This window comes from Cellulosimicrobium sp. 22598 (assembly GCF_052044445.1).
GTDB lineage: Bacteria > Actinomycetota > Actinomycetes > Actinomycetales > Cellulomonadaceae > Cellulosimicrobium > Cellulosimicrobium cellulans_G.
In genome coordinates, this window is record NZ_JBQEMZ010000027.1 from 1 (window position 1) to 43,882 (window position 43,882).

The following is a 43,882-nucleotide window of genomic DNA, read 5'->3' on the forward strand; positions in this document are numbered from 1 at the left end:
GGTAGAACACGTCGCCCTGGCGCCCGCCGGTCAGGAACACCTGCCGCAGGTCGTCGGACACCTGCCCGCGCCGCAGGCGGCTGCCCAGGCGCAGCAGGGCGGCGGCCGGGTCACGGGGGGTGCGCTCGTCGAGTGGGGGCACGACAGCTCCTCGAGTTCTCTGGGGCGGGGACGGCGGACGCGTCGCCGGCGTTCCCGGTCGTGGTCAGGAGGGGTTCGGGGCGCCCGGCCGGGCGTAGTAGTGCCACGTGAGCCACGTGCACAGGGCGAAGAACACGGCGCACCCGACGAAGAACGACCGCGCGGGGACGAGCGAGAGCCCGATGCCGACGAGGAACGGGCCGAACGCGGCGATCGAGGCGGTCCAGCCGATCACCCCGCCCGCCTGGCGGCGCGGGAAGATCATCGGCATCTGCTTGAACGTCCCTGCGTTGCCGATCCCGGCGAAGGTGAACACCGCGAGCATCCCCGCGAGGAACCAGCCGAACTGCCCGACGTCGTGCGGGTCGAGGAAGAACAGCGAGAACACCGTCGAGACCGTCATGCCGATCCCGGCGACGAGGGTCCAGACCGCACCGCCGAACCGGTCGCACAGCGGCCCGAACCCGGCGCGCGCGGCCGAGCCGAGCAGCGGGCCGAGGAACGCGTAGCGCAGCGGGTCGGGCGCGTTCTCGAACCCGCCGTACTCCGCGACGATGAGCAGCCCGAGCTGGGCCGCGAACCCGCTGAACGCGCCGAAGGTCATGAGGTAGATCGCCGTCATGATCCACGTGTGCTTGTTGCCGAAGATGTCGAGCTGCTCGCGGAAGTTCGCGCTCACCGGGACCCGGCGCAGGTACAGGGCGGCGAGCACCGCGCCGAGCACGGTCCACGGCACGAGGACGAGGCCTGCGTTGTGCAGCCAGAGATGGCTGCCCGTCGCCGTCTGCTGCGGCGTGAGGGCCGCCGTGCCGAGGAGGCCGAAGCCGACGACCCACGGCGTGAGGAACTGGATGAGGCTCACGCCGAAGTTGCCGATCCCGGCCTGCAGCCCCAGCGCCGTCCCCGCCATGCGCCGGGGGAAGAAGTAGCTCGTCGAGGGCATGAACCCGGAGAACGCGCCGCCGCCGATCCCCGCCGCGACCGCGAGCAGCATGAGCACCGCGTACGGCGTGCTCGCGTCGCGCACGGCGAAGGTCCAGCCGAGCATCGGCAGGAGGACGAGCGTCGCCGTGCCGCCCACGAGCGTGCGCGTGCCGACGACGGGCGGGAGGAACATGTAGACCATGCGGAACAGCCCGCCGGCGAGGCCGGGGACGGCCGTGAGCCAGTAGAGCTGTGCCGTCGTGAGGTCGAAGCCGACGTCGTTGAGCCGGGGCGCGACCGCGCTCACGAGGTACCACGCGCAGAACGCGAGCGTGAGGTTGTACGTCGTGATCCACAGCGTGCGCCACGCGAACCGGCGGTCCCAGCGGGACTCGTCCTCGGGGTCCCACGTCGACAGGTCCACGCTCGACGGCGTGCGCACCGCCCGCAGCAGCGAGGGCGGCCTGGTGGTGGCAGGGGCGGTCATGTCGTCCTCCCGTCGTCGCAGGTCACGACCACACCGACGTCGTGACGCCGGGTCCGTACCCGGTGTGCCGTCAGCATGACCCGGCGGACGGGAGCCGCGGCGGGCCGCGGACCGTGAATAATCAGCTCGCGCGCGAGAGCTGCAGCACGCAGTGGTGGGGCTCGACGAAGGGCAGCAGCGCCTCCGCGCGGACGGGCCCGCCGACGCCCGCGAGCACGCCCTGGACGAGGCCGAGGTGGACGGCGCAGACCACGTCCTCGCGGTCCGCCGCGAGCGCGAGGAACGGGCACCGGTAGAGATGGAACCGCAGCCGCTCCTCTTCGAGCTCGGGGTCGAGCCCGAGCTGGTGCAGGTGGTCGTCGAGGGCGGCGAGCTGGTTCTCCGGCGTGGGCTCGGGCGCGTCGCGGCCCGAGGAACGGAGCACGTCGACGAGCCGCCGGCCCGCCACGCGCGCGGTCCCGGCGAGGTCGTCGCGCGTGCCGTGCGCGGCGTCGTCGTGCGCGGCGCCCTGGGCGGCGTCGCCGTGACCGAGCACCGTGCGGGTCAGCGCGGCCCGGACGAGCGACTCGCCGAGGCGCCGCGCCGCGCCGTCGTCCCGCGGCGGGTCCTCGCCCGCGATCGCCTCGTAGAGGATGCGCGGGCGTCCACGCGTCGTGCGCACCTCGGGGGCGCTGCGCACGAACCCCGCGTCCGCGAGCCGCTGGAGGTGCTCACGCGTCGCGCTCGGGCAGAGCGACGCCTCGCGCGACAGGTCCGCGACCGTCATCGGGCCGCGTTCCTGGAGCGCGTGCAGCAGCGTCAGCCGGCTCGACGACGCGAGCGCGCGGTACGTGGTCGACGTGTCCTCGGGCACGACGCCATCGTGCCCCGGACCGACGCCGGCGGACCGGCCGCGAGGCGGGTCCACCACCGATCGGTGACGAAGGTCCCGCGCGGGCAGGCCGTCAGGCCTCGGGAGCCCCCTGGTCGAGCGCCGCGCGCAGGCTCGGCCACGCGTCCGCGAACGCGGGCAGCAGGTCGAGGGTCGCGACGTCGTCGACCGGGACCCAGCGGACCTCGACGCTCTCCGCGTCCGTCGCGCGCGGGTCGACCTCCGCGCCGTCCGCGATCTCCCCGAGGACCGTCGTGTAGCGCCACGGACCGTGGTCGAGCACACGCTCGCCCACGACGTCCACGTGCGCGGGGTCGATGCCCGCCTCCTCCTCGGCCTCGCGCAGGGCTCCCTGGGCCGGGGTCTCGTCCGGCCCGACGGCGCCGCCCGGCACTCCCCACGTCCCGCCCTGGTCGGACCAGGGCGCGCGGTGCTGCAGGACGACGTCGGTCAGGCGGCCCGCGCGGTCGCGCCGCCCGAGCAGGAGCCCGGCGGCGCCGAAGAGACCCCAGTGCCGACGGCCGCACTCGCACTCCACCCAGCCGTCGCCCGGCTGCAGGTGGCGAGGGAGCCGCGGGGGCGGGTCGCCGGGATCGCGGGGCGCGGTCGGGATGGTCACGGGGCCCATGCTGCCAGGCCGGCGCTCCGCGCGGCGCCGGATCCCACCGCGGACGCCCCGGAAAAAGGTTGCCCGGGTGGACCACCGCGCGGCGTACGCTGGTCCGCTTGTGAGCAGGATCGGAGAGGTCGTCGCACCGCGACGCATGGGCACCGGCTTCCGCTGGTTGCTGTCGTCGTCGTGGACGAGCAACGTCGGCGACGGCATCGCCCTGGCGGCGGGGCCGCTGCTCGTCGCGTCCCAGACCGACTCAGCGTTCCTCGTCGCGCTCGCCGCCCTGCTGCAGCGGCTGCCCTGGCTCCTGTTCGGCCTCTGGGCCGGGGCGCTGGCCGACCGCCTCGACCGGCGCGTCGTCGTCATGGTGGCCAACGCGCTGCGCGCGGTCGTCGTCGTGGCGCTGTGCGTCCTCATCGCGACCGGGCACGTGAGCATCGGCGTCGTCCTCGCCGTGATGTTCCTGTACGGCGTCGCCGAGGTGTTCGCGGACTCGGCGTCCCAGACCCTGCTCCCGATGCTCGTCGAGCCGCGCGACCTCGGCACGGGCAACGCCCGGCTCCAGGCCGGGTTCCTCACCGCCAACCAGCTGCTGGGACCGCCGGTCGGCGCGTTCCTCTTCGCGCTCGGGATGGTCTGGCCGTTCGTCGTCCAGGTCGTGTGCGTCGCGCTCGCCGTCGTGCTCGTGGGACGGATCGCGACCACACCGGGCGGTGTGCGCGAGACGCAGACCCACCTCCGCCAGGACATCGCCGAGGGCGTGCGGTGGATCCTCGGGAACGCCCCGGTGCGGACGCTCGCGCTCGTCATCCTCGCCTTCAACGTGACCTGGGCCGCGCCGTGGGGCGTCCTCGTCAAGTACGCGCTCGACCACCTCGACATGGGTGAGGTCGGGTTCGGGCTCCTCACGACGGCGTCGGCCGTCGGCGGCGTCGTGGGCATCGCGTCGTTCGGGTGGCTCGAGCGGCACGTGCGCCTGTCGACCCTCATGCGCGTGTGCCTCTCGCTCGAGGTCCTCATGCACCTCGCGCTCGCCCTCACCACGACCGGCTGGGTCGCGCTCGCGATCATGGTCGTCTTCGGTGCGTACGCGTTCGTGTGGGGCACGGTGTCCAACACGATCCGGCAGCGTGCCGTCCCCACGGAGTTCCAGGGACGCGTCGGCTCGGTCTACATGGTCTGCGTGTTCGGCGGCAGCGTCGTCGGGCAGGCGCTGGGCGGCGTCCTCGCCCAGGCGTGGGGGATCACCGCGCCGTTCTGGTTCGCGTTCGTCGGCGCGGGCGTCACGCTCGCGCTCGTGTGGCGCCAGCTCGGGCACATCGCGCACGTGGGCGAGGTCCCCGCGGCCGACTGACCGTCCGCCGACGGCGAATTCCGTGGACCGTGTGGGTGGCGGCCGTCAGGATGTGCGGGTGAGCCATACGCCGTACGAGAACACCGACGCCCCCACCGCCGACGACCTCTCCGACGGTGTGGAGAACGACGCCCCGGTCGACGACACGCTCGCGAAGCCCCGGTGGCGACGGGACACCGCGATCTTCCTCTCCGGGCAGACCGTCTCCCTGTTCGGCTCGATGCTCGTCCAGTACGCCGTGATGTGGCACCTGACGATCGAGACCAAGTCCGGGGCCGTGCTCGCGCTGAGCACCCTCTTCGGGTTCCTGCCGCAGGCGGTCGTCTCGATCTTCGGCGGCGTGTGGGCGGACCGGGTGAACCGCAAGGCGCTCGTCATCGCCGCCGACGGCACGATCGCCGTGACGACCCTCGCGCTCGCGCTCCTCATGCTCGGCGGCGCGGACGACCTCTGGCTCATCTACGCCGCGCTCGCGATCCGCTCCACGGGCGCCGGGATCCAGACCCCCGCGGTCGCGGCCCTGCTCCCGCAGATCGTCCCGACCAGCAAGCTGCTGCGCGTCAACGGGATCAACCAGTCGATCCAGTCCGCGATGATGCTCCTCGCCCCCGCGGTCGCCGCGGCCGTCTACGCCAGCACGTCCATCGTCTCCGTGTTCTTCGTCGACGTCGTCACCGCCGTGATCGGGATCGGCCTCCTCCTGCTCGTGCCCGTCCCGACGCTCGCGCACGCCGCCGCCGGCGAGCGAGCAGGGTACTTCGACGACCTCGTCGAGGGCTTCCGCTACCTCGGCTCGCACCCGTTCGTCCGGTGGGTGCTCGGCCTCTACGCCGTCGTGTTCCTGCTCATCGTCGCGCCGTCGTACCTCACCCCGCTCATGGTCGCGCGGACCTTCGGCGAGGAGGTCTGGAAGCTCACCGTCAACGAGGTCGCGTTCTCCGTCGGCATGCTGCTCGGCGGCGTGCTCCTCGCCACCTGGGGCGGGCTCAAGAACCGCATCGCCATGATCGTCGGGTCGACGTTCGTGTTCGGCGTCCTGTCCGTCGCCATGGGTCTCTCGACGAACATGTGGGTGTTCTTCGTCTTCATGTTCCTGCTCGGCCTCTCCGTGCCGCCGTTCTCGACGACGTCCATGACCGTCCTGCAGGAGACCGTCGAGCCCGAGCGCCAGGGCCGCGTCTTCGGCTTCGTCGGCATCGTCATGGCCGTCTCGATGCCGCTCGGCATGGTCGTGTTCGGCCCGCTCGCCGACCGCTTCACCGTGGAGTCGCTCCTCGTCGTCTCCGGGATCCTCATGTTCCTCGTCATCACCGTCGCCGTCGCCCTGCCCTCCGGTCGCCGTGCGATCCGTGCCGCGGCCCAGCACGACTAGCACCCGCCTCGTCGCGGTCGGGGTCGGGTCTACGGCCCGCAGGGTCGGGTCCGCGGTGGGGTCGGACCGTGTGCTCGGACTGGCGCACCGTCACCCTGGTCTGTCTGGCGGGAGTTCTGGGAGTGCGCCTCTGACGTCCTTCGCACACGGTCCGACCCCACCGCTCGTCCTGGCCGTCACCGCACGAACCTCGGCCCGGTCCGGCGGTCCCGTTCGGTCCGGGCGGAGGCCGGCGCGTACCAGTGCTGGACGCCTCGCCGTCATGCGCCGGGCGGCCGGAAGGCCAACGGCCAGGGCTAGCGCGGGCTCGTCGCATGACCCACGAGCGTGGTGCGCCGACAGCGCGGCGGGCGCGACGGTCGTCGGGCAAGGGGCTGCACGACGTGGGCCGAAGCCGGGCCGGGGTGGGTGGGGTGTGAAGGGCGTCAGAGCCGCGCTCCGAGAAGTGCCACCCGACAGACCCAGGCGACGGCGCGGCAGCCCGAACGCGCCATCCACCCCGGCCACCCAACCCGACCACGCGGGTCGTGAAGCCGGCGCAGCCCGGCGCCCCGAGCACGCGGGTCGTGCACCGAGCCCGACGGTGGCCCGGAGGGTCAGTCGACGATCTCGCAGATGGCGGTGCCGGAGCTCACGCTCGCGCCGGCGGTGGCGGAGAGCGAGCGGACCGTGCCGGCGCGGTGGGCGAGGAGCGGCTGCTCCATCTTCATCGCCTCGAGCACGACGACGAGGTCGCCCTCGGCGACCTGGGTGCCGTCGGCGACGGCGACCTTGACGATCGTGCCCTGCATGGGGGAGGCGAGCGTCGTGCCGGAGGCGCCGCCGTTGGCCTTGCCGGTGCTCCGCCGCGCGGGCCGACGCGCGGCGTTCGCCGTGCGGGCACGGCCCGCGGCCATGCCGAGGCCGGCGGGGAGGACGACCTCCAGGCGCTTGCCGCCGACCTCGACGACGACGCGCTCGGTCGCGAGGGGCTCGTCGTCCTCGTCGGTGGAGGCGGCCGGGGCGGGCGCGAGCGCGGCGAGCTGGTCCGCGAACTCGGTCTCGATCCAGCGGGTGTGCACACGGAACGGCGCGTCGTCCGTGGGGACGAACGCCTCGGCGTCGAGCACGGCGCGGTGGAACGGCACGACCGTGGGGATGCCCTCGACCTCGAGCTCGCGCAGCGCGCGGCGGGCCCGCTGGACGGCCTGCTCGCGCGTGGCGCCGGTGACGATGACCTTGGCGATCATGGAGTCGAACGCGCCGGAGATCGTGTCGCCCTCGACGACGCCGGAGTCGACGCGCACGCCGGGCCCGGACGGGAAGCGCAGGCGCGAGATGCGGCCGGGGGCGGGGAGGAAGTTCGCGGCGGGGTCCTCGCCGTTGATGCGGAACTCGATCGAGTGGCCGCGCACCTGCGTCGACGTGTAGCCGAGGGGCTCGCCCGCGGCGATGCGCAGCTGCTCGCGGACGAGGTCGATGCCGGTGACCTCCTCGGACACCGGGTGCTCGACCTGGAGGCGCGTGTTGACCTCGAGGAAGGAGATGGTGCCGTCGGCCCCGACGAGGAACTCGCACGTGCCCGCGCCGACGTAGCCGGCCTCGCGCAGGATCGCCTCGGACGCCTTGTAGAGCTCGGCCTCCTGGGCGGCGCTGAGGTAGGGCGCGGGGGCCTCCTCGACGAGCTTCTGGTGGCGGCGCTGGAGGGAGCAGTCGCGCGTGGAAACGACGACGACGGTGCCGTGCTCGTCCGCGAGGCACTGGGTCTCGACGTGGCGGGGCGTGTCGAGGTAGCGCTCGACGAAGCACTCGCCGCGCCCGAACGCGGCCGTGGCCTCGCGGACCGCGGACTCGTAGAGCTCGTCGATCTCGTCCGCGGTGCGGGCGACCTTGAGGCCGCGCCCGCCGCCGCCGAACGCCGCCTTGATCGCGATGGGCAGCCCGTGCTCGGCGGCGAAGGCGTGCACCTCGCTCGCGTCGGCGACGGGGTCGGGCGTGCCGGGGACCAGCGGGGCACCGGCGCGCTGCGCGATGTGGCGTGCGCTCACCTTGTCACCGAGAGCGTCGATCGCGGCCGGCGGCGGCCCGATCCAGACGAGGCCGGCGTCCAGCACGGCCTGGGCGAACTCGGCGTTCTCGGCGAGGAAGCCGTACCCGGGGTGCACCGCGTCGGCGCCGGAGCGGCGTGCGACGTCGAGCAGCTTCGCGATGTCGAGGTAGGTCTCGGCCGCCCGGGCGCCGCCGAGCGCGAACGCCTCGTCGGCGAGGTGCACGTGCAGGGCCTGCCGGTCCGGGTCGGCGTAGACCGCGACGGACGCGATGCCGGCGTCGGCGCAGGCACGGACGATCCGGACGGCGATCTCGCCACGGTTGGCGACGAGGACCTTGCTCAGGGGGCGGGTGGGGTTCGCGGGCACGGCTCACGGTAACGCGTGCGCGGGGCGCCGTTCACGCTCCCGGGCCGGGTACCGGACAAGATTGGAGAAGAAGCCAAGGCGCGCGGAGGGTGGTTGGAGGAAACCTCCATAGCGGCGCGTCCCTGGGCCTCGCCCGGCGCCTGGGGTTGTCCGGCACCCACAACGGCACCACGGCGAGCGCCGACGACGGACGGCGGCCCCGTCGGGTCAGGACCGCAGCTCGTGCCAGGCGACCCCGGCCTCGCCGAGCAGCGTCCGCAGCAGCGGGAGGCTGATCCCGACGACGCCGTGGTGGTCGCCCTCGATGCGCTCGACGTAGGGCCCGCCGAGGCCGTCGACCGTGAACGCGCCCGCGACGTGCAGGGGCTCGCCCGTCGCGACGTACGCGTCGATCTCGTCGTCCGTGAGGTCGGCGAAGTGCACCGTCGTGGAGCTGGTGGCCCCGGTCGCGGTGCCCGTCCCGCCGTCGGGCAGCGGACGCAGGTCGACGAGCCAGTGGCCGGTGTGCAGGACGCCGGCCCGGCCGCGCATCGCGCGCCAGCGCGCACGGGCGTCGTCGGCGTCGACGGGCTTGCCGAGCACCTCGCCGTCGAGCTCGAGCATCGAGTCGCACCCGACGAGGAGCGCGGGGTCGTCGACCGGCGCGCCGGTCCCGTCGTCGGCGAGCGTGCGCACGATCTCCTCCGCCTTGGCGCGGGCGAGGACGAGCACCGCGTCCACGGGGTCGAGCCCGCCGCGCTCCGCGGCGGCGGCCTGCAGGACCGCGTCCTCGTCGACCCCCGAGACGCGCACGAGGGGTTCGACGCCGGCCGCGCGCAGCGTCGCGAGGCGGGCGGGGGAGCGGGAGGCGAGGACGAGTCGGAGCACCCGCGCAGACTACCCGTCGAGCACCGGCGCGACCGGCGAGCCGGACGGCGCGCGCCGAGCGGTCCTACGCGACCAGCAGCGCCGCGACGAGCAGCACGACGGGCGAGCCGAGGGTCGTGACGAGGATCGTGTCGCGCGCGAGGATCTCGCCCCGCCCGAACCGTGCCGCGTAGTTGTAGACGTTCTGGGCGGTGGGCAGCGCGGCGAGCGTGACGGCCGAGGCGACCGCGGCGTCGTCGAGCCCGAGGACGTGCCGGGAGACGACGAACGCGACGACGGGCATGACGAGCAGCTTCGCGACGCTCGCCACCCCGACGGCCGCGCGGGGCTCGCCGCGCCGCAGCGGCCTGGTGCCGTGCAACGACATGCCGAACGCGAGCAGGATCATGGGGATGGCGGCACCGCCGAGGATCTCGAGCGGAGCCATGACCGCGACGGGCGGGGTCCAGCCGGTCACCGAGACGACGGCGCCCGCGAACGACCCGAGGATGATCGGGTTGCGCACGGGCTGGGCGAGGACGAAGCGCCAGGACAGGCGCCCGCTCGTCGTCGCGTCGAGGACGAGCAGCGCGACGGGTGCGAGCACGAGGAGCTGGAGCAGGATCACCGGCACGACGGCGGTCGCGTCGCCCAGCACGTACACCGCGACGGGCAGGCCGATGTTGTTCGCGTTCACGTAGCCGGAGCCCACGGCCCCGATGGTCGCCTCGGGGGCGGGGAGCCGCAGCCACAGCCGGTCGACGAGCACGAACACGCCCGCGGTCACGACGGCGGAGACCGCCGCGACCGCGAGCGGCGCCTGGAAGAGCGCGCCGACGTCCGCCCGCGCGAGCACGGTGAACAGCAGCGCGGGGCTCGCGACGAAGAACCCGATGCGGTTGAGCGCGGTCCTCGCGTCGGGGCCCCCGATGCCGAGCCGCGCGGTGACGTACCCGGCCGCCACGACCACGGCGATGATGGCGAAGCCGGTGAGGACGGCGCCCACGCGTCAGCTCCCCAGGGCGGGCCCGCCCCGCCCGGGCCGGCGCGAGGCCGACCCGGGCAGGGTGGACGACCGGGTCACGAGGAGAGCGCGTCGCGCAGCACGTCCAGACCGACCGAGCCGAGGTTCAGCGCGCGCGCGTGGAACGCCTTGGCGTCGAACGCCTCGCCGCGGGCCGCGGCCGCCGCGCGCGCGTCGTCGCGCGTGGCCTCCCACAGGCGCTGGCCGACCTTGTACGACGGCGCCTGACCCGGCCAGCCGAGGTAGCGGTCGAGCTCGAACCGGACGAACGAGTCGGGCATGTTGACGTTCGCGCGCAGGAACGTGAGCGCCTTGTCGGCGTCCCAGGTCCCGCCGCCCCACTGCTCGGGCGCGGGCAGGCCGAGGTGCACGCCGATGTCGAGCACGACGCGCGCCGCACGCATGCGCTGCGCGTCGAGCATGCCGAGTCGGTCGCCGTCGTCGTCGAGGAACCCGAGGTCCGCCATGAGGCGCTCGGCGTACAGGGCCCAGCCCTCGCCGTGGCCCGAGACCCAGCACGCGAGCCGGCGCCACGTGTTGAGCGTCGCTCGCGCGTACACGGCCTGGCCGCACTGCAGGTGGTGGCCGGGGACGCCCTCGTGGTAGACCGTCGTCTTCTCGCGCCACGTGTTGAACTCCGTGACGTCCGACGGCACGGACCACCACATGCGGCCCGGGCGGGAGAAGTCGTCGCTCGGCGGCGTGTAGTAGATCCCGCCCGTCTGCGTCGGCGCGATCATGCACTCGAGGTCGAGCACCGGCGTCGGGACGTCGAAGTGGACGCCGTTCAGCGCGCTGATCGCGGCGTCCGACGTCTCCTGCATCCACGACCTCAGCGCGTCCGTGCCGTGCAGCGTGCGCGCCGGGTCGGCGTCGAGCGCGGCGACGGCGTCCTCGACGCTCGCGCCCGGCCCGGCGATGCGGCGCGCGATCTCCTCCTGCTCGGCGACGACGCGCGCGAGCTCCTCGAGCCCCCACGCGTACGTCTCGTCGAGGTCGACCTGCGCGCCGAGGAACGTGCGCGAGAAGAGCCCGTAGCGCTCGCGGCCCACGGCGTCCTGCTCGCGTGCCTGCGGCGCGAGCGTCGTCTCGAGGAAGTCCGCGAGGCGGCCGTAGGCCTCGCGCGCCGCGGCGGCGCCGTGCTCGAGCTCCTTGCGCACGAGCGAGCACGCCGAGGAGTCGTCGAGGACGGCGTTCGCCTCGGGGCCGGCGACGAACGTCGTGAAGAACGAGCCCTTCGCGTCGGCGAGCTCGCGCGACTGCTGCACGCCGATCCGCACCTGGCGGATCGCGGCGACGTTGCCACGCGCCGCCGCCTCGGTGAGGGAGGCCATGTATCCGTCGATCGCCGTGGGCAGGGCGTTGAGGCGGGAGGCGATGTTCTCCCACGCCTCGACCGTCCCGGTCGGCATGATGTCGAAGACGTCGCGCAGCTCCTGCACCGGCGACGCGATGTTGTTGAGGCTCGCGAGCGGCTCGCCCGCCTCGTGCAGCTCGAGCTGCAGGCCGACGCGCTCGCGCATCGCGGCGAGGGTGACGCGGTCGACGTCGTCGACGGGCTCCAGGCCCTCGAGCTCGCGCAGCACCGCGCGGTCGGCGTCGGCCCGCGCGTCGTGCCCGGCGGGCGAGAGGTCGGAGACGAGGTGGTCGTAGCCGGACAGGCCCATCGCGGTCGCGGCGATCGGGTCGAGCTCGGCGATCCGCGTGACGTAGGCCTCGGCGACGGCGTCGATCGGCGTGGGTGTGCGGTCGGGGGTCCCGGCGGATGCGCCGGCGGGTGTGGTGGTGGTGTCGCTCACCCGGACGAGACTACTCGGCGCCCGGACGCGGGTCTGCCGGATTCCCCGGGCTCTCGCCGCGGTCCTCCTCGGTCGGCGCGCCGGGCGTGTCTCCGGGCGGTCCCGCGTCGGGAGCGGCGCCGGCGCGGCCGCGCAGCGCCGCCACGAGGTCGTCCGCCCAGGCGCGGTGGTAGCGCAGCAGGAGCACCCCCGACGCGTCCGCGTCGTCCGCGGCGTGCCAGACGGCGACCGGGTCGCCCGGGCGCGGGCCCGCCGCGCCGTCGGGCACGACGACGCGCGCCGGTCGTGCGGTCCGCGCGCCGGACGCGGTGGTCACGACCAGGGTCGTCGGGACGACCGTGGGCCCGGTCGTCCGCGTGCCCGTGGCGGTGTCCTCCGTGGAGCCCTCCGCCGTGCCCGCCGCGAGGTCCGCGGCACCGACGCCGGGAAGCACGAGCGTCCCGGTCGCCCGGACCGGCGCGGCGAGCAGCGCGTCCCGCCCGCGCGCGAGCCCGGCCACGACGCGGTCGTCGAGGTAGCGCACGAGCGCGAGCAGCGCGGTGACGAGCAGCCCGAGGGTCGCCACGACCACGACGGCGTCCGGCACGGACCACCCGCGCCCCGACGCGAGGCGCTGGTAGACGAGCAGCGCGACGGTCGGCACGAACGCCACGGCCCACGCCCAGCGGCGCCAGCCCGGCACGGGCTCCACGCCCGGCAGGCTCGTCGGGTCGGCCTCGACCTCGTCGGCGGACGCGGGGAGCTCGACGAGCACGCCCCGCTCGGGCAGGCGGCGCGTGCGGGGCGACGCGCTCGGCGTCGTCACGACCGCAGGCTCCAGCGCCACGAGTCGGCGTTGTGCCGGCCCGAGCGCCCGCCGAAGCTCTTCGCGGTCGCGCCGTCCCCGGTCCCGCGCAGCCCGCGCGCCCGGTTGGTCCACTCGTCGACGGGCGCGACGTCGTCGGGCAGCCCGCTCGCGGCGGCCGCCGCGGCGAGGCCGGCGACGAGCGCGGCGACCTCCAGCTCGTCCGGCGCGCCGCGCACGACGCGGACGCTCGGAGCGCCGGACCCCGCCGTGCTCACTCGTCGTCCTCGTCGTGGTCGTGGTCGTCGTCCGCCCCGCGCCCCACGCCCCACTCGGGGACGGCGTAGCCCGCCTCGACGAGCCGCTCGCGCGCCTCGTGGCCCCACCGGTCGAGGAGCCCGACGACGTCGTCGAGGTCCGGGCCGCCGGGGTGCGTCATGACGACGTAGTCGAGCGTGAAGGTGTCGTCCTGCACGTCGGCCGGCGAGGCGTCGTCGTCGACCTCCTCGTCGGCGCCCGGGTCCCACACCGACGTCGTGAGGTCGGCGTGGATGCCGAGCGCGCCGTGCAGCTCGTCGAACAGCCGCGCGTTGAGCGTGCCGATGCGGCCCTCGAGCGCGAGCACGCGCGGGTCCTCGTCCGCCTCGGACGCCCCGAACTCGGCCCGCACCCCGACCGCGGTCTCGACGTACTCGTGCAGCGCCGCCGTGAGCGCGTCGACCGCGGCGTGCAGCGGCGCCGGGTCCACGGACCCGAGCGGCACGGGTCCGTGCGTGGCGTCGTCGTGGCTCATGCGTGGTCCTCCCTCGCGAGGTTCGTCGGGTGCTGGGGCTCGCTCGCGGTCACAGCGGGATGTTGCCGTGCTTCTTGGGCGGCAGGGTCGCGCGCTTGGTGCGCAGCGCCCGCAGCGCCCGCACGACCTGCACGCGCGTCTCGGACGGGCGGATCACCGCGTCCACGTAGCCGCGCTCGGCGGCGTCCCACGGGTTGACGATCGCGTCCTCGTACTCCGCGACGAGCCGGGCGCGCTCCGCCTCGACGTCGTCGCCCGCGTCGGCCGCGCGCTTGAGCGCCGCCCGCTGGAGGATGTTCACCGCGCCGCCCGCGCCCATGACCGCGACCTGCGCCGTCGGCCACGCGAGGTTGACGTCGGCACCGAGCTGCTTGGATCCCATGACGATGTACGCCCCGCCGTACGCCTTGCGCGTGATGACGGTGACGAGCGGGACCGTGGCCTCGGCGTACGCGTAGATGAGCTTGGCCCCGCGCCGGATGATGCCCTGGTGCTCCTGGTCGACGCCCGGCAGGAAGCCGGGGACGTCCACGAGCGTGAGCACCGGGATGTTGAACGCGTCGCACGTGCGCACGAACCGCGCCGCCTTCTCCGCGGCGTCGATGTCGAGCGTGCCCGCCATGGCGAGCGGCTGGTTCGCCACGACGCCCACCGACTGGCCCTCCACGTGCCCGAACCCGACGAGCACGTTCTTCGCGAACAGCGGCTGGACCTCGAGGAACGCGCCCTCGTCGAGCACGTGCTCGATCACGGTGCGCATGTCGTACGGCTGCGAGTCCGAGTCGGGCACGAGCGCGTCCAGCTCGAGGTCCTCCTCCGTGACGTCGAGGTCGACGTCGTCGGGCGGGAAGGACGGCGCGTCCGAGAGGTTGTTCTGCGGCAGGTAGGACACGAGGTGGCGCACGTAGTCGATCGCGTCGTCCTCGTCCGCGCCGAGGTAGTGCGCGACGCCGGACTTCTCGTTGTGCGTCAGGCCTCCGCCGAGCTCCTCGAAGCCCACGTCCTCGCCCGTCACCGCGCGGATCACGTCCGGGCCGGTGATGAACATGTTCGACGTCTTGTCCGCCATGACGATGAAGTCGGTCAGCGCGGGGGAGTACACCGCGCCGCCCGCGCTGGGACCGAGGATGAGCGAGATCTGCGGGATCACGCCCGACGACGCGACGTTGCGGCGGAAGATCTCCGCGAACTGCGTGAGCGCCGCGACACCCTCCTGGATGCGCGCGCCGCCGCCGTCGGAGATGCCGATCAACGGCGCGCCCGTGCGCAGCGCGAGGTCCTGCACCTTGGTGATCTTCTGCCCGTGGACTTCGCCGAGGCTGCCCCCGAACACCGTGAAGTCCTGGGAGTACACGCACACCTGGCGGCCGTCGATCGTGCCGTGCCCGACGACGACGCCGTCGCCCGCCAGGCGCTTCTTCTCGAGCCCGAAGTTGTGCGAGCGGTGCTTCGCGAACGCGTCGAGCTCGACGAAGCTGCCCTCGTCGAGCAGCGCCTCGATGCGCTCGCGCGCCGTCTTCTTGCCGCGCGCGTGCTGCTTGGTCCGCGCCGCCTCCTCGGGCAGCTCGGTCGCCTCGGCGCGGCGACGGTCGAGGTCGGCGAGCTTGGCCGCGGTGCCCACGAGGTGGGGCGCGTCGGGCGATGTCGGGGGTGCCTCGGGCGTCGCGGGCGAGGTGGTCGCAGAGTCCGTCACGGACCCGAGCCTAGTTGGCGGGTGGCGCCAACTCGATGCGGGCGACGCCAGCACGCCCGGGGCGGGTCTTGGTGGGTGTCGACAAACCCGGCGGCGCGCCGGTGATGTCCGTCCGCGGCGTCCGACCGGCCGTGCGTCCCTCGTGCCGGGCCGTCGGCGTGCGGGAGGATGGCGGGCATGGTGAGCGCGCGCGACGACGAGACCAGGCCCGACGGCTACGGGCGGCCCCCGCTGCGGGCGGAGTTCCTGCGCGAGCTGCTCGTGGCGCCCGCAGGGCCCCTCGCCCGGCTCGAGGTCGTCCCCGAGTCGGTGTCGACGAACGCCGAGCTCGCGCGCGCGGTCGCCGCCGACCCGGACGCCTGGCCGGCGCCGGCGCTCCTCGTCGCCGAGCACCAGCCCGGGGGTCGCGGCCGGCTGGGGCGCTCGTGGACGACGCCGCCGCGCGCCGCGCTCCTCGGCTCGCTCCTCCTGCGCCCCGAGGTGCCGCGCGAGGCGCTGAGCTGGCTCCCGCTCCTCGCGGGGCTCGCGCCCGCCCGCGCCCTGCGTGCGACCGCCGGGGTCGACGCCGTCGTCAAGTGGCCGAACGACGTCCTCGTGCCGGACCCGGGCGCCGCGCCCGTTCCGCAGGACGTCGCGACGCCGGCGGTCGGCGGCCACCCGCCCCTGCGCAAGGTCGCCGGCATCCTCGCGGAGGTGCTGCCCGACGGCGGCGTCGTCGTCGGCGTCGGGCTCAACGTCTCCCAGGAGCGCGCGGAGCTGCCCGTCCCCACGGCCACCTCGCTCGCCCTGGCGGGTGCCGCGACGACCGACCGCGAGGTCCTGCTCGTCGCCCTCCACGAGGCGTTCGGCGAGGTCCTCGCGCGCTGGCAGGACGCCGGCGGCGACGCGCACGCCGCCGGGCTCGACGCCGACTGCGCGCAGGTCAGCGCCACGCTCGGCACGCGCGTGCGGGTCGAGCGCGTCGCGGGCGGCGACGTCGTCGGGCTCGCCACCGCGCTCGCGCCCGACGGCGGACTGGTGGTACGCGAGGACGACGGCACGACGAGCGTCCACCACAGCGGCGACGTCCACCACCTGCGCCCGCACGGGTGACGGACTCCGGCCGAGATCGGCAGTCCGGGACGACGTCGGCGGTCACGACCGCCGATCTCGCGCGCCACTGCCGATCTCGGTCACGACCGCCGATCTCACCGGCCCGGGCCGAGGAATAGGATCGCCGGGTGCCCGTGGACCCTGAGCAGAACGTGCCCGTCCCCACCACCCCGTCTCCGGACGGCGGGGAGGGCGGCGAGCCGGCCCCGGACACCGAGGCGACGGAGGCGGTGCTCGACGAGGCGCTCCTCGGCGGGCCCCGCACCCTGACCGTCGAGCGGCTCGCCGAGCGCGCGGGCGTCGGGACGGACCGCGTGCGCGCCTACTGGCAGGCGCTCGGCCTCCCCCTGACCGAGGGCGAGGAGCACGCGTTCACGGAGAAGGACGCGCAGGCGCTCGCGGACGTGTTTGCGTTCGCCGCGACCGAGCGGCTCGACGAGCGCGCGCTGACGACGCTCATCCGGTCCACCGGGCACACCACGGAGCGGCTCGTGCTCTGGCAGGTCGAGGCGCTCGTCGAGCACCTGACGCGCCGGTTCGACCTCGACGACACGAGCGCGCGCCTGCTCGTCCTCGACCGGCTCCCCGAGCTCGCCCCGGTCCTCGAGGAGCAGCTCCTGCACGCGTGGCGCCGCCAGCTCGCCGCGGTCGCGGGGAGGTTCGCGGTCGAGTTCTCCGACGCGCGGGCCACCGCGGTCGACGAGCACGAGCTCCCGCTCCCGCGGGCCGTCGGGTTCGCGGACATCGTCTCGTTCACGCAGCGCACGCGCGGGCTGGGGTCGAGCGAGCTCGCCGAGTTCGTGCAGCTCTTCGAGACCAGCGCGCGCGACGTCATCACCGCCGCGGGCGGGCGCGTCGTCAAGACGATCGGCGACGCGGTGCTCTACGTCGCCGACGACGTCGCGACCGGGGCGCGGGTCGCGCTCGGCCTGGCCGAGGCCGGCGGGCGCGAGGAGGACGTCGACGTCCCGCCGGTCCGGGTCAGCCTCGTGTGGGGCCGGGTCCTCTCGCGGTTCGGCGACGTGTTCGGGCCGAGCGTCAACCTCGCCGCCCGCCTCGTCGACATCGCGGAGCCGACGACGGTCCTCGTCGACCGCGAGACCGCGGGCCTGCTCGCGGGCGACCAGCGCTTCGCGCTCACGGCGCAGCCCGAGACGGAGGTCCAGGGGCTCGGCACGATCGAGCCCGTGCGTCTGCAGTGGGCCTACCGCGGCTGACCGCCGCGCTCGCGTCCCGAGGCCGGGTCGTCAGACGGCCTCGAGCAGTCCGGGCCCGTCGTTCGTCACGGAGTTGACCAGGGTCGAGATCTCGCGCGCGACCAGGGGGACGTCGTCGTGCGGGCCGCCGAGGCCGAGCAGGTCGGCCGCCCCGCGCGCGTCGACCGCCGGGTCGAGCCACGCGTCCCACGCGTCGGCGGGGAGGACCAGCGGCATGCGGTCGTGGATCTCGGCGAGGTACGGCGCGGCGTCGGTCGTGATGATCGTCGTCGAGACGAGCCAGCGGTCGGGGTCGTCGTCGGCCTTGGTCCGGTCGCGCCAGAACTCGTAGAGCCCGGCGAACGCGGCGCTCTCGCCGCCGCTCGGCGCGATCCAGTACGGCTGCTTGGGGACCTTCCCCCGGCGCGGCGACGCGCCCGCGGACCCTGCCGGCGACGCGCCGTCGGGCAGGACGCGCCACTCGTAGTACCCGTCCGCCGGGACCAGGCAGCGCCGCACGCCGAACGGCTTGGCGAACGCCGGCTTGTCGAGGATCGACTCCGCACGCGCGTTGATCATGCGCGCGCCGCCCTTCGGGTCCTTGGACCACGACGGCACGAGGCCCCAGCGCGCCACCCGCAGCGAGCGCCGGACCTCGCCCGTGTCCTTCGCGGCGCGCTCGACGACGATCCGCACCGGGTCCGTGGGCGCGAGGTTCCACGACGGCGGGAGGAGCCGCGCGTCGTCGGCGACGTCCGCGATCGCGAACTCGTCCGCGAGGTCCTGCGTGTCCCGGAAGGAGGCATAGCGTCCGCACATGCCTCCAGCCTGCCGCACGCCACCCACACGCGGGGCGCGGGCGTCATGGGGGTCGGCAGGGCCGTGCGCGGGCCGCAGCCGGGGAGAGGAGGCTCACTCCCGCGCGTCCGGGTCCGGCCCGATCGAATCGATACGATGGACAGATGTCCTCGTCCTCGGTCGACCCCGCCCTGCCCCGACCGAGATCGTCCGCCCGCTGGGTGCTGCTCCTCGGCGCGCTCGCCACGCTCCCCGCGCTCACGGTCGACATGTACCTCCCGCTGCTGCCGGAGGTGGGCGCCGAGCTCGGGGCGCCCGACTCGCTCGCGCAGCTCACGCTGTCCGGGATGCTCCTCGGCGGCGCGGTCGGCCAGCTCGTCATCGGGCCGCTCTCCGACCGCTACGGCCGGCGCCTCCCGGTCCTCGTCGGGCTCTCGCTGCACGTCGTGACCTCGCTCCTGTGCGCGCTCGCGCCCAACATCGGCATCCTCATCGGGCTGCGCGTGCTGCAGGGGTTCTTCAACGCGTCCGCCTCCGTCGTCGCGATCGCCGCGATCCGGGACCGCTTCACCGGCTCGGACGCCGCCCGCATCCTGTCGCGCCTCATGCTCGTCATCGGGCTCGCCCCGCTCCTGGCACCGTCGATCGGCTCGTTCATCGGTGCCCACGCGACGTGGCGCGCGGTGTTCTGGGTGCTGGCGCTGGGTGGCATCGCGCTCGGGGCGATCGTGCTGCTCTGGATGCCCGAGTCCCTGCCCGTCGAGCGGCGGCGGCCCGCCGGTGCGCGCACCGTCCTGCGCGGCTACGCGAGCCTCCTGCGCGACCGCCACTTCGTCGCGCTCGCCGTCCTGCCCGGCCTCGGCCAGGCCGTGCTCATGAGCTACGTCGTGGGGTCGCCGTTCGTGCTCCAGGAGGGGTACGGGCTCAGCCACGGGCAGTTCGCGCTCCTCTTCGCGGTCAACGGCATCGGCCTCGTCCTGTCCGCGCAGGCCAACGCCGCCCTCGTCCGGCGCGTCGCGCCCGTGCGCCTGCTCCGGACCGCGCTCGTCGTGCAGGGGGTGTTCGCCGCCGGGCTGCTCGTGGTGGCCGTGACCGGCGCCGGCGGGATCGTCGGGATCGTCGCCGCCCTGTTCCTCGTCCTGTCGATGCAGGGCATGATCCCCGCGAACGCCTCCGCGCTCGCGCTCACCCGGCACGGCGAGATCGCCGGGACCGCGGCCGCCGTCATCGGGGCGTTCCAGTCCGGGGTCGCCGGGCTCGTGAGCCCGCTCGTCGGCGTCCTCGGGGGCGACGCCGTCGCGATGGCGACCGTGATGCTCGGCGCGGTCGTCGCGTCCCTGCTCGTGCTCGCCCTCGCCACGCCGGCGTTCCGCCGCGGCGGCTGGCACACGCCGGTCTGACGCCACGGCCGGCCTTCGCCGCCCTTTCACACGTCCTCCTGCTGGTTCTGCGCACGCGTCCACGCCGGACCCCTTACCCTCGGACCGTGCCAACGACCGCTCCCGCCTCGTCGTCCCCGCGTTCGCGGCCCCGCGCGACACCGACGACGCCCTCCCGGAAGGGCGGGGAGGACAAGCCCTCCGGCGGCCCGCACCATGCGCGCGCGCTGCGCACGCACCGCGTCGCACGGGCCGTCGGGCTCGTCCTCACCGGGGCCCTCGTGTTCGTCGCCGTCGGCGCGGGAGCCGTCTACCTCGATCTCAAGTCGAAGATCACCGTGAGCGACGTGTCGGGACTCGTCGTCGGCGGCCCGACGGTCGAGCCTCCGAAGGACCCGTCCGACCCGTTCGCCGGCAAGTCGCTCAACATCCTCGTCATGGGCACGGACTACCGCGACGCCGAGAACGCCGCGATCGCCGGCGAGGAGGAGGGCATGCGCTCGGACACGACGTTCATCGTGCACGTGTCCGGTGACCGCACGCGCATGGAGGTCGTGTCCATCCCCCGCGACTCGCTCGTCGACCTGCCGGCGTGCAACCTGCCCGACGGGTCGATGTCGGGCCCGCGGCGCAACACGATGTTCAACGAGGCGTTCCAGATCGGGTCGGGCGGCGTCGACGACATGACCTACGCCGCCGCGTGCACGATCACCGCGGTGCAGGACCTCACGGGCGTCCCGATCACCAACCACGTCGTCGTCAAGATGACCGGGGTCATCGGTGTCGTCGACGCCATCAACGGCGTCACCATGTGCTTCCCGGAGCCCGTCAAGGAGAGCCCGCGGTACGGCACCCTCGACCTGCCGGCCGGGGAGTACACGCTCAACGGCCACGAGGCGATCAGCTTCCTCCGGGCGCGCCACGGGACGGGCATGGGGCTCGAGATGGGGTCCGACCTCACGCGCATCGCGCGCCAGCAGGCGTTCATCGACTCGGCCGTGCGCGAGCTGCTCTCCCAGAACATCATCACCAACTCGCCCCAGCTCTACGGCGTCATCGAGGCGGTGCTCGGCTCGATCAGCGCGGACCCCACGATCGCGGACCCGACGGCGCTCGCGGGACTCGCGTTCAGCCTCCGCGCCATCAAGCCCTCCGAGGTCGTCTTCACGCAGGTCCCCGTCGTGGAGGCGGCGAGCGACCGCAACCGCGTCGAGTGGACGTCGGAGGCGGACGCCATCTGGCAGCGGCTCATCGACGACGCGCCCCCGCCCGGCCACGAGGCCGTCGCCGACCCGCGCGACGACGCGACGGCGCCCGCGGACGGGACGACCGACCCGGGGACCGGGACCGACCCCGGCGCGACCGACCCCGGCGCGACCGACCCGGGGGCGGGCACGACGGACCCCGGCACCACGGACCCCGGCACGACGCCGGAGACCCCGGTCGAGGAGCTGCAGCCCGGCGTCTGCGGCTGAGCCGGTCCGTCAGCCGCCCCGGTGACGGGTCGGGGCGCGGTCAGGAGCGACGCGTGGCGCCGAGGCGGGCGAGCCGGCCCACCGCCTCGCGGAGCACGTCCTCGCGCTTGACGAAGGTGAACCGCACGCGCGAGGCCAGCGCGCGGGCCGTCGTCGACCCCGGCGTGCAGAACGCGCTCACGGGGACGGCGACGACGCCCGCGAGGGCGGGCAGCTCACGGCACAGGGCGACGCCGTCCTCGACGCCGAGCGGGGCGCCGTCGGCGATGACGAAGTACGTGCCCTGGGGGACGACGACGTCGAACCCGGCCCGGACGAGGCCCTCGCACAGCAGGTCCCGACGCGCGGCGAGCGAGTCGGCGAGCGCGCGCGGGGTCTCGTCGTCGGACAGGGCGTCGGCGATGGCGGGCTGGAACGGCGCGCCGGACGTGTAGGTGAGGAACTGCTTGACCGTGCGGACCGCGGTGACGAGCGGCTCCGGCCCGTGCAGCCAGCCGATCTTCCAGCCGGTGAACGAGAACGTCTTGCCCGCCGAGGAGATCGTGACCGTGCGCTGCCGCATCCCGGGGAGGGTGGCGATCGGCACGTGCCGGGCGTCGTCGAACGTCAGGTGCTCGTAGACCTCGTCCGTGACGACGACCGCGTCGTGGCGGCGCGCGACGGAGGCGATCGCGTCGAGCTCGTCGAGGTCGAGCACCGTTCCCGTCGGGTTGTGGGGCGAGTTCACGAGGATGAGCCGCGTGCGGTCGGTGACGGCCGCGCGCAGGGCGTCGAGGTCGAGGCGGAAGCGGTCCGGGCCGGGCACGAGCGGGACGGTGACGTGGTTCGCCCCCGCGAGCGCGATGCACGCGGCGTGGGAGTCGTAGAACGGCTCGAGCGTCACGACGTCGTCCCCCGGGCCGGCGAGCGCGAGGATCGTCGCGGCGAGGGCCTCCGTCGCGCCCGTCGTCACGAGGACCTCGGTCTCCGGGTCGGGGTCGAGCCCGTAGTGCCGGTACTGGTGGCTCGCGACCGCGTTGCGCAGCTCGAGGATCCCCGGGCCGGGCGGGTACTGGTTGTGGCCCTCCTCGATCGCGCGGACCGCGGCGTGCTTGACCGTCGCCGGGCCGTCGACGTCGGGGAAGCCCTGCCCCAGGTTGATCGCCCCGGTGCGGTGCGCGAGGGCCGTCATCTCGGCGAAGACCGTCGCCGCCACCGCGCCGTCCGCGCCGAGGAGGCCGGTGGCACGGGCGGCGGCCTGCCAGCGGCCGGGCGGGAGGTCGGTCATGACCCGACCCTATCGGCGCCCGCGCCCACGATGTGGGACGGCACGGGCGGGTTCACCGAGGGGTACGGCCCAGATCCCGAGGCTCCGGGCACCGGTGTCCACAGGGCACTCCCGCGAGCCGCGCGGATGCCCTACTCTCTCGGTCAGGTCTTTCGGTCCGGCGGGGCAGCCGGCCAGCAGAGCAGGGGGAATGCTCGACATGTCTACGGACACGCACGCCGTCGGCGTGCTCGAGGGCGAGGTGCGGGAGCTCGTCCGACGCCGCGGGGTGGACCCCGTGCGCGACCGCGCGGCGGTCGACGAGCTCGTCCGCGAGGTGGTCGCGGACTACGAGACGCGGAGCGCGCTCGGAGCCGTCGCGCCGCTCGCCGACCCGACGGCCGCCGGTCGCGCGGTGGTCGACTCCGTGGCCGGCCTCGGGCCGCTCCAGCCCTACCTCGACGACCCGGAGATCGAGGAGATCTGGATCAACGCGCCCTCGCAGGTCTTCGTCGCGCGGGGCGGCCGGTCCGAGCTCACGACGACGATCCTCACCGCGGAGCAGGTGCGCGACCTCGTCGAGCAGATGCTGCGCTCGTCCGGCCGCCGGCTGGACCTGTCCAGCCCGTTCGTCGACGCCTCGCTGCCCGGGGGCGAGCGGCTCCACGTCGTCATCCCCGACGTCACGCGCAGCAGCTGGGCGGTCAACATCCGCAAGCACGTCGTCCGTGCGTCGCACCTCGACGACCTCGTCCGGCTCGGGTCGCTCACCCCGCAGGCGGCGACGTTCCTCGACGCCTCCGTCCGCGCGGGGCTGAACATCCTCGTCGCGGGCGCCACCCAGGCGGGCAAGACGACGATGCTCAACGCCCTCGCGGGCTCGGTGCCGCCCACGCAGCGCGTCGTGACGTGCGAGGAGGTGTTCGAGCTCCGGTTCGCCGTGCGGGACGTGGTGTCCATGCAGTGCCGGCAGCCGAGCCTCGAGGGGACGGGCGAGATCCCGCTGCGCCGTCTGGTCAAGGAGGCGCTGCGCATGCGCCCGGACCGGATCGTCATCGGGGAGGTCCGCGAGGCGGAGAGCTTCGACCTCCTCGTCGCGCTCAACGCCGGAGTCCCCGGGATGTGCACCCTGCACGCGAACTCGGCCCGCGAGGCCATCACCAAGATGTGCACGCTGCCGCTGCTCGCGGGCGAGAACGTCTCGGACCGCTTCGTGGTGCCGACCGTCGCGTCCTCGATCGACGTGGTCGTCCACCTCGGCGTCGACGCCGACGGGCGGCGCGTCGTGCGCGAGATCCTGGGGGTCACGGGCCGGGTCGAGCAGGGCGTGGTCGAGGCGGCGGAGATCTTCGTCCGGACGGGTGACCGGCTGGTGCGTGCCGACGGGTTCCCGCCGGGCGCGGACCGGTTCGCGCGCGCGGGGATCGACCTGGCAGCCGTGCTCCACCCGGAGCGCTCGCGCGTCCCCGCCGGCTCGGGGAGCGCCTCGGCGAGCACGGCGTGGTCGGGGGCGAGCTGACGTGGGCGTCGTCGTGGGGTTCCTGCTCGGCGCGGGCCTCTTCTGCGTCTGGTGGTCGTTCTGGACACCGGGCCCGCGCCGCGAGCGCCGGTCGGACGGCTGGACGGCGCGCACGCAGGACCTCCTCGTGCAGGCGGGTGCGCCGTCCGTGACGCCGGGCGCGCTGGTCGCGACGAGCGTGGGCCTGGGGCTCGTGGTCCTCCTCGTCGCGACGGTCCTGGCCGGGTCCGTCACGATCGCCACGTGCTTCGGTGCGATCGCCGCGTCCGTGCCGGCGCTCGTCGTGCGCTCCCGTGCCCGGCGCCGGAGGGCGCGCCTGCGCGACGTCTGGCCCGAGGTGCTGGACCACCTCGCCTCCGGCGTCCGTGCGGGCCTGTCGCTCCCCGAGGCCGTCGGACAGCTGGGCGAGCGCGGCCCGGCGGACCTGCGGGAGCCGTTCGTCCGGTTCGCGGTCGACTACCGGGCGTCGGGGCGCTTCGGGGAGTGCCTGGACCGGCTCAAGGACCGTCTCGCGGACCCGGTGGCCGACCGCATCGTGGAGGCGCTCCGGCTGACGCGCGACGTCGGCGGGACGGACCTGGGGCGGCTCCTGCGCACCCTCTCGACGTTCCTGCGCGAGGACGCGCGGACCCGCGGCGAGCTCGAGGCGCGCCAGTCCTGGACGGTCAACGGTGCGCGGCTCGCCGTCGCGGGCCCGTGGGTGGTGCTCGGCTTCCTCGCGACCCGACCCGAGACGGCGGCGGCGTACAACTCGCTGTCGGGTGCGCTCGTCCTCGGCGTCGGCGCAGCCTGCTCGGCCGCGGCGTACCAGCTCATGCTGCGGATCGGGCGGCTGCCCGAGGAGGAGAGGGTGCTCCGATGAACGCGCTCGACGTGTCGCTGACGGGAGCCGCGATCGGCGCGCTCGGCGCCGTGGGGCTGCTGCTCGTCGTCGCGGGCGTCCGCGGCCGCGCGATCCGGCTCGACGAGCGCCTCGCGCCCTACCTGCGGACGCACGACCGGACGTCGGTGCTGCTCCGCGACCAGCCGACCCGGACGCCGTTCCCGACGGTCGAGCGTCTGGTCGCCCCGGTGCTCGCGGACGCGGGTCGGGCGCTCGAACGGCTCGGCTCGACGTCCTCCGACGTCCGCCGTCGGCTCGAGCGTGCGGGCCGGCGTCAGAGCGTCGAGCAGTTCCGTGCCCGCCAGCTGGTGTGGGGCGTCGTCGGGCTCGCGCTGGGCACGTTCGTCGCGGTGGTCCTCGCCGCGACGCGGGGCTCGTCCGTCGTGCTGCTCGTCCTGCTCGCGCTGCTGTGCGGGGTGGGTGGCGTCCTCGCCTGCGACCACGCCCTGACGCGCGCCGTGCGACGCCGCGAGGAACGCATGCTCGCGGAGTTCCCGACCGTCGCGGAGCTGCTCGCCCTCGCGGTGAACGCCGGCGAGGGCCCGGTGGCGGCGCTCGAACGGGTCGCCACGACGGCCCACGGAGAGCTCTCGGGCGAGCTCCGCGCGATGCTCGCGTCCGTGCGCGCCGGCACGCCGCTCGCGCGGGCGCTCGAGCAGCTCGCCGACCGGACGGGCCTGCCGAGCCTGACCCGCTTCGCGGAGGGGGTCGCCGTCGCCGTCGAGCGCGGGACTCCGCTCGCCGACGTCCTGCGCGCCCAGGCGCAGGACGTGCGCGAGTCCGGGCGTCGCGCACTCATGGAGGCGGGCGGAAAGAAGGAGGTGGCGATGATGATCCCGGTCGTCTTCCTCATCCTCCCGGTGACGGTCGTCTTCGCCGTCTTTCCGTCGCTCGCCACGCTGCGGCTCGGGTTCTGAGCGCGCGGCTCCTAGGGCGCGTCCGGCGCCCCCACAGCTCACGTACGACACGACTCACGACGGACGAACGAGGGGAAACCATGCAGGGGTCGGGACGCAGGACGACGAAGGCACGGCGAGCGGGGCGCGAGGCGCTCGGACGCCTGGTGGGCGGGGACGCGGAACGCGGCGACGTCCCGGGGTGGGTGCTCATCACCTTGATGACCGCGGGCCTCGTCATCGCGTTGTGGGCTGTCGCAGGTCCGGCGCTGACGCAGGCCTTCAGCAACGCGATCTCGAGCGTGGGCGCGCCCTGAGGTGGCGCACGGAGTCGGTCGCGGCACGGTGACGACGGACCCCGAGCGCGGGTCGGCGGTGGTCGACTTCACCCTCGTGTCCGTCCTGGTGCTCGTGCTGTTCCTCGGCGTCGTCCAGGTAGCGCTCGCCGTCCACGTGCGGGCGACGCTCGTGGACTGTGCCGCAGAGGGTGCTCGGGTCGCAGGCCGTGCCGACCGTGGCCCGCAGGACGGAGCGGCCCGAACGCGCGACCTGATCACGGCCGCGCTCTCGTCCCGGTACGCGCAGGACGTCGTGGCGCGTCAGACGGTCGTCGACGGCCTCCCGGTCGTCGAGGTGACGGTCTCCGCGCCGCTCCCGGTGGTGGGTCTCCTCGGTCCGGCGGGCGTGGTGACCGTCGACGGGCACGCGCTCGAGGAAGCGCCGTGAGCCGCTGGCTGCGGGCGGTGCTCGCTCGCCTCACCGGGGGCGAGCGGAGGGGGGAGCGGGGGAGCGCCGTCGTGGAGTTCCTCGGCGTCGCGCTCGTGCTGCTGCTGCCGGTGACGTACCTCGTGCTGACGGTCGGGCGGCTGCAGGCGGCCACGTTCGCGGTCGAGGGCGCCTCGCGGGAGGCGGCGCGCGCGTTCGTGACCGCGCCGTCCGTGGCCGACGGTGCGCGGCTCGCCGAAGCGGCCGTCAGGCTCGCGCTCGACGACCAGGGCTTCGAGCCCGGTGCCGGCGTGCTGACGATCTCGTGCTCGGCCACGCCCTGTCTCGAGCCCGGGGCGGAGGTGGTCGCGCGGGTGAAGTTCGAGGTGCCGTTGCCGCTCGTCCCACCGTTCGTCCGGGCAGCGGTGCCCCTCGCGGTCCCCGTCGAGGCCCAGCACGTCGCGCCGGTCGACGAGTACGCCGCGAGGCGGCCGTGAGGCGCGCGCGCCTCGATCCGTGGCGACGGTGCACGTCCTGCGACGGTCCGGAGGACGGTCGGATCATGCTCCTCATGACGGCCTTCGTCGCGTTCGCGCTGCTGCTGGTCACGGTCGTGGTCAGCGCGACGCAGGTGCACCTCGAGCGCAAGCGGCTGTACGCGCTCGCGGACGCGCTCGCGCTCACGGCAGCAGACTCGATGACGCCCGAGTCGTTCTACACGGGCGCCGCGTCCGCACCCGTCGAGAGCGGCGTCCTGACGCTCACGGATTCGTCGATCCGGTCGGACGTCCAGGACTACCTGGACCGGAATCCCGGTGCGCTCGACGGCCTGCACGACGTCGTGGTGACCGAGGCGTCGACCGCCGACGGCCGCACCGCGACGGTGCGTCTCGCCGCCCGGGCACGACCCGCGATGATCAGCTGGGTGACCCAGGCGTGGAGTGATGGCATCATCGTGCGTGCAGAGTCACGTGCCAGAGCGTGGTGAGCACCTGTTGCTGTTCGACGACGAGCATCCAGGAAGGGACGGTACGCAACGACGCGCGAGCATGCTCCCGCGCCTTTGTTTACTTTCTTAACTTTGGATGGCCACTTCTGGTTCCTCTCTGTCAAAACCCCAGGTTCGCCGCTATGGTGATCCGGTCCGACAACAACTCCAACGATGGAGAGCTACAACATGAACGCACGAGCAACGAAGAAGCTCGTCGCCGGGGGTGCCCTCGGCGCGATGCTCATCGGCACGGTCGCCCTCGCGTCCGCTGCCTCCGCAGACCAGGTGGGCGACGGCCAGGGTGTCGACGTCTCCGTCGAGATCGAGTCGAACGTCGAGCCGGGCAACCTCGCGCTCTCGGTCGCCTCGAACGCGACCACGCTCACCGAGCAGGACTCGACCGTCGACGGCACCCGTGAGTTCACGGGCAACCTCCCGAACGTCACGGTCACCGACACGCGCACCGAGGTCCCCGCCGGGGCGTTCTGGTACGTGGTCGGTGTCGCTGAGGACTTCACGGGCGACGCGGGCACCATCGGGGCGGAGAACCTCGGCTGGGCGCCGTCGCTGGTCAGCGGGAGCGAGAGCGGCCTCGTCGAGGCCGGCGAGGGTGTCGACCCCGAGCTCGAGGGTGGCGTCGGCCTCGTCGAGCAGGACCTCCTCGTCTCGGCCTACGACTCGGCCGAGGTCAACCCGGAGGGCTCGTGGACCGCGTCCGCGGGCCTCACGCTCCGCACCGCCGAGGACGTCGCCGCCGGCGCCTACTCCTCGACGATCACGCTCTCCCTCTTCGAGGACTGAGCACACGGTCCTCGTGACCTGACGGCCGGCCGCGGTCGGCCGTCGACCGAGCAGTCCACGGCGGGCCGCTCCACTCGTCCGGCAGAGGTCGGATCGGGTGGGCGGCCCGCCGTCGTACGGAGAGAGCACCTGCGTGAACCCTGCATCACACCTGAGCCACGGACTGCGCCGCCCGGCCCGCTGGGTCGCCGCGGCCGGAGCGGCGCTCGTCGCAGCGCTCGCGCCGGCGCTGCCGGCGGGCGCGGCGTCCGGCGGCGTCCTGCCGCTCGACACCGAGGACGTCATCACCTGGGGCGTCAAGCCCGCCGACGCGGACGGCCCCGACGGGCGGTCCCGCGTCGAGCTGGTGCTCGACCCCGGGGCATCCGCGTCCGAGCATCTCGCCGTGTCGAACTTCAGCGACGTGCCCGTGACCTTCTCGATCCAGGCCGCGGACGGGTACATCAACCCCAAGGGCCGGTTCAACATGCTGCCGTCGGACCGGGAGTCGACCGGGGCCGGGACCTGGATCGAGGTCCAGGACTCGGTCGAGGTCGCGCCCGACGCGACGGTCGTCGTGCCGTTCACGGTGGCCGTCCCGGACAACGCCACGCCCGGCGACCACGTCGCCGGTATCGCCGCGACGATGACGAGCACCGGTGCGGGGGAGGGCGGGACGAGCGTCGGCGTGGAGAGCCGCGTCGGCTTCCGTGTCTCCACGCGCGTCACGGGAGACGTGGAGCCGGTCCTGACGGTCGAGAACGTCAAGGCGTCCTACACGCCGTCGTGGAACCCGTTCGCCGCGGGTGACATGACTGTCTCCTACGACGTGACGAACGACGGCAACGTCCGTCTCGGTGCCGATGGCGACGTCGCGACGTCGGGGTTCTTCGGGCTGCTGTCCACGGACCGCTCGGCGACGCAGATCCCCGAGGTCCTGCCGGGCGGCTCGCAGCGATCCCGCGTCGAGACGCCGAACGTCTGGCCGCTCGGCCCGGTCCGGTCGACGATCACCGTCACCCCGACGGTGGTGGACGACGACCAGGTCGACGCGCCGCTCGAGCCCGTCACGGTCACCGTGACGACCTGGGCCGTCCCGTGGCCGCAGCTCCTGCTGATCGCGATCGTCGTGGTCCTGATCGTCGGCGTCCGCGACGACCGCCGACGCCGGCGCCAGCGTCTCGAGGCGATGCTCGCGAAGGCGCGCGACGAGGGCCGCCAGCAGGCAGCGGGGAGCGAGCCCGCGCCGTCGGGCACGGGTGCGCCCGCCGCGAAGGGCGAGCCGAAGGCCTGACCTTCCGCGCCGCCGGGCACGGGTCTGCCGGCCCGGCGGCGCGGAGCGCGCGCGGTGTCGCGTAACCTTGAACCTCGTGGCCACCATCGACTTTCCGACCGAGATCAAGGCGCTGCGCAGCACGCTCGAGTCCATCGAGAGCGTGAGCGACCCGGAGGTGCTGCGCGCGAAGATCGCGGACCTCTCGGAGAAGGCGTCGGCCCCCGACCTGTGGGACGACCCGGACGCCGCGCAGAAGGTGACGTCGGCACTCTCCGCGGCGCAGTCCGAGCTGGACCGGGTGAAGAAGCTCGGCCAGCGCATCGACGACGTCGAGACCCTGGTCGAGATGGGCCAGGAGATGGAGGACGAGGACACCCTCGTCGAGGCGGAGGCCGAGGTCGCGGCGATCCGCAAGGACCTCGACCAGCTCGAGGTCCGCACGCTCCTCGCCGGCGAGTACGACGCGCGCGAGGCCGTCGTCACGATCCGCGCGGGCGCGGGTGGCGTGGACGCGGCCGACTTCGCGGAGATGCTCCTGCGCATGTACCTGCGCTGGGCGGAGCGCCACGGCTACCCGACCACCGTGCTCGACACGTCCTACGCCGAGGAGGCGGGCCTCAAGTCCGCCACGTTCGAGGTGAAGGCTCCGTACGCCTTCGGCCACCTGTCCGTCGAGGCGGGCACGCACCGTCTCGTGCGCATCTCGCCCTTCGACAACCAGGGGCGTCGCCAGACGTCGTTCGCGGCCGTCGAGGTCATCCCGCTCATCGAGCAGACCGACTCGATCGAGATCCCGGAGTCGGAGATCAAGGTCGACGTCTTCCGGTCCTCGGGCCCGGGCGGGCAGTCCGTCAACACGACGGACTCCGCGGTGCGCATGACGCACATCCCGACCGGCATCGTCGTGTCGATGCAGAACGAGAAGTCGCAGATCCAGAACCGCGCCGCCGCGCTGCGCGTCCTCCAGTCCCGCCTGCTGCTCGTGCGCCAGGAGGAGGAGAACGCGAAGAAGAAGGAGCTCGCGGGCGACATCAAGGCGAGCTGGGGCGACCAGATGCGCTCCTACGTGCTGCAGCCGTACCAGATGGTCAAGGACCTGCGGACCGAGCACGAGGTCGGCAACCCGTCGGCGGTCTTCGACGGCGACATCGACGACTTCATCGAGGCCGGGATCCGCTGGCGCCGCGGGGTGCAGAAGGAGGCCTGACCCTCGGCGGCCGCCCCGGGGCCGATTGATCCGAGCAACGGATCGATGCGCCCGGGTGCGGCGTGTCCGCCCCGCCGGGCCGGAGGCGCGTGCCTACCCTCGGGATCGTGCGACGAACCTCGTTCGTCCACGGATCGACCCCCGACCCGAGGAACGTGCCGTTGTGATCCGCTTCGAGAACGTCACCAAGGTCTACGCGCGCGGCGCGAGGCCGGCCGTCGACGACGTGTCGATGGAGGTTCGCCGCGGCGAGTTCGTCTTCCTCGTCGGCGCGTCGGGCTCCGGCAAGTCGACGTGCCTGCACCTCGTCCTGCGCGAGGAGCGCCCGACCAAGGGAAAGGTCTTCGTGGCGGGGCGGGACCTCGGGTCGCTGTCGAGCTGGAACGTGCCCAAGCTGCGGCGCCAGATCGGGGTCGTCTTCCAGGACTTCCGCCTCCTGCCGAACAAGACGGTGTTCGAGAACGTCGCGTTCGCGCTCCAGGTCATCGGCAAGCCGCGGCACACGATCGCGATCACGGTCCCCGAGACGCTCGAGATGGTGGGGCTCGCGGGCAAGGAGAAGCGCCGCCCGCACGAGCTCTCCGGCGGCGAGCAGCAGCGCGTCGCCATCGCGCGCGCCATGGTCAACCGCCCGCCGATCCTGCTCGCCGACGAGCCCACCGGGAACCTCGACCCCACGACGTCGCTCGGGATCATGCGCCTGCTCGACCGCATCAACCGCACCGGGACCACCGTCGTCATGGCGACGCACGACGAGGAGATCGTCAACCAGATGCGGCGTCGCGTCATCGAGCTCGACACCGGGACGCTCGTGCGCGACCAGGCGCACGGCGCCTACGGCGCGCGCGGGCAGGTCATCCCGGACCCGGACCGGGACGCCCCGGGCGCGACGTCCGGCACCGCGCCCGGCGCGGCGCCCGAGTCGGCGCCGACGACGGCCGTCCCGCGCGTGCAGCCGGCTGCGGCTCGGCCGGCTGCCGAGGAGGAGCCGGCCGAGCCGCCGTCGCGACGCTCGGTGCGCCGCCACGTCGAGGCGACGGCGGGGGAGTGATCGGCGTGCGACTCCAGTTCATCCTCGCGGAGCTCGGTCAGGGCTTGCGCCGCAACGTCTCGATGACGGTCTCCGTCGTCCTCGTCACCTTCGTCTCGCTGACGTTCGTCGGCGCGTCGATGCTCCTGCAGGCGCAGATCGGGAAGCTCAAGGACGACTGGTACGACAAGGTCGAGGTCTCCGTCTTCCTGTGCCCCACCGGCTCGCCGTCACCGACCTGCGCCGCGGGCGAGGCGACCCCGGACCAGATCGCCGCCCTCGAGGACGTCTTCGAGTCCGAGCTCGCCGACGAGATCCAGACCGTGTACTTCGAGTCCAAGGACGACGCGTTCGCCGCGTTCCAGGAGCGGTACCCGGACGGCTACCTCGGCACGCAGCTCACCGTCGACGACATGCAGGCGTCCTTCCGCCTCAAGCTCACCAACCCGGAGAACTACGAGGTCGTCAACGACGTCGTCACCGGGCGCCCGGGCGTGGAGGTCGTCGAGGACCAGCGCCGCATCTTCGACTCGCTCTTCCTCGCGCTCAACCGCGCGTCGCTCCTCGCCGCCGGCCTCGCCGCGGTCATGCTCCTCGCCGCGGTGCTGCTCATCACGACGACGATCCGGCTGTCGGCACTGAGCCGGCGCCGTGAGACCGGCATCATGCGGCTCGTCGGGGCGTCGAACCTCTTCATCCAGCTCCCGTTCCTGCTGGAAGGGGCGATCGCGGCCGTGCTCGGCGCGCTCCTCGCGGTCGGCGGGCTGTGGGTGGGGGTGAAGTACCTCGTCACCGACTGGTTGTCGCAGTCCGTGACGTGGGTGGCCTACGTCGACGAGTCGGACGTGCTGCGCATCGCGCCCGTCCTCGTCGGTATCGCGTTCCTCCTGGCGGCCGTCTCCTCGGTCGTCACGCTCAACCGCCACACGAGGGTGTGAGATGACCCGGGACCTCCGCCGCGCGACCGCGGCCCTGATCGCCACGACGATGCTCCTCGTGGGGAGTGTCGCGTCGGCCTCCGCCGACGACATCGACGACCGCCGCGCAGCCGCGGAACGCCGCCAGTCCGAGATCCTCGGCAACCGCGAGCAGCTCCAGTCCCAGCTCGAGGACACCGACGCCGAGCTCGCGCAGGCGGTGGTCGACCTCCAGGCGATCGAGGCGCGCCTGCCGGTCGCCCAGGCCGAGCTGGACGCCGCCGAGGCCGAGGTCGAGCGGACCCAGCGCGAGGCGGAGCTGCTCGCGCAGCGGCTCGAGGACGCGCTCGGACAGGAGGCCGCGATCAGCGCCGAGATCGAGCGCGGCGCGACCGAGGTCGCCGACGCGAAGTCCAGCATCGCGGAGATGGCGCGCCAGGCGTACCGCGGTCAGGGCGACGTCTCGAGCCTCGGCATCGTCACGGGTGCGCAGAGCACCGAGGAGTTCATCGAGGAGTACGCGGTCTCGTCGACGGCGGCGCGCAGCCAGTCCCGGTCCCTCCAGGACCTCCTCGAGGCCGAGTCGGTCGCGCGCAACCGCGAGGCGCGCCTGCAGGCGGTGCGGGAGACGGTCGCCGACCTGAAGAAGCAGGCGGACGAGAACGTCGTCGCCGCCGAGGCCGCGCGCAAGGCGGCGGCGGACCGCAAGGCCGAGGTCGAGCAGCTCATCGTCGACCAGCAGGCGAAGAAGGCGACGATCGAGGCGCGCAAGGCCGCGGCCGAGGCGAAGGTCGCCGAGAACGAGGCCGCCCAGCAGTCGCTGCAGCAGGAGATCAAGGGGATCATCGCCGAGCAGGCGGAGCGCGACCGCAAGGCCGCGGAGGAGGAGGCCCGGCGTCAGCAGCAGGGGCAGTCCTCCGGTGGGGGCGGCTCGTCGGGCGGTGGTGGTGGTGGCGGCTCCTCGTCGGGGGGAGACCGCGGCAGCATCTCGAGCTTCCTCTCGTTCCCGACCGCCGTGCCGTACGTGACGTCGAGCTACGGGATGCGGCTGCACCCGATCCTCGGGTACTACCGCCTGCACGCGGGGACGGACCTGCGCGCCTACTGCGGGACCCCGATCATGGCCGCGGGTCCGGGCACGGTGGTGCACGCCCAGTGGCGCAACGGCTTCGGCAACCAGGTCCTGATCAACCACGGGACCGTCGGCGGCTCGAACCTCATGACGAGCTACAACCACCTCACCCGGTTCGCGGTCTCCTCCGGGCAGTCGGTCAACAAGGGCGACGTCATCGGCTACTCGGGCAACACCGGGCTGTCGGGGGCGTGCCATCTCCACTTCGAGGTGTACGTCAACGGGTCCACCATCGACCCGATGTCGGTCCTGGGCTGATCCGGCCCGCCTCGTCGTGCGCTGCGTGCCCGACCCCCGCCGCCCTGCGCGCGGGGGATAATCGGTACCGGGCGTCGTCGGGCACCCGTACGCTGGTGCGCCGGCGACGACACGACAGCGAAGGACGGTAGGACACGGATGGCGAAGGACACCGGCCGCAAGGTCGTCGCCAGCAACCGCAAGGCACGCCACGACTACGTGATCGAGGACGTGTACGAGGCGGGGATCGTCCTGTCGGGCACGGAGGTCAAGGCGCTGCGCATGGGGCGCGCCTCGCTCGTCGACGGCTACGTCGCCGTCGACCGCGGCGAGGCCTGGCTCGAGAACGTCCACATCCCCGAGTACACCGAGGGCACCTGGAACAACCACGCGCCGCGGCGCAAGCGCAAGCTGCTCCTGCACAAGGAGGAGATCCTGCGCCTGGAGTCCAAGACGCGCGAGAAGGGGCACACCATCGTGCCCCTGGCGCTGTACTTCCTCGACGGCCGGGCCAAGGTCGAGATCGCGCTCGCGCGCGGCAAGAAGGAGTACGACAAGCGGCAGGCGCTGCGCGAGAAGCAGGACAACCGCGAGGCGCAGCGCGCGATGCGGCAGCGCGAGCTGCGCTGACCCCGGCGCGTCGGGTCCGACGACGGCCCCACCCGCTGGTGGCGTCGCCGCCCTCGACGTACGGTCGAGGACGAGACGTCGACCACGAACCAGGAGGCCCCATGGTCAAGCTCCGCCAGTACATCCCGCGCCTCGCGGCGGGTGCGTACATCCTCAACTCCGGCCTGAACAAGCGCGGCGCGGACGAGGCGACCGCGCAGGGGATCCACGGCATGGCGGCGGGGACGTACTCGTTCCTGGGGGACGTCGAGCCGAGGCAGTTCACCAAGGCGCTCTCGACCACGGAGATCGCGCTCGGCGCGGCGCTCGTCGCCCCGTTCGTCCCCACCGGGCTCGTGGCCGTGGGCCTGGGCGTGTTCTCGGCCGGGCTCGTGGGCATGTACCTGAAGACCCCGGGCATGACGCGCGAGGACGGCGTGCGCCCGACCGAGCAGGGCACCGGGCTCGCGAAGGACGTGTTCCTCCTCGGGATCGCGGGCGGTCTGCTCGTGGACGCGCTGAGCCGCAAGACGTAGGCGCCGGCGACGCGCACCGAGCCTCGTCCGGGAGGTGCGGAAATATCGGTGCGGCGGCCGGCGTTCATCCCGTAGGCTTGTCCCGCTGAGCGAGGACCGGGGCCGCCCGGGAGCCGCGCAGTGTTTGACAACTCCACAGGGGGTGATCGGTTTCGACGGTGGTCGTGCTTCGAGGAGAAGCGGGCCGAGGATGCAGGCTTATCTCGTTAACGATGTCTGCAAACCACAGGTGCCGATAACAAGCGCACCGACTTCGCCCTCGCCGCCTGAGCGAGCCCCGAAGTCCGTCAGCCCGAGCTAGCTCTCGACTCGGATCCTGGCGTCATCTAGAGAGCCACTGCTCGTAGTCCTCGTCATCGGGGCTGCGGGGACTTTCAGGTGACTGAGCCCGTCCGCACCTTGTCTGCGTGAGTGCGGGGGCCGAGAAAAACGACAGCAGACTGCGCCCGGAGAAGTCCTCGATCGGCGTCACCGGACCGGGGTTCGATTCCCCGCACCTCCACCCCTGCGGCAACGGCCCGCACCCCTCGAGGGTGCGGGCCGTCGTCGTCCAGCGGGTCCTTTCGTGGCCCGGAGCGGGGCGCCCGTCACCACCCGTGCTGCGCCCAGGCGGCGGCCGCCTCCTCGCCGTCGAGCCACTCGAGCCGCAGCCGCCGTCCCCGCACGACGAGGCCGTCGTCGTCCTCGCGGGGGAGCGGCGGCGCCTCGGGGTCGTCGCTGTACAGGTCCTCGGCCAGGGCCGGGTCGGCGTCGTCGAGGTGGGCACGCCACTGGACGCGCGGCTCGGGGTTGACGTGCCGCGGAAAGGCGGACGGGCCGACGGTGTCCCAGTGCGTGCACACGCGCGTCACGAGGTGCCCGACCAGCCGCGGCTCGCCGTCGTCCGTGTCGTGCCAGAGGCGGGCGACGCGCCCGGTCGGCGGGGTCTCGGCGATCGTCGGGTCAGTCATGGGTGGACGCACCGACGAGCGGCCCGCGGCTCGCCGCGGGAGCGTCGGGGCCGTCGTCGGGCCCCGGGCGGTCGGCGTCTTCCGGCGGCGTGCCGCCGTCCTGGGCTCGCCGCCGCGACCGGCGCAGGACCCAGCGCACGACGAGCAGCACCGCTCCGGCGACCACGAGCCACGGGAGCAGGGCACCGAGGACGACGACGAGCCCGTTGAGCGTGGCGAGCAGGGCGTTCCAGCCGTTCTGCAGGCCCCCGAGGAAGCCGCCGGGGGCGAGCTGCTCGGCAGGCGCGACCTGCACGAGCGTGACGTGCAGGGTCGACATCGAGACCTGGTCCGTGAGCGCCGCCCGCTGCGACTGGAGCGACTCCAGCTCGGCCTGGCGCGTCGTGAGCTCCTGCTCCGCGGCGAGCAGGTCCGCGGTCGTGGCGGCGTCGCCCATGAGCGTGCGCAGCCGTTCGACGGACGTCGTCAGGGCGTCGACGCGGGCGTCGAGGTCACGCGCGGTCCCGGTCACGTCGACCGCCTCGATCGACAGGTCGCGCACCTCGCCCACCTGGTCGAGCGCGTCGACGGTGGCGGTCGTCTGCGCCGACGGCACGCGGATCGTGAGCTCGGCCGACGCGCGCGCGTCGCCCTCGGGCTCCGACTGCCGCCTGCCCTCGACCCGGCCGCCCGCGCTCTCCGCGAGGTCGGCGACCGCGTCGGCCGCCGCCGACGGGTCGGCGGCCACGACCGTGACCGACCCCGTGGTGACGATCTCCCGGTCGGCCGCGGCGACGGCGCCCTCGTCCCCGGGAGCGATCCCCGAGGACGCGTCGCCGGGGCCGTCGGCCGCGCCGCTCTCCGCGACCTCCGAGACCGCGCCGCCGTCGTCCACGGAGTACGACGCCATGTCGCCCGAGGAGGCGGAGCAGCCCGCCAGGAGGGCGCCGCCGAGCAGGAGCGCCACGACGACGGCGAAGGGGCGAGTGGTCCGCATGCTGCGAGAGTAGGGGGCCAAGCGCGCGAACCGGACACCGTGCGCGACATCGTGACCGTCTTGTGAACTGGCCGTGATCCAACCGCAGCGCGACGTCCCCGACCGTGGACGGCGGCGCGCTCCGGAGCCCCGGCACGGCAGGATGGTCGCGTGCTCGTGTGCTGCGGTCTCGTGACCCTCGACGTCGTCCAGGTGGTCGACGCGCTGCCGCGTCCCGACGAGAAGGTCGTCGCGCGGTCGCTGTCCGCGACCTTCGGCGGGCCTGCCGCCAACGCCGCCGCGACGGCCGTCGCGCTCGGAGTCCCCACGCGGCTCGTCACCGCGGTCGGGGGCGGGCCGTTCGCCGCGGTCGTGCGGCGCGAGCTCGCGGACTGCGGGGTCGACCTGGTCGACGCCGCGGGGGAGGCGGCCGGCGAGCGCCTCGCCGTCTCGACCGTGCTCGTCACGGAAGGCACGGGCGAGCGCGCCGTCGTGAGCACCAACGCGTCCGGGTTCGACGATCTCGCCGCCCGCGCCACGGTCGACGGCCCGGGGCTCCTCGACGGCGTCGGGCCGGGTGACGTCCTGCTGCTGGACGGGCACCTGCCGGGCCTCGCGCTCGAGATGGCTCGGCAGGCGCGCGAGCGGGGCGCGGCCGTGGTGCTCGACGGCGGGTCGTGGAAGCCGGACGCGGCCCGGATGATCGGACTGTGCGACGCGGTGGTGGTGTCGGCGGACTTCCGGTCTCCGGGGGTCGGGGCGGGGGACGTGCTCGCCGCGGTCGCGGCGCTCGGCCCGCGGTTCGTCGCCCGGACGCGCGGCCCGCGTCCCGTCGAGGTGCTCGACGCGGGGGAGCGCTACGAGCTCGCGGTCCCCGAGCCGGAGCGCGTCGTCGACACCCTCGGCGCGGGTGACGTGGTCCACGGCGCGTTCGCGGCGGCGGTGTCGCGCGGTGCGTCGTGGCGGGCCGCGCTCGAGCAGGCGGTCGTCGTGGCCTCGCGCTCGGTGGAGCACCCGGGCGCGCGGGGCTGGGTCGACGCGGCGACGTCCTGAGGGGACGGGCGGGTCTACGGGCCACCTGGGGCGGGACCCAGGTCCCGCAGCGCGGGCCGATCGGCAACGTTTCGGTCACGAAGCCGCGAGAAAGTTGACAGCCACTTAGTAAAGGCAGTCTACTAACAAACATGACAACGGCAGTCACCGGGACCGGAGCACCGAGGAGGCGTCTGAGCACAGGGCTCAGGCCGACCTCGAAGGTGCTGCCCGAGCACGCTCGGGCCCACAACCGGTCCCTCGTGCTGCAGCACCTGTTCCACGAGGGACCCACCTCGCGCGCCGACCTGGCGCGCGCCACGTCCCTCACCCGGGTGACGATCTCGGACCTCGTGTCCGTGCTCATCGCGGAGGGCCTCGTCGAGGAGCTCGGCGTCCGCCCGGGCCAGCGCGTCGGCAAGCCCGCGATCCTCGTCGGGATGCGCACCAGCGCGTACCAGATCGTCTCCGTGGACCTCACCGACGACGAGGTGCTGCGCGGCGCCGTCCTCACGCTCACGGGCGACTTCGTCGTCCGGCAGAGCCTGGCGGTCGACGGCCGCACCGGCACCGAGCTGGTCGACCTCCTCACACGCTTCTGCCGCGGCCTCATCGCGTCCGCCACCCAGCCGGTCATCGGCGTGGGGATCGGCTCGCCCGGCGTCGTCGACGCCGAGGGTCGCGTCATCGAGGCGCCCAACCGCCGCTGGTACGACGTCCCGCTCGCCGCGCAGCTCACCGAGCGGCTCGGCCTCGCGGTCCACGTGGCCAACGACGCGAACATCGCCGCGCTCGGCGAGTTCACGTTCGGCGGCGCGGCCGGTGACGGCCTGCTCGTCCTCACCGTGGGCGAGGGCGTGGGCGCCGGGATCATGGTCGACGGCGCACGGGTGCGCGGGCACGCGGACGCGGCCGGCGAGCTGGGTCACGTGACCGTCGTCGACGACGGCGAGCCGTGCGCCTGCGGGCGCCGCGGCTGCCTGGAGACCGTCCTGTCCGTGCCGGCGCTGCGCCGCGCGGTGGACGGGCTCGACACCGAGGCTTCCGACGCCGTCCTGGCGTCGGTGGGCAGGACGCTGGGCATCGCTCTGGCACCTGTCGTCAGTGCGCTCAACCTCGCGGAGGTGCTCGTCAGCGGTCCTGCGGACCTGCTCGACGGGCCTCTGCGCGAGGCGGCGTTCGAGACCATCCGCTCCCGCACGATGCCGGTCATCGGCAGCGGGCTCCAGGTGCGGATGGCCACGCTCGACGAAGACGTCGTCCTTGCCGGGGCAGCCGTCCTCGTCCTGTCCGGACAGCTGGGGGTCTCATGAGCCGACGACGCTCGGACTGACCCCCACCGCCCGACCGGGGCCGGGCCCGCCCCAGCCCCTCAGACCTCCTGGGGAACCCCAGAGCAGCACCCCCAGGAACGCAGTACCCCTGCATGCGCTCGATTACGCAGGACTCCTGCCACACCTCCGGTGGCGTCACCGACGCCGCCACCAAGAATCACCGAGAGGAAGCACCCAGTGAAGAGGAACCGTCTCGTCGTCGCCTCCGTGGCGTCGACGATCACCCTGGCGCTCGCGCTGACCGCCTGCAGCACCGGCGGCGGCAGCGACGACAACGGCTCCGGCGAGACCGAGGCCGCGACCGGCGACATCCGCGTCTGGCTGGTCGGCTCGGACACGCCCGACGCCGCGCGTGAGTACCTCAAGACGACGTTCGAGGAGGAGAACCCGGGCAGCACGCTCACGATCGAGGAGCAGTCCTGGACCGGCCTCGTCGACAAGCTGACGACGTCGCTCTCGGGCTCTGACAGCCCGGACGTCGTCGAGGTCGGCAACACGCAGTCCGCCGCGTTCACCTCGGCCGGCTACTTCCGCGAGGTCACCGACGAGGAGTTCGAGGCGTACGGCGGCGACGACCTCCTGCCGGCGTTCGTCGACGCGGGCACGTGGGACGAGAAGCACTACGCGCTGCCGTACTACGCGGGCTCCCGCGTCGTGTTCTACTCGCCCCAGGTGACGGGCGACGCCCCCGTGCCGACCACGCTCGACGAGTACGTCGCGAGCGCCAAGGCGCTGACCACCGACACCGTGTCCGGTCTCTACTGGCCGGGCCAGGACTGGTACAACGCGCTCCCGTTCATCTGGGAGAACGGCGGCTTCATCGCCGAGCAGGGCGACGACGGCACGTGGGAGGCGGGCTTCTCCTCGGAGGGCGGCCTGAAGGGCATGGAGCAGGTCGCCGACCTCATGGCGAACGCCTCGCACGCCCCGAAGGACGGCCAGGAGACCGACCTCCAGGTCCCGTTCTGCGAGGGCAAGGTCGCGTACCTCTCGGCGCCGACCTGGATCCAGTGGTCCATCAAGGCTCCCGCTGACGCGGAGACCCCGGGTTGCGAGGACACGTACGGTTCCGACCTCACGGCGCTCCCGCTGCCCGGCAAGGACGGCGGCACCGCGACGGTCTTCGGTGGTGGCTCCAACATCGCGGTCGCCTCGAAGTCCAACAACCCCGAGCTCGCGGTCAAGGCGTACGCGATCATGATGAGCGACGAGTACCAGACGATCCTCGCAGAGAACGGCCTCATCCCGGCCAAGACCTCGCTCGCCGACAAGGTGCCGACGGACAACCCGATCGCCCAGGCCGGCGTCGAGGCCGCGATGAACACGCAGGTCACGCCGGTCTCGCCGCGCTGGGCCGACGTCGAGGCGCAGAACGTCCTGCAGACGGCGTTCACGCGCATCGCCAACGGTGACGACGTCAAGACCGTCGCCGAGGAGCTCGACGCGAAGATCGAGGAGATCCTCAACAGCTGAGCCACTCCGGTGTCCGCCGCGCCACCGGGCACGGCGGCACCGGGAGACGCTCGTCAGGGGTGGGGACTCCTCTCGGGGTCCCCACCCTTCGCATGACACGCGTCCCCTACGTCACCCTGCGCACCACCGCGCACCCCCCGACGGAGTGAGGAAATGAGCTCTACCAGCCTCGAACCCCGGACCGCGTCGCCCCGCGCGTCCGTGCGGTCGCCCAAGAAGCGGCCACCTGTCCTGCCGTGGACCCTGCTGGTCCCCAGCCTGATCGTGCTCGGCGTCATGGTCGGCTACCCGCTGGTCCGGCTGTTCGTCATGTCCTTCCAGAACTACGAGCGCGCCCAGCTGATGGGCGTGCCCGCCGAATGGGTGGGCTTCGACAACTACGTCAAGGTCCTCACGGACGTTGACGGGTTCTGGACGGTCCTGCTCCGCAGCTTCGTCCTCATGATCGTCTGGGTGGCCCTGACGATGCTGCTCGGCACGCTCGTCGCGCTGCTCATGATGCGGCTGAACAAGGGCTTCCGCCTGCTCGTGTCGGTAGGCCTGCTGCTCGCCTGGGCGATGCCTCCCCTTGCCGGGACCATCGTCTGGGGCTGGCTCTTCGACACCGAGTACGGCGTCGTCAACAACTTCCTGACCAAGATCACCGGGAACAACTGGATGGGGCACTCGTGGCTCCTCGACCCGCTCCAGTTCTTCCTCATCCTGACGCTGATCATCGTCTGGGGCGCGGTGCCCTTCGTGGCGTTCACGCTCTACGCCGGCCTGACGCAGATCCCGGGCGAGGTGCTCGAGGCGGCGCAGCTCGACGGCACGTCCCCGTTCCAGCGCTTCCGGCTCATCATGGTCCCGTACGTCCGCAGCATCTACACGGTGCTGATCGTGCTGTCGATCATCTGGGACCTGCGGGTCTTCACGCAGGTCTACGCGCTCCAGGGCATCGGCGGTGACCGCGAGAAGACGAACACGATCGGCGTCTACATCTACCAGATGGGCATGGCGCAGGGGCACTACGGCGTCGCCGGCGCCATCGCGGTGATCTTCGTGTTCATCATGCTCGCCATCTCGTTCTACTACGTGCGCCGGACGGTCCGGGAGGAAGAACTGTGAGCGCCATCTCCACCCCGACGGCCCCTGTCCGTCACGCCGTGACGCCGGGCCGCACCACCCCGCGCAAGAGCCGCGAGACGCAGCGCAAGAGGGCTGCGAACATCGGGTTCTCGATCCTTGCCGTCATCGTGTTCGTCGCGTCGGCGTTCCCCGTCTACTGGATGATCAACACGTCGTTCCTCCCGACGAACCTCATCCGGGGGACCGACCTCCACTTCTTCCCGACGCCCGACGTCTTCACGCTCAACAACTACGTGAACGTGTGGACGGACGACCGTCGCGCGCCGTTGCCGCCCGCGATGGTCAACTCGATCACCGTCACGCTCGTCACGCTGGTCGTGTCGATGATCCTCGGCTTCCTCGCGTCGCTCGCGATCACCCGGTTCTCGTTCAAGGGCCGGAAGTCGTTCATCGTCGCGCTGCTCGTGGTCCAGATGATCCCGGGCGAGGCCATGATGATCTCGATCTTCCGGATCGTCGACGGCTGGCAGATGCTCAACACCATCACGGGCCTGGCGTTCGTGTACATCTCAGCGGTGCTGCCGTTCACGATCTGGACCTTGCGAGGCTTCGTGCACGGTGTACCCGCCGAGCTCGAGGAAGCGGCCATGATCGACGGGTGCTCGCGCCCGAAGGCGTTCTGGAAGATCACCTTCCCCCTCCTCGCGCCGGGTCTCGTCGCTACGGGTGTCTTCGCGTTCATCCAGGCCTGGAACGAGTTCCTCATGGCCCTGATCATCATGTCCCGGCCGGAGTCCATGACCCTCCCGGTCTGGTTGCGCACGTTCCAGCAGGCGACGATGGCGACGAACTGGGGAGCGCTGATGGCCGGCTCGGTCATCGTGGCGATCCCGGTGGTCATCTTCTTCGTCATCGTCCAGGGCAGGATGACCGGTGGCCTCGTCTCGGGTGCGGTGAAGGGCTGACGTGAGCGACCTGAGCACGGCTGCCTCGCTGAACGGCGAGGCAGCCGCAGCCCTGGCCGGACGCTCCGGCCCCGAGGACACGTCGCGGTGCGACGCCTCGGGGACCGGGAGCGCGGTCGGTCTCGACATCGGCGGGACCAAGGTGCTCGCCGCCTTCCTCGGGCCCGACGGCGTCGCGCGGGAGACCCTGCGCCTGCCCACGGTGCGCGGGCCGCAGGGCGTCGTGTCCAGCGCGGCCCGTGCCGTCCGCGAGGTGGTGCGCCGCGCGGGTGCCGAGCTCGAGGACGTCGACGGCGTCGGCGTCGGCGTGCCGGGACTGGTGGACCCCGAGGACGGCTCGGTCATGCACGCCGTCAACCTCGGCATCGAGGGTGGGCGCTTCGCGCTCGCCGAGGCGCTGTCGGCGGAGCTCGGTGGTGTCCCGGTCCAGGTCGACAACGACCTCAACGTCGCCGCGCTCGGTGCGTCGCACCTGCGCGGGGACGACGGGTCGGACCTCGCGTTCCTCGCGCTGGGGACCGGTCTCGCTGCCGGGATCGTGCTGGGTGGTGAGCTGCGGCGGGGCGTGAGCGGCGCGGCGGGCGAGATCGGGCACATCCCGATCGACCCGCACGGGCCCGAGTGCGCGTGCGGCCAGCGGGGGTGCGTCGAGGTCTACGCCTCCGGCTCCGCGGTGTCCGCGCGGTGGCCGTCGCGCCACGGTCGACCCGCGCCGGCGGAGCTCTTCGAGGCGGCCGCCGCGGGCGACCCGGAGGCGATCCGGATCAAGGACGAGTTCGCGTCCGCCGTCGCCTCGGCGGTGCGGATCCTCGAGCTGACGGTCGACGTCCGTCACGTCGTGCTCGGCGGCGGCGTGTCCGCCCTGGGGCAGCCGCTCCTCGACGCCGTGCGCGCTGCGCTCGACGCGCAGTCGAGCACGTCCCCGTTCCTGTCCTCGTTGCGTCTCGCCGAGCGGGTCTCGCTCGCTCCGGCGGACGTCCCCGTCGCCGCGGTGGGCGCTGCCCTCGTCGGCCGTCGAAAGGTGAAGTGATGGAGGTCGTGATCGCTCCGGCGGAGCGGTTGGCGGTGCTGGCTGCGGACGCGATCGAGAAGGTGGTGCGGTCG

Annotated in this window: 41 protein-coding genes, 1 other RNA gene and 1 pseudogene; 28 read left to right on the forward strand and 15 right to left on the reverse strand. The window is 73.4% G+C overall.

Annotation, left to right across the window (positions count from 1 at the left end; genetic code table 11):
* Positions 1–205: 205 nt before the first annotated feature.
* The 3 genes from ACTJIY_RS19655 to ACTJIY_RS19665 form a co-directional block, all read right to left on the reverse strand.
* Entirely contained in the window at positions 206–1,552 is a 1,347-nt protein-coding gene (locus ACTJIY_RS19655; RefSeq protein WP_253051119.1) for an MFS transporter, read from the reverse strand.
* A 121-nt stretch (positions 1,553–1,673) separates the two neighbouring features.
* A complete protein-coding gene (locus tag ACTJIY_RS19660) occupies positions 1,674–2,405 on the reverse strand; it encodes a helix-turn-helix transcriptional regulator (RefSeq protein ID WP_253051120.1) in 732 nt (243 codons plus the stop codon).
* 91 nt (positions 2,406–2,496) lie between these two features.
* Positions 2,497–3,042, reverse strand: a complete 546-nt coding sequence (locus ACTJIY_RS19665) for an NUDIX hydrolase (protein ID WP_374614510.1) — start codon at positions 3,040–3,042, stop codon at positions 2,497–2,499.
* Between the two features lie 145 nt (positions 3,043–3,187).
* On the opposite strand from ACTJIY_RS19665, the gene ACTJIY_RS19670 reads away from it, so the two are divergent.
* Both ACTJIY_RS19670 and ACTJIY_RS19675 read left to right on the forward strand, forming a co-directional pair.
* Positions 3,188–4,390 (forward strand): MFS transporter, encoded by a 1,203-nt coding sequence (locus ACTJIY_RS19670; protein ID WP_253051444.1) that lies wholly within the window; start codon positions 3,188–3,190, stop codon positions 4,388–4,390.
* Between the two features lie 58 nt (positions 4,391–4,448).
* Positions 4,449–5,762: an MFS transporter gene (locus tag ACTJIY_RS19675; protein ID WP_253051121.1), complete on the forward strand. Its 1,314-nt coding sequence runs from the start codon at positions 4,449–4,451 to the stop codon at positions 5,760–5,762.
* Positions 5,763–6,358: 596 nt separating this feature from the next.
* Here ACTJIY_RS19675 and ACTJIY_RS19680 read toward each other — a convergent pair.
* From ACTJIY_RS19680 to ACTJIY_RS19715, 8 genes are all read right to left on the reverse strand, one after another.
* The gene (locus ACTJIY_RS19680; RefSeq protein ID WP_440675270.1) at positions 6,359–8,158 is read right to left on the reverse strand and encodes an acetyl/propionyl/methylcrotonyl-CoA carboxylase subunit alpha; all 1,800 of its coding nucleotides are present in this window, start codon (positions 8,156–8,158) and stop codon (positions 6,359–6,361) included.
* 207 nt (positions 8,159–8,365) lie between these two features.
* Positions 8,366–9,025, reverse strand: a complete 660-nt coding sequence (locus ACTJIY_RS19685) for a Maf family protein (RefSeq protein ID WP_353708017.1) — start codon at positions 9,023–9,025, stop codon at positions 8,366–8,368.
* A 64-nt stretch (positions 9,026–9,089) separates the two neighbouring features.
* Entirely contained in the window at positions 9,090–10,010 is a 921-nt protein-coding gene (locus ACTJIY_RS19690) for an AEC family transporter (protein WP_440675269.1), read from the reverse strand.
* 74 nt (positions 10,011–10,084) lie between these two features.
* Positions 10,085–11,827, reverse strand: coding sequence for a DUF885 domain-containing protein (locus ACTJIY_RS19695; protein WP_353708018.1), 1,743 nt, complete (start codon positions 11,825–11,827; stop codon positions 10,085–10,087).
* Between the two features lie 10 nt (positions 11,828–11,837).
* A complete protein-coding gene (locus tag ACTJIY_RS19700) occupies positions 11,838–12,632 on the reverse strand; it encodes a hypothetical protein (protein WP_440675268.1) in 795 nt (264 codons plus the stop codon).
* Positions 12,629–12,889, reverse strand: a complete 261-nt coding sequence (locus ACTJIY_RS19705; protein WP_253051127.1) for an acyl-CoA carboxylase epsilon subunit — start codon at positions 12,887–12,889, stop codon at positions 12,629–12,631. Before ACTJIY_RS19705 ends, ACTJIY_RS19700 begins: the two co-directional genes overlap by 4 nt.
* On the reverse strand, positions 12,886–13,404 hold the full coding sequence (locus tag ACTJIY_RS19710) for a hypothetical protein (RefSeq protein WP_253051128.1): 519 nt from the start codon (positions 13,402–13,404) through the stop codon (positions 12,886–12,888). The genes ACTJIY_RS19705 and ACTJIY_RS19710 overlap by 4 nt, the downstream gene beginning before the upstream one ends.
* 49 nt (positions 13,405–13,453) lie before the next feature.
* Complete coding sequence (locus ACTJIY_RS19715) at positions 13,454–15,025, reverse strand: acyl-CoA carboxylase subunit beta (protein WP_440675272.1); 1,572 nt, start codon at positions 15,023–15,025, stop codon at positions 13,454–13,456.
* A gap of 249 nt (positions 15,026–15,274) precedes the next feature.
* Here ACTJIY_RS19715 and ACTJIY_RS19720 point away from each other — a divergent pair, with 249 nt between their 5' ends.
* Together ACTJIY_RS19720 and ACTJIY_RS19725 are read left to right on the forward strand one after the other, a co-directional pair.
* Positions 15,275–16,189, forward strand: a complete 915-nt coding sequence (locus tag ACTJIY_RS19720) for a biotin--[acetyl-CoA-carboxylase] ligase (protein WP_440675267.1) — start codon at positions 15,275–15,277, stop codon at positions 16,187–16,189.
* Positions 16,190–16,317: 128 nt separating this feature from the next.
* Complete coding sequence (locus ACTJIY_RS19725; protein ID WP_439158896.1) at positions 16,318–17,406, forward strand: adenylate/guanylate cyclase domain-containing protein; 1,089 nt, start codon at positions 16,318–16,320, stop codon at positions 17,404–17,406.
* A gap of 30 nt (positions 17,407–17,436) precedes the next feature.
* Here the strand turns inward: ACTJIY_RS19725 and ACTJIY_RS19730 are convergent, their stop codons facing one another.
* Positions 17,437–18,204 carry an SOS response-associated peptidase gene (locus ACTJIY_RS19730; protein ID WP_440675266.1) on the reverse strand — a complete coding sequence of 256 codons (768 nt, stop codon included), beginning with the start codon at positions 18,202–18,204 and terminating at the stop codon, positions 17,437–17,439.
* Positions 18,205–18,347: 143 nt separating this feature from the next.
* On the opposite strand from ACTJIY_RS19730, the gene ACTJIY_RS19735 reads away from it, so the two are divergent.
* A complete protein-coding gene (locus tag ACTJIY_RS19735; protein WP_353708022.1) occupies positions 18,348–19,583 on the forward strand; it encodes a multidrug effflux MFS transporter in 1,236 nt (411 codons plus the stop codon).
* 86 nt (positions 19,584–19,669) lie between these two features.
* The gene (locus ACTJIY_RS19740; RefSeq protein WP_440675265.1) at positions 19,670–21,037 is read left to right on the forward strand and encodes an LCP family protein; all 1,368 of its coding nucleotides are present in this window, start codon (positions 19,670–19,672) and stop codon (positions 21,035–21,037) included.
* Between the two features lie 40 nt (positions 21,038–21,077).
* Here the strand turns inward: ACTJIY_RS19740 and ACTJIY_RS19745 are convergent, their stop codons facing one another.
* The gene (locus ACTJIY_RS19745; protein WP_353708023.1) at positions 21,078–22,304 is read right to left on the reverse strand and encodes a pyridoxal phosphate-dependent aminotransferase; all 1,227 of its coding nucleotides are present in this window, start codon (positions 22,302–22,304) and stop codon (positions 21,078–21,080) included.
* 199 nt (positions 22,305–22,503) lie between these two features.
* Here ACTJIY_RS19745 and ACTJIY_RS19750 point away from each other — a divergent pair, with 199 nt between their 5' ends.
* From ACTJIY_RS19750 to ssrA, 16 genes and pseudogenes are all read left to right on the forward strand, one after another.
* Complete coding sequence (locus ACTJIY_RS19750; RefSeq protein ID WP_353709597.1) at positions 22,504–23,802, forward strand: CpaF family protein; 1,299 nt, start codon at positions 22,504–22,506, stop codon at positions 23,800–23,802.
* Between the two features lies 1 nt (position 23,803).
* The gene (locus ACTJIY_RS19755; RefSeq protein WP_440675264.1) at positions 23,804–24,664 is read left to right on the forward strand and encodes a type II secretion system F family protein; all 861 of its coding nucleotides are present in this window, start codon (positions 23,804–23,806) and stop codon (positions 24,662–24,664) included.
* Complete coding sequence (locus ACTJIY_RS19760; protein ID WP_253051135.1) at positions 24,661–25,602, forward strand: type II secretion system F family protein; 942 nt, start codon at positions 24,661–24,663, stop codon at positions 25,600–25,602. Before ACTJIY_RS19755 ends, ACTJIY_RS19760 begins: the two co-directional genes overlap by 4 nt.
* 80 nt (positions 25,603–25,682) lie before the next feature.
* A complete protein-coding gene (locus ACTJIY_RS19765) occupies positions 25,683–25,898 on the forward strand; it encodes a hypothetical protein (protein WP_440675263.1) in 216 nt (71 codons plus the stop codon).
* Between the two features lie 28 nt (positions 25,899–25,926).
* Entirely contained in the window at positions 25,927–26,307 is a 381-nt protein-coding gene (locus tag ACTJIY_RS19770) for a TadE/TadG family type IV pilus assembly protein (protein ID WP_253051137.1), read from the forward strand.
* Entirely contained in the window at positions 26,304–26,783 is a 480-nt protein-coding gene (locus ACTJIY_RS19775) for a TadE/TadG family type IV pilus assembly protein (RefSeq protein ID WP_440675262.1), read from the forward strand. Before ACTJIY_RS19770 ends, ACTJIY_RS19775 begins: the two co-directional genes overlap by 4 nt.
* A 65-nt stretch (positions 26,784–26,848) precedes the next feature.
* Entirely contained in the window at positions 26,849–27,274 is a 426-nt protein-coding gene (locus ACTJIY_RS19780) for a hypothetical protein (RefSeq protein ID WP_440675261.1), read from the forward strand.
* Positions 27,275–27,463: 189 nt separating this feature from the next.
* A complete protein-coding gene (locus ACTJIY_RS19785) occupies positions 27,464–28,078 on the forward strand; it encodes a hypothetical protein (RefSeq protein WP_353708026.1) in 615 nt (204 codons plus the stop codon).
* A gap of 133 nt (positions 28,079–28,211) precedes the next feature.
* Entirely contained in the window at positions 28,212–29,351 is a 1,140-nt protein-coding gene (locus ACTJIY_RS19790) for a COG1470 family protein (protein ID WP_440675260.1), read from the forward strand.
* Between the two features lie 76 nt (positions 29,352–29,427).
* Positions 29,428–30,540, forward strand: coding sequence for a peptide chain release factor 2 (gene prfB, locus ACTJIY_RS19795; RefSeq protein WP_253051142.1), 1,113 nt, complete (start codon positions 29,428–29,430; stop codon positions 30,538–30,540).
* 163 nt (positions 30,541–30,703) lie between these two features.
* Positions 30,704–31,384: pseudogene (gene ftsE, locus ACTJIY_RS19800) on the forward strand (cell division ATP-binding protein FtsE); the annotation flags it as partial.
* A gap of 212 nt (positions 31,385–31,596) precedes the next feature.
* Complete coding sequence (ftsX, locus tag ACTJIY_RS19805) at positions 31,597–32,508, forward strand: permease-like cell division protein FtsX (protein ID WP_047234060.1); 912 nt, start codon at positions 31,597–31,599, stop codon at positions 32,506–32,508.
* A gap of 1 nt (position 32,509) precedes the next feature.
* Positions 32,510–33,877 (forward strand): peptidoglycan DD-metalloendopeptidase family protein, encoded by a 1,368-nt coding sequence (locus ACTJIY_RS19810; protein ID WP_440675259.1) that lies wholly within the window; start codon positions 32,510–32,512, stop codon positions 33,875–33,877.
* A 138-nt stretch (positions 33,878–34,015) separates the two neighbouring features.
* Entirely contained in the window at positions 34,016–34,486 is a 471-nt protein-coding gene (smpB, locus tag ACTJIY_RS19815) for an SsrA-binding protein SmpB (protein ID WP_047234045.1), read from the forward strand.
* A 101-nt stretch (positions 34,487–34,587) separates the two neighbouring features.
* A complete protein-coding gene (locus tag ACTJIY_RS19820) occupies positions 34,588–35,001 on the forward strand; it encodes a hypothetical protein (protein ID WP_440675258.1) in 414 nt (137 codons plus the stop codon).
* Positions 35,002–35,139: 138 nt separating this feature from the next.
* Positions 35,140–35,506, forward strand: a transfer-messenger RNA (tmRNA) gene (gene ssrA / locus ACTJIY_RS19825).
* 82 nt (positions 35,507–35,588) lie between these two features.
* Here ssrA and ACTJIY_RS19830 read toward each other — a convergent pair.
* The gene (locus ACTJIY_RS19830; protein ID WP_253051146.1) at positions 35,589–35,951 is read right to left on the reverse strand and encodes a hypothetical protein; all 363 of its coding nucleotides are present in this window, start codon (positions 35,949–35,951) and stop codon (positions 35,589–35,591) included.
* The gene (locus ACTJIY_RS19835) at positions 35,944–36,927 is read right to left on the reverse strand and encodes a DUF4349 domain-containing protein (RefSeq protein ID WP_439158898.1); all 984 of its coding nucleotides are present in this window, start codon (positions 36,925–36,927) and stop codon (positions 35,944–35,946) included. The genes ACTJIY_RS19830 and ACTJIY_RS19835 overlap by 8 nt, the downstream gene beginning before the upstream one ends.
* A 156-nt stretch (positions 36,928–37,083) precedes the next feature.
* Between ACTJIY_RS19835 and ACTJIY_RS19840 the strand changes: the two genes are divergently transcribed.
* From ACTJIY_RS19840 to ACTJIY_RS19865, 6 genes are all read left to right on the forward strand, one after another.
* Positions 37,084–37,959, forward strand: coding sequence for a PfkB family carbohydrate kinase (locus tag ACTJIY_RS19840; protein ID WP_440697256.1), 876 nt, complete (start codon positions 37,084–37,086; stop codon positions 37,957–37,959).
* A gap of 131 nt (positions 37,960–38,090) precedes the next feature.
* Complete coding sequence (locus tag ACTJIY_RS19845) at positions 38,091–39,251, forward strand: ROK family transcriptional regulator (protein WP_082141568.1); 1,161 nt, start codon at positions 38,091–38,093, stop codon at positions 39,249–39,251.
* A 198-nt stretch (positions 39,252–39,449) separates the two neighbouring features.
* Complete coding sequence (locus tag ACTJIY_RS19850; protein ID WP_440675256.1) at positions 39,450–40,745, forward strand: extracellular solute-binding protein; 1,296 nt, start codon at positions 39,450–39,452, stop codon at positions 40,743–40,745.
* Positions 40,746–40,898: 153 nt separating this feature from the next.
* Complete coding sequence (locus ACTJIY_RS19855; protein WP_440675255.1) at positions 40,899–41,852, forward strand: carbohydrate ABC transporter permease; 954 nt, start codon at positions 40,899–40,901, stop codon at positions 41,850–41,852.
* A 5-nt stretch (positions 41,853–41,857) separates the two neighbouring features.
* Positions 41,858–42,778: a carbohydrate ABC transporter permease gene (locus ACTJIY_RS19860; protein ID WP_440675271.1), complete on the forward strand. Its 921-nt coding sequence runs from the start codon at positions 41,858–41,860 to the stop codon at positions 42,776–42,778.
* A gap of 1 nt (position 42,779) precedes the next feature.
* Positions 42,780–43,808 (forward strand): ROK family protein, encoded by a 1,029-nt coding sequence (locus tag ACTJIY_RS19865; RefSeq protein WP_440675254.1) that lies wholly within the window; start codon positions 42,780–42,782, stop codon positions 43,806–43,808.
* Positions 43,809–43,882 lie beyond the last annotated feature (74 nt).

Excerpts from the sequence above, each read along its gene's own strand:
- ACTJIY_RS19655 (WP_253051119.1), bottom strand. The coding sequence starts at position 1,552 with ATGACCGCCCCTGCCACCACCAGGCCGCCCTCGCTGCTGCGGGCGGTG.
- ACTJIY_RS19670 (WP_253051444.1), top strand. The coding sequence starts at position 3,188 with ATGGGCACCGGCTTCCGCTGGTTGCTGTCGTCGTCGTGGACGAGCAAC.
- ACTJIY_RS19710 (WP_253051128.1), bottom strand. The coding sequence starts at position 13,404 with ATGAGCCACGACGACGCCACGCACGGACCCGTGCCGCTCGGGTCCGTG.
- ACTJIY_RS19720 (WP_440675267.1), top strand. The coding sequence starts at position 15,275 with ATGGTGAGCGCGCGCGACGACGAGACCAGGCCCGACGGCTACGGGCGG.
- ACTJIY_RS19730 (WP_440675266.1), bottom strand. The coding sequence starts at position 18,204 with ATGTGCGGACGCTATGCCTCCTTCCGGGACACGCAGGACCTCGCGGAC.
- ACTJIY_RS19735 (WP_353708022.1), top strand. The coding sequence starts at position 18,348 with ATGTCCTCGTCCTCGGTCGACCCCGCCCTGCCCCGACCGAGATCGTCC.
- ACTJIY_RS19745 (WP_353708023.1), bottom strand. The coding sequence starts at position 22,304 with ATGACCGACCTCCCGCCCGGCCGCTGGCAGGCCGCCGCCCGTGCCACC.
- ACTJIY_RS19750 (WP_353709597.1), top strand. The coding sequence starts at position 22,504 with ATGTCTACGGACACGCACGCCGTCGGCGTGCTCGAGGGCGAGGTGCGG.
- ACTJIY_RS19760 (WP_253051135.1), top strand. The coding sequence starts at position 24,661 with ATGAACGCGCTCGACGTGTCGCTGACGGGAGCCGCGATCGGCGCGCTC.
- ACTJIY_RS19765 (WP_440675263.1), top strand. The coding sequence starts at position 25,683 with ATGCAGGGGTCGGGACGCAGGACGACGAAGGCACGGCGAGCGGGGCGC.
- ACTJIY_RS19780 (WP_440675261.1), top strand. The coding sequence starts at position 26,849 with ATGCTCCTCATGACGGCCTTCGTCGCGTTCGCGCTGCTGCTGGTCACG.
- ACTJIY_RS19785 (WP_353708026.1), top strand. The coding sequence starts at position 27,464 with ATGAACGCACGAGCAACGAAGAAGCTCGTCGCCGGGGGTGCCCTCGGC.
- ACTJIY_RS19810 (WP_440675259.1), top strand. The coding sequence starts at position 32,510 with ATGACCCGGGACCTCCGCCGCGCGACCGCGGCCCTGATCGCCACGACG.
- smpB (WP_047234045.1), top strand. The coding sequence starts at position 34,016 with ATGGCGAAGGACACCGGCCGCAAGGTCGTCGCCAGCAACCGCAAGGCA.
- ACTJIY_RS19820 (WP_440675258.1), top strand. The coding sequence starts at position 34,588 with ATGGTCAAGCTCCGCCAGTACATCCCGCGCCTCGCGGCGGGTGCGTAC.
- ACTJIY_RS19830 (WP_253051146.1), bottom strand. The coding sequence starts at position 35,951 with ATGACTGACCCGACGATCGCCGAGACCCCGCCGACCGGGCGCGTCGCC.
- ACTJIY_RS19835 (WP_439158898.1), bottom strand. The coding sequence starts at position 36,927 with ATGCGGACCACTCGCCCCTTCGCCGTCGTCGTGGCGCTCCTGCTCGGC.
- ACTJIY_RS19845 (WP_082141568.1), top strand. The coding sequence starts at position 38,091 with ATGACAACGGCAGTCACCGGGACCGGAGCACCGAGGAGGCGTCTGAGC.
- ACTJIY_RS19855 (WP_440675255.1), top strand. The coding sequence starts at position 40,899 with ATGAGCTCTACCAGCCTCGAACCCCGGACCGCGTCGCCCCGCGCGTCC.